48 protein-coding genes and 3 pseudogenes (2 of these 51 cut by a window edge) are annotated in these 57,671 nt (G+C 43.9%); 31 read left to right on the top strand and 20 right to left on the bottom strand.

Features of this window, described 5'->3' with window-relative positions; translation table 11 throughout:
- A protein-coding gene (locus BLS49_RS12720; protein ID WP_091230738.1) for a TIM-barrel domain-containing protein crosses the window boundary here: on the top strand, positions 1 to 581 show its 3' portion. Its footprint begins 1,846 nt before the window's first position; the window shows 581 of its 2,427 coding nt (coding positions 1,847-2,427); its start codon lies off the left edge, out of view; it ends in the stop codon at positions 579 to 581.
- A 72-nt stretch (positions 582 to 653) separates the two neighbouring features.
- Here the strand turns inward: BLS49_RS12720 and thrC are convergent, their stop codons facing one another.
- Positions 654 to 2,042, bottom strand: a complete 1,389-nt coding sequence (thrC, locus tag BLS49_RS12715; protein WP_091230735.1) for a threonine synthase — start codon at positions 2,040 to 2,042, stop codon at positions 654 to 656.
- 261 nt (positions 2,043 to 2,303) lie between these two features.
- Here thrC and BLS49_RS12710 point away from each other — a divergent pair, with 261 nt between their 5' ends.
- From BLS49_RS12710 to BLS49_RS12695, 4 genes are all read left to right on the top strand, one after another.
- A complete protein-coding gene (locus BLS49_RS12710) occupies positions 2,304 to 3,005 on the top strand; it encodes a response regulator transcription factor (RefSeq protein WP_091230732.1) in 702 nt (233 codons plus the stop codon).
- A 182-nt stretch (positions 3,006 to 3,187) separates the two neighbouring features.
- Positions 3,188 to 5,014 (top strand): non-ribosomal peptide synthetase, encoded by a 1,827-nt coding sequence (locus tag BLS49_RS12705; RefSeq protein ID WP_091230730.1) that lies wholly within the window; start codon positions 3,188 to 3,190, stop codon positions 5,012 to 5,014.
- Between the two features lie 17 nt (positions 5,015 to 5,031).
- A complete protein-coding gene (locus tag BLS49_RS24835; RefSeq protein WP_175471400.1) occupies positions 5,032 to 6,348 on the top strand; it encodes a glycosyltransferase family 4 protein in 1,317 nt (438 codons plus the stop codon).
- A gap of 4 nt (positions 6,349 to 6,352) precedes the next feature.
- Positions 6,353 to 11,866: a non-ribosomal peptide synthetase/MFS transporter gene (locus BLS49_RS12695; protein WP_091230727.1), complete on the top strand. Its 5,514-nt coding sequence runs from the start codon at positions 6,353 to 6,355 to the stop codon at positions 11,864 to 11,866.
- A gap of 102 nt (positions 11,867 to 11,968) precedes the next feature.
- Here the strand turns inward: BLS49_RS12695 and BLS49_RS12690 are convergent, their stop codons facing one another.
- The 5 genes from BLS49_RS12690 to BLS49_RS12670 all read right to left on the bottom strand — a co-directional run bounded on the left by BLS49_RS12690 (position 11,969) and on the right by BLS49_RS12670 (position 14,744).
- Entirely contained in the window at positions 11,969 to 12,340 is a 372-nt protein-coding gene (locus tag BLS49_RS12690; protein ID WP_091230723.1) for a DUF1304 domain-containing protein, read from the bottom strand.
- 27 nt (positions 12,341 to 12,367) lie between these two features.
- Positions 12,368 to 12,661: a putative quinol monooxygenase gene (locus tag BLS49_RS12685; protein WP_091230720.1), complete on the bottom strand. Its 294-nt coding sequence runs from the start codon at positions 12,659 to 12,661 to the stop codon at positions 12,368 to 12,370.
- Positions 12,662 to 12,686: 25 nt separating this feature from the next.
- Positions 12,687 to 13,316: a nitroreductase family protein gene (locus BLS49_RS12680; protein WP_091230717.1), complete on the bottom strand. Its 630-nt coding sequence runs from the start codon at positions 13,314 to 13,316 to the stop codon at positions 12,687 to 12,689.
- Positions 13,317 to 13,359: 43 nt separating this feature from the next.
- Entirely contained in the window at positions 13,360 to 13,785 is a 426-nt protein-coding gene (locus BLS49_RS12675; RefSeq protein WP_091230713.1) for a MarR family winged helix-turn-helix transcriptional regulator, read from the bottom strand.
- Between the two features lie 257 nt (positions 13,786 to 14,042).
- Complete coding sequence (locus BLS49_RS12670) at positions 14,043 to 14,744, bottom strand: 4'-phosphopantetheinyl transferase family protein (protein WP_281243740.1); 702 nt, start codon at positions 14,742 to 14,744, stop codon at positions 14,043 to 14,045.
- 140 nt (positions 14,745 to 14,884) lie between these two features.
- On the opposite strand from BLS49_RS12670, the gene BLS49_RS12665 reads away from it, so the two are divergent.
- From BLS49_RS12665 to BLS49_RS12640, 6 genes and pseudogenes are all read left to right on the top strand, one after another.
- Positions 14,885 to 16,774, top strand: a complete 1,890-nt coding sequence (locus BLS49_RS12665; protein WP_091230710.1) for a sensor domain-containing diguanylate cyclase — start codon at positions 14,885 to 14,887, stop codon at positions 16,772 to 16,774.
- Between the two features lie 158 nt (positions 16,775 to 16,932).
- Positions 16,933 to 18,438 carry a GGDEF domain-containing protein gene (locus tag BLS49_RS12660; RefSeq protein ID WP_091230706.1) on the top strand — a complete coding sequence of 502 codons (1,506 nt, stop codon included), beginning with the start codon at positions 16,933 to 16,935 and terminating at the stop codon, positions 18,436 to 18,438.
- A gap of 16 nt (positions 18,439 to 18,454) precedes the next feature.
- Positions 18,455 to 18,967, top strand: a complete 513-nt coding sequence (locus BLS49_RS12655; protein WP_091230703.1) for a hypothetical protein — start codon at positions 18,455 to 18,457, stop codon at positions 18,965 to 18,967.
- 139 nt (positions 18,968 to 19,106) lie between these two features.
- Positions 19,107 to 19,397, top strand: a pseudogene (locus tag BLS49_RS12650) (hypothetical protein); the annotation flags it as partial.
- A gap of 77 nt (positions 19,398 to 19,474) precedes the next feature.
- On the top strand, positions 19,475 to 20,215 hold the full coding sequence (locus BLS49_RS12645) for a Bax inhibitor-1/YccA family protein (RefSeq protein WP_091230699.1): 741 nt from the start codon (positions 19,475 to 19,477) through the stop codon (positions 20,213 to 20,215).
- Between the two features lie 475 nt (positions 20,216 to 20,690).
- A complete protein-coding gene (locus BLS49_RS12640) occupies positions 20,691 to 21,446 on the top strand; it encodes an AAC(3) family N-acetyltransferase (RefSeq protein ID WP_091230696.1) in 756 nt (251 codons plus the stop codon).
- Positions 21,447 to 21,495: 49 nt separating this feature from the next.
- On the opposite strand, the gene BLS49_RS12635 is transcribed toward BLS49_RS12640, so the two are convergent.
- On the bottom strand, positions 21,496 to 22,485 hold the full coding sequence (locus BLS49_RS12635) for an aldo/keto reductase (RefSeq protein WP_091230693.1): 990 nt from the start codon (positions 22,483 to 22,485) through the stop codon (positions 21,496 to 21,498).
- A 98-nt stretch (positions 22,486 to 22,583) separates the two neighbouring features.
- Positions 22,584 to 23,417 (bottom strand): AraC family transcriptional regulator, encoded by an 834-nt coding sequence (locus tag BLS49_RS12630; RefSeq protein WP_091230689.1) that lies wholly within the window; start codon positions 23,415 to 23,417, stop codon positions 22,584 to 22,586.
- Between the two features lie 205 nt (positions 23,418 to 23,622).
- Between BLS49_RS12630 and rlmN the strand changes: the two genes are divergently transcribed.
- Positions 23,623 to 24,690, top strand: coding sequence for a dual-specificity RNA methyltransferase RlmN (gene rlmN, locus BLS49_RS12625; RefSeq protein WP_091230685.1), 1,068 nt, complete (start codon positions 23,623 to 23,625; stop codon positions 24,688 to 24,690).
- A 132-nt stretch (positions 24,691 to 24,822) separates the two neighbouring features.
- Here rlmN and BLS49_RS12620 read toward each other — a convergent pair whose 3' ends face one another.
- The 5 genes from BLS49_RS12620 to BLS49_RS12600 form a co-directional block, all read right to left on the bottom strand.
- Positions 24,823 to 25,200, bottom strand: coding sequence for a DUF5684 domain-containing protein (locus tag BLS49_RS12620; protein WP_091230683.1), 378 nt, complete (start codon positions 25,198 to 25,200; stop codon positions 24,823 to 24,825).
- 155 nt (positions 25,201 to 25,355) lie between these two features.
- Positions 25,356 to 26,168, bottom strand: coding sequence for a phosphonate ABC transporter, permease protein PhnE (phnE, locus tag BLS49_RS12615; protein WP_091230680.1), 813 nt, complete (start codon positions 26,166 to 26,168; stop codon positions 25,356 to 25,358).
- Complete coding sequence (phnE, locus tag BLS49_RS12610) at positions 26,165 to 26,971, bottom strand: phosphonate ABC transporter, permease protein PhnE (protein WP_091230677.1); 807 nt, start codon at positions 26,969 to 26,971, stop codon at positions 26,165 to 26,167. The genes phnE (BLS49_RS12615) and phnE (BLS49_RS12610) overlap by 4 nt, the downstream gene beginning before the upstream one ends.
- Positions 26,968 to 27,741 carry a phosphonate ABC transporter ATP-binding protein gene (gene phnC, locus BLS49_RS12605; protein ID WP_091230673.1) on the bottom strand — a complete coding sequence of 258 codons (774 nt, stop codon included), beginning with the start codon at positions 27,739 to 27,741 and terminating at the stop codon, positions 26,968 to 26,970. The genes phnE (BLS49_RS12610) and phnC overlap by 4 nt, the downstream gene beginning before the upstream one ends.
- A 124-nt stretch (positions 27,742 to 27,865) precedes the next feature.
- A complete protein-coding gene (locus BLS49_RS12600) occupies positions 27,866 to 28,876 on the bottom strand; it encodes a phosphate/phosphite/phosphonate ABC transporter substrate-binding protein (RefSeq protein WP_091230670.1) in 1,011 nt (336 codons plus the stop codon).
- Positions 28,877 to 29,048: 172 nt separating this feature from the next.
- Here BLS49_RS12600 and BLS49_RS12595 point away from each other — a divergent pair, with 172 nt between their 5' ends.
- Both BLS49_RS12595 and BLS49_RS12590 read left to right on the top strand, forming a co-directional pair.
- Positions 29,049 to 30,659, top strand: coding sequence for a bifunctional metallophosphatase/5'-nucleotidase (locus BLS49_RS12595; RefSeq protein WP_245742370.1), 1,611 nt, complete (start codon positions 29,049 to 29,051; stop codon positions 30,657 to 30,659).
- Positions 30,660 to 30,768: 109 nt separating this feature from the next.
- Complete coding sequence (locus tag BLS49_RS12590) at positions 30,769 to 33,321, top strand: DUF2339 domain-containing protein (protein ID WP_091230667.1); 2,553 nt, start codon at positions 30,769 to 30,771, stop codon at positions 33,319 to 33,321.
- A gap of 99 nt (positions 33,322 to 33,420) precedes the next feature.
- On the opposite strand, the gene BLS49_RS12585 is transcribed toward BLS49_RS12590, so the two are convergent.
- Positions 33,421 to 33,603, bottom strand: a complete 183-nt coding sequence (locus tag BLS49_RS12585) for a DUF2524 domain-containing protein (protein ID WP_091230664.1) — start codon at positions 33,601 to 33,603, stop codon at positions 33,421 to 33,423.
- Positions 33,604 to 33,726: 123 nt separating this feature from the next.
- On the opposite strand from BLS49_RS12585, the gene BLS49_RS12580 reads away from it, so the two are divergent.
- The 4 genes from BLS49_RS12580 (at position 33,727) to BLS49_RS12565 (ending at position 38,771) form a co-directional block, all read left to right on the top strand.
- Positions 33,727 to 34,425 (top strand): response regulator transcription factor, encoded by a 699-nt coding sequence (locus BLS49_RS12580; RefSeq protein WP_091230660.1) that lies wholly within the window; start codon positions 33,727 to 33,729, stop codon positions 34,423 to 34,425.
- Positions 34,409 to 35,440: a sensor histidine kinase gene (locus tag BLS49_RS12575; RefSeq protein ID WP_091230657.1), complete on the top strand. Its 1,032-nt coding sequence runs from the start codon at positions 34,409 to 34,411 to the stop codon at positions 35,438 to 35,440. Before BLS49_RS12580 ends, BLS49_RS12575 begins: the two co-directional genes overlap by 17 nt.
- A 108-nt stretch (positions 35,441 to 35,548) precedes the next feature.
- On the top strand, positions 35,549 to 36,235 hold the full coding sequence (locus tag BLS49_RS12570; RefSeq protein WP_091230653.1) for an ABC transporter ATP-binding protein: 687 nt from the start codon (positions 35,549 to 35,551) through the stop codon (positions 36,233 to 36,235).
- A 4-nt stretch (positions 36,236 to 36,239) separates the two neighbouring features.
- A complete protein-coding gene (locus BLS49_RS12565; RefSeq protein ID WP_091230650.1) occupies positions 36,240 to 38,771 on the top strand; it encodes an FtsX-like permease family protein in 2,532 nt (843 codons plus the stop codon).
- Between the two features lie 68 nt (positions 38,772 to 38,839).
- Here BLS49_RS12565 and BLS49_RS12560 read toward each other — a convergent pair whose 3' ends face one another.
- The gene (locus BLS49_RS12560) at positions 38,840 to 40,042 is read right to left on the bottom strand and encodes an MFS transporter (protein WP_425432146.1); all 1,203 of its coding nucleotides are present in this window, start codon (positions 40,040 to 40,042) and stop codon (positions 38,840 to 38,842) included.
- A 123-nt stretch (positions 40,043 to 40,165) separates the two neighbouring features.
- On the opposite strand from BLS49_RS12560, the gene BLS49_RS12555 reads away from it, so the two are divergent.
- The gene (locus BLS49_RS12555; protein WP_245742369.1) at positions 40,166 to 41,038 is read left to right on the top strand and encodes an MBL fold metallo-hydrolase; all 873 of its coding nucleotides are present in this window, start codon (positions 40,166 to 40,168) and stop codon (positions 41,036 to 41,038) included.
- 371 nt (positions 41,039 to 41,409) lie between these two features.
- Here the strand turns inward: BLS49_RS12555 and BLS49_RS12550 are convergent, their stop codons facing one another.
- The gene (locus tag BLS49_RS12550; RefSeq protein ID WP_091230644.1) at positions 41,410 to 42,762 is read right to left on the bottom strand and encodes a GH1 family beta-glucosidase; all 1,353 of its coding nucleotides are present in this window, start codon (positions 42,760 to 42,762) and stop codon (positions 41,410 to 41,412) included.
- 215 nt (positions 42,763 to 42,977) lie between these two features.
- Between BLS49_RS12550 and BLS49_RS12545 the strand changes: the two genes are divergently transcribed.
- The 3 genes and pseudogenes from BLS49_RS12545 to BLS49_RS12535 all read left to right on the top strand — a co-directional run bounded on the left by BLS49_RS12545 (position 42,978) and on the right by BLS49_RS12535 (position 45,471).
- Entirely contained in the window at positions 42,978 to 44,417 is a 1,440-nt protein-coding gene (locus tag BLS49_RS12545) for an FAD-dependent oxidoreductase (protein ID WP_091230640.1), read from the top strand.
- A gap of 46 nt (positions 44,418 to 44,463) precedes the next feature.
- A pseudogene (locus BLS49_RS25305) lies at positions 44,464 to 44,661 on the top strand (alpha/beta hydrolase); the annotation flags it as partial.
- 102 nt (positions 44,662 to 44,763) lie between these two features.
- Complete coding sequence (locus BLS49_RS12535; protein WP_091230637.1) at positions 44,764 to 45,471, top strand: HAD family hydrolase; 708 nt, start codon at positions 44,764 to 44,766, stop codon at positions 45,469 to 45,471.
- A 79-nt stretch (positions 45,472 to 45,550) separates the two neighbouring features.
- On the opposite strand, the gene BLS49_RS12530 is transcribed toward BLS49_RS12535, so the two are convergent.
- Positions 45,551 to 46,270: a 3-ketoacyl-ACP reductase gene (locus BLS49_RS12530; RefSeq protein ID WP_091230634.1), complete on the bottom strand. Its 720-nt coding sequence runs from the start codon at positions 46,268 to 46,270 to the stop codon at positions 45,551 to 45,553.
- A 256-nt stretch (positions 46,271 to 46,526) separates the two neighbouring features.
- Between BLS49_RS12530 and BLS49_RS12525 the strand changes: the two genes are divergently transcribed.
- From BLS49_RS12525 to BLS49_RS12500, 6 genes and pseudogenes are all read left to right on the top strand, one after another.
- Positions 46,527 to 47,279, top strand: coding sequence for an SDR family NAD(P)-dependent oxidoreductase (locus tag BLS49_RS12525; protein ID WP_091230632.1), 753 nt, complete (start codon positions 46,527 to 46,529; stop codon positions 47,277 to 47,279).
- A gap of 158 nt (positions 47,280 to 47,437) precedes the next feature.
- Positions 47,438 to 47,881, top strand: coding sequence for a MarR family winged helix-turn-helix transcriptional regulator (locus BLS49_RS12520; protein WP_091230629.1), 444 nt, complete (start codon positions 47,438 to 47,440; stop codon positions 47,879 to 47,881).
- Positions 47,882 to 47,982: 101 nt separating this feature from the next.
- Positions 47,983 to 48,384, top strand: a complete 402-nt coding sequence (locus BLS49_RS12515) for a DoxX family protein (protein ID WP_091230626.1) — start codon at positions 47,983 to 47,985, stop codon at positions 48,382 to 48,384.
- 38 nt (positions 48,385 to 48,422) lie between these two features.
- Complete coding sequence (locus BLS49_RS12510; protein WP_091230623.1) at positions 48,423 to 49,043, top strand: nitroreductase family protein; 621 nt, start codon at positions 48,423 to 48,425, stop codon at positions 49,041 to 49,043.
- Between the two features lie 12 nt (positions 49,044 to 49,055).
- On the top strand, positions 49,056 to 49,664 hold the full coding sequence (locus tag BLS49_RS12505; RefSeq protein ID WP_091230621.1) for an alpha/beta hydrolase: 609 nt from the start codon (positions 49,056 to 49,058) through the stop codon (positions 49,662 to 49,664).
- Positions 49,646 to 49,879 (top strand): annotated as a pseudogene (locus BLS49_RS12500) (aldo/keto reductase); the annotation flags it as partial. The gene BLS49_RS12505 and the pseudogene BLS49_RS12500, both read left to right, overlap by 19 nt.
- Before the next feature lie 72 nt (positions 49,880 to 49,951).
- On the opposite strand, the gene BLS49_RS12495 reads toward BLS49_RS12500, so the two are convergent.
- Both BLS49_RS12495 and BLS49_RS12490 read right to left on the bottom strand, forming a co-directional pair.
- Positions 49,952 to 51,016, bottom strand: coding sequence for an anthranilate phosphoribosyltransferase (locus tag BLS49_RS12495; protein ID WP_091230616.1), 1,065 nt, complete (start codon positions 51,014 to 51,016; stop codon positions 49,952 to 49,954).
- Positions 51,017 to 51,038: 22 nt separating this feature from the next.
- Positions 51,039 to 51,653, bottom strand: coding sequence for an ANTAR domain-containing response regulator (locus BLS49_RS12490; protein ID WP_091230613.1), 615 nt, complete (start codon positions 51,651 to 51,653; stop codon positions 51,039 to 51,041).
- Positions 51,654 to 52,137: 484 nt separating this feature from the next.
- On the opposite strand from BLS49_RS12490, the gene nirB reads away from it, so the two are divergent.
- Both nirB and nirD read left to right on the top strand, forming a co-directional pair.
- On the top strand, positions 52,138 to 54,567 hold the full coding sequence (gene nirB / locus BLS49_RS12485; RefSeq protein WP_091230788.1) for a nitrite reductase large subunit NirB: 2,430 nt from the start codon (positions 52,138 to 52,140) through the stop codon (positions 54,565 to 54,567).
- 11 nt (positions 54,568 to 54,578) lie between these two features.
- A complete protein-coding gene (nirD, locus tag BLS49_RS12480) occupies positions 54,579 to 54,893 on the top strand; it encodes a nitrite reductase small subunit NirD (protein ID WP_175471399.1) in 315 nt (104 codons plus the stop codon).
- 202 nt (positions 54,894 to 55,095) lie between these two features.
- Here the strand turns inward: nirD and BLS49_RS12475 are convergent, their stop codons facing one another.
- Positions 55,096 to 56,115, bottom strand: coding sequence for an LLM class flavin-dependent oxidoreductase (locus tag BLS49_RS12475; protein ID WP_091230609.1), 1,020 nt, complete (start codon positions 56,113 to 56,115; stop codon positions 55,096 to 55,098).
- 397 nt (positions 56,116 to 56,512) lie between these two features.
- Here BLS49_RS12475 and BLS49_RS12470 point away from each other — a divergent pair, with 397 nt between their 5' ends.
- A protein-coding gene (locus BLS49_RS12470; RefSeq protein WP_091230606.1) for an AlkA N-terminal domain-containing protein crosses the window boundary here: on the top strand, positions 56,513 to 57,671 show its 5' portion. 302 nt of this gene lie beyond the right edge of the window; only the first 1,159 of its 1,461 coding nucleotides appear in the window; the start codon lies at positions 56,513 to 56,515; its stop codon lies beyond the right edge, outside the window.

Below are 57,671 nucleotides of genomic sequence, written 5' to 3'. Positions count from 1 at the left end.
AGGCAACAAAGTCGATTTATTTGCCGCAAGGCGAATGGATTGACTATTTCAGCGGCAAGGTTTACACCGGAGGACAAACGATTGCACTTAAGGTTGATCTAGAGAATTGGTCGGATATTCCTCTTTTTATCAAGAAAGGAGCAATCATTCCAACCGCGCCTGTTATGAACTACATTGGCGAAAAGCCGGTAGATGTAGTAACAGTTGATGCATTCCCGAGCTCATCTGAAACAGGTTTTGATTACTATGATGATGATGGTGCGACGTACGGATATGAGAATGGTCAATTTTTCAAGCAGCACTTCAGCGTTGTTGAGGAGAGTGCAGGCAAGTACAGATTTAGTACGGCAGCTCCTTTGGGTACGTACACGCCTGAAGCTAAGTATTATCTGATCAAGCTTCATGGAGCGGCAGGAAGTCTTGTGACTTCTAATGGAGCGGATATGTCGAAGGTTCAGGATCTGAGCCAGTTGAACCAATTGTCTGGAGAAGGATGGACAACGGGTAAGGATCAGTATGGTGAAGTAACTTATGTAAAAGTGAAGACGGGCGTATCCCTAAGTATTAATGTAACGAAGTAGTACAGATTTATTGAAGCAAAAAAGGCTATCCCTCAAGTAGAAACGCTTGATGGATAGCCTTTGGTTTTTGTATTAGAAAAATTTCAGCAATTGCTCTTTCACCGCATTATTTGATCCATCAACAAGGATCTGATGCTGAGGCTTGTCAAACAAGGCCTGAATTTGCGGCGGGAATGTCTGCTCAATTTGAATGAGCTCGATCGCTTCGTTGAACTTGGCCGGATGGGCAGTAGAAAGAGCGACCGTAACTTCACCTTTGTCGGTGAGTTTCTCGGCTGCTGCAACACCACAAGCAGTATGCGGATCAAGCAAGTATCCATATTCATCATGACTTTGTCCGATGGTAGCGAGGCATTCATCGTTCTCCACGCCATAAGCAACGAAATCACGTTTTACTTGTTCTAGCTTATCTGCAGCGATCACGATCTTGCCGTCCTGCTTGAAGCTGTCCATGAACGTGGTTACAGTGTTGGCATCCTCACCATGCAGATAGTACAGATAACGCTCAAAGTTGCTGGCAACCTGAATGTCCATTGAAGGACTATACGTCATATGGAATTCGCCTGGTTGATACACGCCTTCATTGATGAAGCGTTCCAGAATGTTGTTTTCGTTAGTAGCAAGGATTAGCTTGTTGATCGGAAGGCCCATTTTTTTAGCCAAATAACCTGCAAAGATATCACCAAAATTCCCTGTTGGAACACTGAAATTTACTTTGCCGCTAATTCCCTGGTTTACAAGCTGGAAGTATGCATAGAAGTAATAGACGGTTTGCGCAAGAATACGAGCGATGTTGATAGAATTGATAGCCCGCAAATGATAGCGATGCTTGAATTCTACATCAGCAAACAATTCTTTAATGATCCGTTGGCAATCGTCAAAGTTTCCTTCAACAGACAGGTTCAGCACGTTAGCGTCGTCGACGGTCGTCATCTGCAGCTCTTGCACTTTACTTACTTTGCCGTGGGGGTGCAGAATGCAGATCCGAATTCCTTCTTTGCCGCGTACTCCTTCAATAGCTGAAGCGCCGGTATCACCGGATGTAGCGCCCAGAATATGAATGATCGAATTTCTTTCCCGAGAAATGTAGGAGTACAGGTTACCCAGAAATTGCAGGGCGATATCTTTAAAGGCGAACGTTGGTCCATGGAACAGCTCAAGTACATGCAGCTTGTCATTCAAACGGCGAACCGGAGTTACCTCTTCGTCACGGAACGTTGCATAGCTGTCATTAACGAGCTTCTTTAATTCCCCGCGAGGAATTTCCCCATCAATATATAGTGAGAACACTTCAAGTGCGAGCTCTGAATAAGAGAGCTTCTGCCACAGTGACAGTGTATCTGCCGACACTTGTGGAATTTGCTTTGGAACGAGCAGCCCCCCGTCGTCTGCCAGCCCCATCAGGACGGCGTCTACAAAGCCAATGCCTCCTACTTTCCCTCGAGTGCTAATGTATTCCATAATGATCCCCTTTACGCATGTGATTTTCAATCATTGTAACAAAAAACGGGCTGATTTTGTACATTTTGATGCATTTCATGATGTTTCGGTATTTAAATGTAGGCTTGTAGTAGAACGATCACCACAAGGTTGATCCTCCCTAATTTGGTTCTAAAGAACTATTTTTCTATTTTTTTCATTAAAATACATCGACTAACGTTTTTATTTTGTAAAATAGAGGGGGATAACGTTTGCATTAACTTATAAGGGGGACAATGGCTGATGCGGGAGAAGATAATTATCGTTAGCGATAATGAAGGTTTACGCATTTTTCTAGTTCAGTTGCTATTAGATCGAGGATTCGACGTTTATAGCTGCCCGGTTCAGAGCCAGAGCGCCGTTGTCCTGATCCGAACTCATTATCCGGATCTTATTATTCTGGATATACCGATGCCGTCATCTGCTTCGTCTGATGTATGTGCTGAAATCCGCCGAATTAGTGATAAACCCGTTTTGTTCATGGATCATTACAATGATGACAACATGAAAATTTTTGGACTTAATGCTGGTGGAGACGGCTTTATTAACATTCCTGTCCATAATGAGCTTCTTATTACTCAAATAAAGGCGCAAATTCGCAGATACACTGGAGCGTTTGCAGTGAACCGTCGCAATGTGCTGCTTTTCCCCGGTCTGGAGGTAGACTTGAATGCCAGAACTGTCATGATTCATGGACATGAGGCGGTTCTTTCTGCCAAAGAATTTCAGCTCCTGGCGCTTCTTGCCAAAAATCCCAATCGAGTATTTCACACAGAAACCCTGTATAACCTAATTTGGAGCGAAACCAAGCTCGGCGATCTTCGAACGGTTATGGTACATATTTATTCCCTCAGACAAAAGATCGAGAAAAATCCTCATCACCCCCTTTATATTCATACAGTGAGGGGCTCTGGATACAAGTTTAACGGAAAGCTAGTTCAATAGAAGGGCATATCTGTAAAAAATAATATTATTTAGAGGGATTAACATTTTGGATTTTAACTGAATTTTAAATTCGGCTGATAATATGAAAGTAGTTGCGCTAACGTTTGCATCGAAATAGGACAAACCAGTAGTTATATGCCTTTATACCGTTTTTAAGAATAAGTATCTTGGGGAGGAACGTCATGAACGCTAATTTTAGAACTGTCTACGAATTATTTCAAGATCAGGTTGAGTGTAGTCCAAATGCACCTTGCATTGAGTTTGGGGAATCATCACTCACTTATAACGAAGTCAACGAGAAAGCCAATCAGTTAGCGCATTATTTGCAGCAGCAGGGTGCGGCGCCAGAGACGTTTATTGGTGTATTTCTTGAGAGATCCTCCGAAATGATTGTATCCATTTTAGCTGTGCTGAAGTCAGGAGCTGCCTATGTCCCAATCTCAACAACCTACCCGGATGATCGGATTGCCTATATTGTAGGTGAAGCCAATTTCAATATGATCCTCACGAATTCCGTACATGCAGAGAGAGTGTCAACGATTGTAGGTCACAATATCACTTCTTCTTCAAAAATAGTTCAGCTTGATGAGGAATGGACGCAAATTGTGACTGAATCATCGACAGAGAATCTGACTAGTCGCAATGAACCGTCCGATCTGGCCTACATGATATATACCTCCGGCTCTACCGGTAAGCCTAAGGGGGTTATGATTGAGCATCGAGGAATCCCAATTCTGGTTCATGAGCAAATTAACAAGTTTCTATTAAATCATAGTGATCGTGTTCTCCAATATGCGTCCGTTTCTTTTGATGCCTCTATCTCGGAAATTTTTACGACATTGGCAGCAGGAGCAACGCTGGTACTGCTACCTCAGGATAACCTCTACGTTGGAGAAGAGCTGCTATATATTTTGAAAGAAAAGAAAATATCGGTTGTGACGCTGGTTCCCTCAGTACTTAGTGGGCTTCCAGGCATTGAGTTGCCTCATTTGAAAACTTTGGTAACCGCTGGTGAAGCATGTACCAAGAAATTAATCCAATATTGGGCTCCTAAGCTTAATTTCTTGAATGCGTATGGACCGACGGAGACAACAGTCTGTGCCACTATTCATCGTTGTGATGCTGCCGAGGATGTGATTTCATTAGGAACTCCAATCAGTGACACGGCAGTGTACCTTCTTAACCAGCATTTACAGCCGGTGGCTAATGGCGAAACAGGAGAGCTCTATATCTCAAGTGTAGGTCTGGCTCGGGGATATTTGAATGCAGAAGAGCTGACGGCTAAACATTTTGTGAGCAATCCGTTTAATGATGGAATTAGCGACCGATTGTACCGTACCGGAGATCTTTGCATACAAGTGACTGAAGGTGTAATAGAGTGGGTGGGCAGAGATGACAATCAAGTGAAAGTATCGGGTATTCGTATTGAGCTTGGTGAACTGGAATATGCTCTGCGTGAGCATGCGTCGATTCAGGAAGCTGTTGTTACTTACAATTATGAGAAAAATACGATTGGTGCTTATATCAAGAAAGATCCACAATCAAAACTTAATATTAGTGAAATTCGTGAATATTTGCTTTTAAAATTTCCTCTATATATGGTTCCGACACGCTATAAATTTGTGGACGAGTTCTCACTGCTGACCAGTGGCAAAATTGATCGAAATAACCTTCCGCCTATGGATGACGTAAGACCGGAAATCGCCGATGAATATATCGCTCCGAGCACTTATTTGGAGAAGGAGCTAACGGCTATCTGGTGTGAGGTGCTGAGACTCGATAAGGTGGGCGTTCACGATAACTTCTTTGAGCTGGGTGGGCAATCGCTGATGGCAACCCAAATCGTCTCCAGAATTCGTGGCGTTCTGGGTATGGATGTGCCGCTGCACGTTATATTCGCCTCTAAGCCAACGATTGAACAGACTGCGGTCACATTGGAGCAATATCAGCTAGATCAGATGGATTCCACGGAATTAGAACGGCTGCTTGCTGAACTGGAGAACGAATAATATAGGGAGGGTTCCAAGTGAAAATATTACTGGTCCAATCAATGGAATATTTATACCCTTGGGGTGGAGCGCATAAAGCGAACCGCATTCTGATGGAGGGGCTTGTTGATCTTGGGCATGAGTGCCAGGTTGTTACTCCCTCGCTGGATATCGAAGGATTTGACGAATATCTGGAGTCAAAAAAAGGGACTCATGAGTTCGAAGTAGTGGAGAATATACCTGATGAGTTGTTTATCATACGTAAGAAGGGCGTCCTGGCCTATACCGTAAAGGGCAAATTTCAGGTGTTTCCATTTATCAAAAAGGTAATTGATGAGTTTAAGCCAGATGTTGTGATCGTGTCCGAGGATAACACACATCTTCTGCTGGAGACGGTGCTGGAGACGGGTGCGAGAACAATCTATCTGGCTCATAGCCAAGCTACGCTGCCATTTGGTCCGGAATGTTTTCAAGAGGATATTCCAAAGATTGAACTTTACAAAAAATTGCATGGCATCGTTTCGGTGAGTGACTATTTAAAAAAATACTTCGATCTTTATGCAGATATGGACTCTGAAGTCATATATTTCCCTTCTTATGGTCAAGGTCCATTCCCGAACCTGGCGAACTTCGATAATCCCTTTATTACAGTAATTAATCCTTCAGCGATCAAAGGGTTTTCCATCTTTATTGGATTAGCGCGGAAGATGCCGCACCTTCAATTTGCGGCTGTTCCTACGTGGGCAACAAGATCTGAGGAAATCGAAGAGATGCAATCTCTGCCGAATGTAACGATTTTAAAGCCTGCTGAGAACATTAATGATATTTACAAGCAGACGAAAGTGTTCCTCATGCCTTCCCTATGGGGAGAGTCATTTGGTCAGGTAGTTGTTGAAGCTATGCTTCGCGGTATCCCGGTTGTTGCAAGCCATGTAGGCGGGCTTCCTGAGGCAAAGTTATATCTTGATTATATTGTGCCGGTTAATCCGATTAGAGAATATATCAAGGAGGATGTGCTCGCAACCAAGGTTCCGGTTGCGGTCATTCCAGAGCAAAATTTAGATCCGTGGATTGAGGTTTTGAATAAACTGACTTCTGATCAGGAGCACTACGATACCCTGTCTGAAGATTCATACATTAAGGCAGCAGAATTTAATGCAGGGCTTGGAATCAAGGCATTTGAAAGCTACTTCCAGCGTGTAATTGATCATACAACTAGCATTTTGTCCGATGGAGATGCTCCCGAGCGGCAGAGCAAGGAGGGGCTTGGCAAGCAAGATCTGTTGGAACGCATAAGTAAGCTGCCTCCAGAGAAACGGGAAAAATTGTTAGCTACGCTTCAGGAAAGAAGGTGAGGATTTGAGTGAATTATTAGAAAGAATCAATTCACTTCCTCCAGAAAAGCGTCAGCAGCTGCTTAATAAGATTAAGGAGAAAAACTCTCGCCAGCAGAGGAAGAAATCCATCGTTCCCATGCCGAGACAGGAGGGCTTGCAGCAATTCCCAGTGTCTTTTTCTCAGGAGCGCCAATGGTTTATGCATCAGTGGGAGCCGGATAGCCCTGCTTATAACGTCGCTTGCGTGTTCAGAATCCCTGTGCAATTGAATGTGGAGTTGATGCAGCAGGCCATCAACATACTTATTGAGCGGCATGAGGTGCTGCGTACAACTTATAAAATGGTGCAAGAGGATACGGTTCAGGTCATCCACTCTTTCACTCCTGTTTTTTTGGAACATCACGATCTCTCTCATTTATCAGAGGGAGAAAGATATACCCGTAAGGATGAGATCATCAAAGAGAAATCGGTTATTCCATTCAGACTTGAAAGTGAATGGCCTATAAAATCCTATTTGATTACGTTGAATCCTCAAGAGCATTTCATGCTGCTTAACATTCACCATATCGCGTGTGACGGTTGGTCCCTAGGCATCATAATGAAGGAAATTCAGCAGGCATATGTGGCATTGAGCCATGACGAGAAACCGTCTCTGACGCCGCTGGATGTTCAATATGCGGATTTTGCATCGTGGCAGCGGGAGTATTTGTCGGGGGAAGTTCTGGACTATCACCAGAATTATTGGCTCGGCAAATTCCAAGGTGAGCTTCCAGTACTGGAGCTGTCTGCAGACAAACCAAGGCCACCTGTTAAGACTTCGAACGGATCAACTGTAATCAAGCCGTTTCCGGAACAATTCTATCAACATCTGGAGTCATGGTGCAGAGAAGAGGATGTTACCTTCTACATGATGTCCCTCGCAGCGTATGCCGTTTTACTCTATCGGTATACGGGACAAGATGACATCATTATTGGTTCTCCAGTAGCGAATCGCAGTCGTGAAGAGATTGAAGGGAATGTCGGTTTTTTTGTTAATACGCTTCCGATCCGGATTCAATTGAATGAAAATTCTACGTTCAGGGAAACAGTCCAACAAATTAAGCAAATTTCCCTTGAAGCGCAGGAGCATCAGGATTTTCCTCTGGACCAGTTGATCAAATTGCTGCCAATTGAACGTGATCTAAGCCATACTCCACTTTTCCAAGTGATGTTTGTTGTACAGAACATGCATGTGGGCTGGGGGGATGAAGAAGAGTTTCCACTACATTTTGGTGGTACGACGAATACGAACAGCTCTAAATTTGATTTGACTCTATCAGCCAATGCATACAATGTGCAGGCGGAGTACAGCACGGATTTATTTCATGAAGCTACGATAGAGAGACTGCTGGAGCATTATTGCACATTAATGAGAAGGGCATGCACTGAGTCGGATTGTTCAATTGCTGATATTGATCTGTTAACTGATACAGAGAAGCAGCAGCTTCTTGTGGATTGGAATCAAAATGACATCGAATATGATCCCGAGTTTGCTGTAGTGAAACGGATAGAGTGGTTTGCTGCACAACAGCCGGATGCCATTGCTCTTATGTACGAAGGGACCTCCTGTACGTATCAGGAAATGAATGAAAGCGCCAATCGTCTGGCACATGATCTTCGTTCCCGTGGGATTGGCCCGGATCAGGCTGTTGGTATTTTTCTGGAACGGTCGGCACAGTTCGTCATTGCTATGCTGGCTGTGCTGAAATCAGGGGGAGCTTATGTACCGCTTGATCCTTCATATCCGAAGGAGCGTCTGGAATATATGATACAGCAATCAGGAATGAAGGTGCTTCTGACTCAAGCAAAGCTGTCGGGTGATGTTCAGCCTGAAGGGGTAACCAAGCTGGAGCTGGATCATAAAGGGCTGCAGTCATCCCTGGAGTTATTAGATGCTAGTAATCCTGTGTTCCAGACTACACCTGACGATTTGATGTATATTGTGTTCACATCAGGTACAACAGGTGTGCCAAAAGGAGTCTCCGTAGAGCACAGGCAATTTGCCAATTACATTCAAGGCTTGATCCGACATTTGAATATTGAGACACCGTTAACCTTTGCTATGGCTTCAACATTGGCAGCTGACTTGGGGACAACCAATGTATTTGGAGCGTTGTGTACTGGTGGAACACTGCATGTATTATCATATGATCTTTCCTGTGATCCGGATGGGGTAGCAGAGTATTTTAAAGCGAATCGAATCGATATCATGAAGGTAGTGCCAAGTCATTTTGAGGTGATGATGGAGGCTGCCGAGCCGGAGAATGTAATTCCTCACAAGGTGCTTATCCTTGCAGGAGAGGCCCTGAGCTGGGAGACGGTACGCAAGATAAGAGAGCTTCGCCCTCATATCGACATTCAGAATCACTACGGTCCGACGGAAACAACGGTGTCCGCCTTTGCCTACAGGGTTCCCGAAGATATGGAGGAACCACGCTTTAACATCGTGCCGATTGGTCACCCGTTTGGCAATGTGAAGCGATACGTGGTTGATTCTCGCAGCCATCCTGTACCAGTGGGTATACCCGGCGAATTATATATTGGCGGTGCTGGAGTAGCAAGAGGATATTTCGGCAATGAAGAAATGACGCTATCACGTTTTCTGCCAAATCCATTTGCGGATCGTATGGAGCCAGAAGCGAGACTGTACAGAACAGGAGACCGTGTTCGCTATATGCCGGATGGAGCTGTGGACATTTTGGGCCGGATGGATCGGCAGATCAAAATTCGTGGCTTCCGAATCGAGCTGGGTGAGATAGAATCTGTTATTACCTCTTTTCCTTTTGTGACGGATGCAGTTGTATTGCTGAAAGAAGTAAGCGGTTCTGATAAAAGAATAGCATCTTATGTCGTCTTTGATTCCACTATAGATGGGGATCAACATCTTGCTGAACTTAAGAAGAGAATGAAAGAGAAGCTGCCGGAATACATGATACCTTCTCATATCGTTCCCATGGAGTCTCTTCCTCTGAATCCCAATGGTAAAGTAGATGTGAACCTGCTTGCTTCTATGGAGCTTGCGGTCAGTGTGTCAGATCCTAATGCAGCCAAGCCGCAAACGGCAACCGAACAGAGGATTTGGGAGGTGTGGAAGGATATTCTCGGAACCGAGGCCATCGGGATTGATGATAGCTTCTTTGAATTGGGTGGAGAATCATTTAAAGCGCTCAAGGTAGTTAGAAGGCTGGGAGATTGGATTAGTATTATGGATTTCTTTAAAAATCCAACGATTCGCTCTTTAGCGGAATATATCGACCAAGGACAGCAGTCAGAGCGTCATTTCCTCCATAAATTAACGAGACATTCTACGGTTCAGGGAGTCCAGGTATCGCTCGTCTGCGTGCCGTATGCAGGAGGCAGTGCAATTACGTATCAGCCGCTTGCTGCGCAAATGCCAGCCCAGATTGATCTGTACGCCATGGATCTTCCGGGACATGATTACAGTCGCAAGGAGGAGGAACTTCTTCCGATCGAGGAGGTCGCTCGTCTCTGTGTCGAAGAAATCAAACAGACTGTCAAGGGGCCTGTGGCATTGTATGGACATTGTGTAGGCGGAGCATTAACGATGGAGATTGCAAGACAGCTTAATGAGGAGAATTATCCTCTGTTAAGAGTATTTCTCGGAGGTACGTTCCCGATAGCGCGAATTCCGGGGAGATTCTTCGATCTCTATTCAAAGCTTTTCCCGTCAGATCGCAGCATGTCCAACAAATCATACCACGCCTTCCTGAAGGCGCTTGGCGGGTTTACAGAGGTGGAGGATCAGGTTGAACGGGACTTCATGATTCGTTGTCTGAGGCATGATGCGCGTGAGAGCGAGGACTACTACACGGCTGCTTATAATAATAAGGAGTTTCCGAAGCTTAGCTGTCCTGTTACTTGTATAATTGGCGAAAAGGACAGGGCTACCGAGCTTTATGAAGAACGGTATAAGGAATGGAGTTATTTTAGTGAACAGGTCGATCTGGTCGTCATTCCTCAGTCGGGTCATTATTTTATTAAGCATCAGGCGGATCAACTCAGTCAGTGGATTAGCGATTTAGTTGAGCCGGGGAATGAAGCATTCATTGAAAATGCAAGAAATACACCACAAACGCCTCCGAAAAAAACGGGTGTTCCTAATTTGAGTATGTTCTTTACCGTAATATTAGGTCAATTGATGTCCATTTTGGGCTCGGGCTTAACAGGAATAGCCATTGGAGTATGGGTGTTCGCCCAGACGGGTTCAGTTGCTGATTTTGCTGTCATTTCATCAGCTTCATTAATTCCTGGCATACTTGTTCTCCCAATAGCTGGTGCTATCGTGGACCGATACGACAGACGGCTGGTTATGCTGTTCAGCGATATTATGATGGCACTGCCTATAGCTGTTCTTGCGATATTGATGGCTACAGGGACGCTTGAAGTGTGGCATATTTACGTTACATCTGCAGTCGGCTCTGTTGCGCGTTCCTTTCATAGACCTGCCTTTATTGCGGCAATCGCGCAAATTATTCCGAAGCAATATCTTGGACATGCCAACGGGATTGTGCAGCTTGCCACATCGACTAGTGAGATGATATCTCCACTGATCGGGGTAGCCTTGTATTCGATGATCGGTATGACTAACATCTTTATTCTTGATTTTGCAAGCTTCCTTATAGCAATTGTTACGCTTGCGTTAGTGAGATTTCCGAACATGCTGTTCCATCGCAGGGAGGAGACCTTCGTCAAGGAAGTGCTCATGGGATGGAAATTCATTATTCGCAGACCGGGTATGCTGTATATGATTGCATTTTTCTTTGTCGGAAATGTATTATTTGGTTTATCTACCGTACTTATTCAGCCTTTGGTGTTATCTTTTGCAACACCGCAGGATTTGGCTACAGTAACTACACTTGGAGCTATTGGTGCGATGACGGGCGGCCTGCTGATGAGTATTTGGGGCGGTACAAAACGTATGGCGTCAGGGATGGTAGGATTCGTCATATTGGAAGGCTTTTTTATGATCATATCCGGGTTTAGGCCAAGTGTACTGATTACGGCAATAGGTATTTTCGGTGTATGGTTCTCGGTAACCCTCGTAAATACACATTGGCAATCCCTGATCCAGTCTAAAGTTGGCTTGGAGCTTCAGGGACGGGTGCTGGCAACGAACCAAATGATTGCCATGTCTAGTATGCCATTAGGTTATTTAATAGCGGGGCTACTGGCAGATAACGTGTTCGGTAAAGCAATGAACGAAGGCGGAATGCTTGCCGATACTTTTGGCCCAATCATTGGAGTCGGCCCAGGGCGGGGAATCGGTTTTCTGATTGTATGTGTTGGTATTCTGGTGATGATCTGGGCGACGATCGGATTCAACTTCAAGCCTCTTAGGTACATGGAGGATGATCTTGAGGATGCGATTCCAGATGCTATTATTGAGGATCGAGACGCCTTGCAGGAGAGACTGGATAACCAGCTGAACCCAAAGCAGCCTGCCACCGTTTCAGGCGGAAGCGGCGTTGAAGTTTAGTACAAATGATAATTATAAAATAATGAAAAAACGGCGATCTGCCGCCGGTATTATACCGGTGACAGGTCGCCGAGTTTTTTCTGCAAATCGTTGTTCATGTCATTACATCGATAACAGGACGAAAACAATGGCAATCATTGCGGGTAGGCCTTGCTTGATCAGTATCCCTTTGTTGGATGTTATGGCTCCGAATACTGCTGCAATAATTACACATGCCAGGAAAAATAGCTGAATCGACGTGTTATACGACGCTGGCGCAAATACAGTTCCCCATAATAAACCTGCTGCCAAAAAACCGTTATATAGCCCTTGATTGGCAAAAAGTGTCTTCACCCTTGGGTTTTTGAGAAAATCCTCTGTCAGACCAAACGTTCTTTGAGTAGTTTTGCTCGTCGAGAATAACATTTCCAGTAGCATGATATACACATGCTCAACAGCGACGAGTAAAGTGAAAATAATCCCCAATATTTCCATAGCCTTCTCCTTGTTTCGAACGGTTCTCTACTTCAAGCGCTGCCCGTCATAAATTTTGATATCCAGAGGTGCGGTTAAAAAGAGACCTGCCTTGGCAGAGAAAGAGGTAAAATGCTCGCTAGAATTATGTGAGGCTACTGCAGCCGAATCCTCCCATACTTCAACCATCGTAAATGCATGCTCTTTTTCCGTATCCTTATATAGTTGGTACGAAATATTTCCTGCTTCTTGTCTTGAGGCCTGAATAAGCGAAGCAATTTCCTCCAGAAAATTTTGTTCTTTCAAAGGGTCTACAAAAAATCCGGCATGAATAAGTATCATCTTTGTATCCTCCATTTGATATTGCTTACTTCCATTGAGCAATTCGGTCGATAGGAAGTCGAACAGATTGATAACCGCTGTCAGCTGCTTTGCCGATAGAAATGAGCATAACAGGAACATAGCGATCCTTGTCCAAACCGAAGGCTTCTGCAATTTGATCCTTCTCATAGCCGCCCATAGGACATGTATCATATCCGTGAGCACGTGCTGCCAGCATGAGCTGCATCGATACCAGCCCTCCGTCAATGAGCACAGTATCTTTATTCACTTGAGAATCCAGAGCTGAAAAATGTGCTGAAAGAACGCTGATTTGTCTTTCTTTTACCTCTAATGGCATGTATCCAAGCTCTACGGCTTTACCGTATATCTCTTCCCCGTATTCGAAATTGTTGAGATCGCCAAAAACAGCGATGACCGCTGAAGATGTAGTGACCTGAGTTTGATTGAACCGTGCCAGTGGCGCCAGCTTAGCTTTCCCTTCCTCACTATCGATAACTAGAAAGCGCCAAGGCTGCATATTGACTGAAGAAGGAGCGAGTGTCGCTTCGGTAAGTATTTCCGTCATTTCTTCTTTACTGATTTTTACCGATTCATCATATTTGCGAATAGAACGGCGTCCTGTAATGATTTTTTGAAAATCGTTTGTTTTTTGCATAGTTTCATCTACTCCTTTTATCTATATCGTTAATTATTGTAAGTTACATAAGAATGTGTTGAATGTTGTTTTGCATCCGATTCAGCAGATCAAGGAGCAATTTGCGCTCTTCAGCCTGAACATCCTCCAGCATAGTATTTACGAATCGTTTTTTTTCTTCCTCAAAGGTATCAATTTTTTGACGTCCATAATTGGTAAGTTTAACCAGAGTGACTCTGTTGTCGCTTTCCTTCTTACGTCTAGTGATCATTTCATTAGCCTCAAGCTGCTGTAAATGGCGTGTTATTGCGGCATTATCAATATTCAGCTCTTTTTGAAGATCCTGTTGACTCAGCTCATCTCCCTGATAAAGCAATTGTAGCAGTTCAAGCCTCGAGGGGCTGATACCTGTACACTCGGAAAATTTCGAGTTGATTTCTTTATTAAGAAAATGCAGCTTATACAATATTGTTGATTCTAAAGAGCACAAATTAGCTCATTCCTCCTTTACATTTATACAAATCAACAATGTTTGATGCATCAATCATTGATATATCAAACATAATAAATCAATTTTATTAAATTTGCAACAATGTTTTAGGCGAGACAAAAATCCCCTCTGGTCTACAGTGTCAAGTTCATCATCCAATGAACTTTAATTTCACCGTCTACATGAGGGGATACTACCATGTTGCTGCTCTGGATCATTCTCTTTTTTAGATGATTCTTACATTGTTCGTGATATAATTATAGATATTTTACAAAGCGTTGGTGCAGTTCATCTTCGCTGATTAATACGAGATTCTCATCAATATGCTCACGCTGTGCACAAAGTGATATTTTATAATTATTATCGATAGTATATTGTTTGAAAAAGCAGTGATTGAATGTATTAGATGTCTGAAGCTGAATCATATCCTTGGTTTTTCGAATGGTAAATGAGGATAGTGGCATGGACAGGCCAAGGCCCACCGCTTTGATGTAGCTTTCCTTAAGCGTCCATAAGTCATAGAAGTAATCCAGCTTTGTCTGATCGTCGGGAAGATCATTTAAGTCATGATACTCCTTCTCTGAGAAGCAATGTCTGGCTAAGTCAAGATCAAGCTCGCGAATTCTCTCAACATCTATGCCGACAGGGTAGTCGGAAATGGCAGATAGTACCCATCTCCCTGAGTGGGAGTTGTTAAAGTGCAGGTCATCGAGACCTTGCAGAAGGGGTTTGCCATTCTGGTTACTGGTGAAGAAGAGCTCGCTATTTTTAATTCCTAGCTGATCACATAAAAGCAGTCTTGATAGAATATCTGCACTTAAAGTTCGTACAGCATCCTCTACGTGTACGAACCTTTTAATTCGGCGCTGCTTCTCTACAGGAAGAGCCGTAATAAGCTGTAGTAAGGGTGAGGAGGCCATATCCTCCGGCAGCTGTAATCCAAAGACTCGGGTATCCACTATATTCCTCCTTCGGATATAATCAACTCGTATTATAGTGACCTGTTCTATACTTGTAAATCTTTTGCTCAAGAAAATGATACAATCGACTTATATTATGAAATTGCTAGAATGGCATTTGCGACGGGAGGAGGTTGTGCATGAGACATCATTTGTTGATTGTGTTCCTTCTTTTTGTGCTTTCCGGATGTATGGTACAGAGTACAAATTCCTCGTATCACCCTGAAGCGGTAGCTGGAGTTATAGACGTTACTGGCATTCAGGGGGGGCAACATAAGCTTGCTGAATTGAATGGGGAATGGTCATTCTATTGGAACCAGTTGCTAGAGCCAGCGGATATTGAAGCAGGACGCGGTGAGCTATCGGGTTATATTGATATGCCAAGTAACTGGGAAAAGTATAAATTAAATGGAGAAGAGCTCCCTGGAAAGGGATACGCAACCTTTGTATTGAATATGCAAATTTCCGAAGTAAATAGGGTCAAGGCTCTATCTATTCCGAAAATATATTCGAATTACAAGCTGTGGATTAATGGTCAGCTTGAAGCTGCTAGTGGAGTAGTAGGAACGGATTCAACCAGTAGTGTTCCACAAAAAATAACGCAGATCATATATTTCTCGTCAAACACAAATCAGGTTCAGCTTGTATTGCAAATTTCAAATTATCATGATCTACGGGGCGGAATGTGGGACCCTCTCGTTTATGGCGCAGCCTCAGCTGTATCCATGAAGCATGATCACCATTTGGCAGAAAGAGGCCTTTTAATTGGTGTTCTGGCCCTGTCGGGTATTTACCATCTGGGTATTAGTATGTTCCGTAAAAAAGATCTCTCCATGCTGTACTTTGGGTTGTTCTGTCTCAATGATGCTTTGAGGAATTTATTGATTGATGAAGTGCTCATTACGAAGTATTTTCCTCATTTCCCTTGGGCACTTGCCATGAGGATGGAGTACATTTCCTTATATATGGAGTTTGTGCTTTTGGCATTGTTTACGCTGCATCTGTTTCCCAAGCAGGCTTCGAAAAAATTCACTAAAGCAGCCTTGGCTATCGCTGGAATTTATGTGATTGTAACTTTGATTTTTCAGGCAGAAGTGTATATTCGATTCCTGATTTTTTATCAAATCTTTATGTTGGTCGGTTTGCTCTACGCGCTGATTGTGTTTATTCGTGCGGCGCTGCATCGAGAGGATGGGGCCATGTATGCGCTCGTAGGCTTTTTGATCTTCGAAACGGTAGTGGCATTTGATTTACTTAAATATATTTTCAGATATTCAGAGCGTAGCATATATTCGATAGGTATCGTACTGTTTATCATCTGCTTCTCTTTTGTTCTATCGAAGAAGTTGTCCAAGGCATTTAATACGACCGAGCAGCTCGCCAATGAACTAACTGAATTGAACGAGGGCCTGGATTGGAAGGTACATGAGCGGACCTTGGTGATCGAAGAGTCACGCAAACAGTTAATAGAGCTCAATCGCCAGCTGCAGGAATGGTCTATGGCAGATGGATTAACAGGAGCAGCGAATCGCAGGCATTTTGATGAGTACTTGGGAAATCATTTGATGTTAGCCATTGAGGATCAATCTCCAATCTCGTTATTGCTAATCGATATAGACTATTTCAAGCGGTACAATGACAGTTATGGACATATTCAGGGAGATCGTTGTCTGCAAGCTGTTGTGAATGCTATTAAAACAAGCTTTCCCCCATCAGACGGTCTGGTTGCCCGTTATGGAGGAGAGGAGTTTGCAGTGGTTTTACCAGGATATAGTGCTGAGCAGGCTAAAGATATTGCTGAAAAAGTATGTGATTTAGTCAAGCAGCTGCGAATTTCACATGAAAATTCAAAGGTTGCAGATGTTATAACTGTCAGTGTTGGTGTTGCTACAGTGTATTTAAAGGAAGATAAAGAGTACACGAAGCTGATCAAATTAGCGGATAATCATTTGTATAAGGCTAAAGCGTTAGGAAGAAATCAAGTGTGCGCACAGAGCGAAGTCGATTATGCGGTTGAAAGTTCAGTATAGTAATAGTGTCCGCATACCGTTCTTTATGAAAGCAGAACGAAAATTTCATGGATTGTTATTTACATTCAGTTGAAAAATACTCTTCAATGTAAAATAATGATGATACAATAGATTTAGGTCATTATATCTAGTCATCACGGGATTGGGAGTGTTTGCTGGTGATTATACAATATATTCAATTAGTGATATACACCATCATTCTAGTAATCATTACCAACTATTTTCGGTTTAAAGGAAGGACTACATTCAACAAGTGTTTTTTAGTTGTTTCTAGTCTTGTCTTGGTAGAGATTGAAGGATTATTGTTTGACTTTTTGAATACTAAATGGATATTGGCCGTTTTTATTGGTGTATCGGTAATATGTTTTCATATTCTGGGGGGATTGGTTAGCGCGGCTGTCTCTGGGCTGATTTTATTTGTACAGATTGGTGAAAGCGATTTAACGGTATTGTTTAGCTATCTGTCGTTTGCTGGATTGGTACATTTGTTAGCTAGTTTAGTATCCAATACTCAGATAGAAAGTGATCATTGGCTGAGCAAGCTTACTGAAAACTCTAAGCAATTGAATGTTTTTAAAGAAGTTAGCTTCTCGATGCAGCAGACGCTGAATTTGCAGAAATTGCTGAAAACGATTTTGACCTCTGTAACCGCAGGATATGGCCTCGGTTTTAATAGAGCGATCATTCTGTTAATTGATGAGAACGGTTCTAAGCTAAGCGGAATAATGGGCACAGGTCCAATGACCGCTGAAGAAGGCTACAAAACGTGGAATCGGATTACAAAGAGTAAATATAATCTGATGGATCTCATTGAGAATAAGGAAAGTGAAAAATCCATCGACTTGTTGCTTAATGAACGAGTGATGCGGCTGGAGATTCCGCTCGATGAGCCCAACTTTTTGTATAGAACCTTGGAAAGTGAAACTCCGTTACATATTAAAGGAATCGACGAAAATGACAGGGCCCTACAGTTATTTGCCCAACAGTTCAATATGAGCGAATTGGCAGTTTTCCCCCTGATTAGCCAAGGAACGAAGGTTGGGATTCTAATAGTCGATAATCCAGTAAATAAGAAGCCTATTACTGCTACTGCTATAGAAAGTGTTATTCCACTTGCTAACCAAGCCGCTATCGCCATTCAACATACACGTTTATATAGTAAGATTGAAGATATGGCTTTGAAGGATGGGCTAACAGCTCTGTTCAATCAAAGAGCATTTCAGACAGTATTGGAGCAGCATTGGACACATAGAAAACAGTCTCCGCTATCCACGATTTTGATCGATATCGATTATTTTAAGCATTTTAACGATACGAATGGCCATTTGCTAGGTAATCAGGTGCTGATTCAGTTGGCTGATGTTATTAAAAGCTCAATAGATAATCAGGATTTGGCTTTTCGTTTTGGTGGCGAAGAGTTTGTGGTGCTTCTTCCTTCTACAAGCAAGGAGGCTGCTGTGCAAGTCGCTGAGCGTATTCGTATGAATGTAGAAAATACTTCGTTTCCCTGTGGAGAGAAACAACCCGCAGGGCGCTTAACCATTAGTCTGGGCGTAGCTTCTACCGAAGAGATGCAGTCATCAATTGCCTTCGATCTGGTTGATATTGCTGACAGGGCTCTTTACAGGGCAAAGGAAGCTGGTAAAAATAAGGTTGTATGCTAAGAGGAGGGGGACAAGCGTGACTGGATTCAGTGTAATAGTCGCTACTTTGGTTTTTGTTGGATTCCTTTTGCTTAGCAGCCGTTTCTTTTGTTTTGTTGAAATGAAATCTGTAGCTGTAAGGATTACAAAATCTCTGGGCTTAAATATAGTAGATCTTGATTATTCTTTTGAGCAAATTGTTTATTTTGTATCCCTGCCGAGCAACATACCGACATTAAAAAATGCCAAACAAGAGGATCTGGTGATCAAGCTGGATTATAGATCTCTTTTTTTTCCTCGATTAACAGGCATTAAAATATTTATTAAGACCGAGGAAGAGAACATCATTATCTCATATTTGCCGACAAAAGACTTTCGGCTGCCTGTACTGGATCAAATTCTGGAGCAGGGCAAAATTAACAGGGACGATTATTTAAAAATCAGCACATACAAGTTGATTCATCAGACGACACTCAATGAGATCGCAGAAGAATCCTATAAGCAGATTCGTCTGGGCAGGAACGGGAAGACGGTGTCGGAGGAAGCCTGAGTTGGTAATTTTGATAGAAAATATCACTTGGATACTACAAGTCCTTCAGTCGCTAAAATAGCGAACGGGGGGCTTTTTTGCGATGTTGTGGAGTCTCCAAGTATTGAACAAATGCCCATGCCCCTACATAGCATATACCACGGTGACTGGAGCCATTACTGGGCTGGATGGATCTGGATTCTCCGGCATTTCCCTCGCTGGATCGATCGCTAAATTGTTTGCTGTTGCTACGCATTCAGGGACAGCTACGTTAACGGCACTTGGCCAAATAGCTGCAATCTGGGTTGGCGGCGGTACTTTGATTCCATGGGCATTGATTCCAGCAGCAGCTATTTGTGGGGTGAGTCCGTTTGAGCTTGCTCGCCGCAATTTGAAGCCTGTGTTGATTGGACTGATCGTCACCACGGTTGTCGCCAGCTTTTTGTTATAACAATCGAGGGAAAATATGGGATAAGGCCTCAAAATATGATATTATTGAGTCAAAATAACTAATGAGGTGATCTATCCTTGATCGGACGAAGCGGTAATCCTACTTTAAATGACAATACTTTTGAACCATCTGGGCAATATGTAGGACAGGACAGCATGACAATTAATGGTACAGTGAACAAGGCATTTATTACGCTTACTATACTTTTGGCAAGCGCGTTCAGTACATGGATGATGTTTTTTGACGGATACAATGTAACCACTTTTGCCATTGGCGGAGCAATTGTAGGGTTTGTTCTTGCATTGATTATTTCTTTTAAGCCTACAACGGCTCCTATCCTGGTGCCGGTTTACGCTATAGCTGAAGGTATGTTCCTTGGTGCGCTTTCAGCCAGTTTTGAGAATCTATATTATGGAATTACTCTGCAGGCGGCATTATTGACCATGGGCGTATTTTTTGCTCTTCTCCTTGCTTACAAGACGAGAATGATCAAGGCGACCGAAAACTTTAAGCTAGGCGTATTTGCGGCTACGGGCGGCATTTGCTTGGTGTACCTGTTGAGCTTTGTCCTTCGCCTATTCGGTATTAATATGCCATATCTTCACGATAGCAGTTGGATCGGAATCGGAATCTCTGTAGTTATTGTTATCGTGGCTGCACTCAACCTTGTGCTGGACTTTGACTTCATCGAAAATGGCGCTAACCAAGGCGCTCCTAAATATATGGAATGGTACGGTGCATTTGGATTGATGGTTACTTTGGTGTGGCTGTACATTGAAATGCTTCGTTTGCTGGCTAAAATTTGGAGTCGGGATTAAGGGAAGCGATTGATTATTAGTATGAAACGTCTGATTCTCAGATGATCGAGGTCACCGTCTATGGACGGTGGCTTTTTTATATAGTTTTTCCGTCTTCTGATGGATTTAGTGATAGGCATGTCATTTTGCATTCATTAGTATTCAGCAGGTTGATAAGAAAAGTTGTAATAGTGCAGTTTTTTCAGCTCATTCTGTAGATAAAGAACAAAAGTCTGCAAATCTGCAGGAATTACGGCCTCCTGATAACTAAAATGGGAGTTTTATGTACGAAAGGATGTACTTTTGCAGGAATTTAATTTAACCAAATCGGTTGAGTGAATAAAGCTGCACTTTTGCACGAATTTACAATCAAATCAGTATTACTAGAATCGCCAATCAATCATCAAAAGGCTTAGCGTAATTCGGAAGCATCTCAAGGCTATGTTATGATGAAGGCGAGAAGCTACTAGAATTATAACGACTAGGAGGAACGGATGTGTACACAAAACAGGACTTGATCCATCATCTTGATGAGGCGGGAGTTCACCGTAAGGGAACGCTGCTGATGCATTCGTCTATGAAAAGTATTGGAGAAGTAGAGGGTGGTGCAGATACGGTGCTGGATGCTCTTTCAGAATATATGCAAGAAGGATTGCTTGTTTTACCGACGCATACATGGTCTTATATTAATGCAGAGAATCCGAGATTTGAGGTGGAATCATCTCCATCCTGCGTAGGGATATTGCCTGAACTATTTCGGCAACGCAGCGGTGTGATTCGTTCCATTCATCCTACACACTCCGTGGCAGCTCTTGGTGAGGATGCGGCTTCATTCGTAGAAGGAGCGGAACGTTGGGATACACCGTGCCATAGAGAGTCTCCATGGGGCAGGTTACTTGATCGAGAGGCCACCATTATGCTCGTAGGTGTGGATTTGCGCCGTAATACGTTTATTCACGGAATCGAGGAATGGGTGGATATTCCGGGAAGATTAACAGATGGTCATGAGCAGCTATACGCAGTTCTTGGAGACGGAACGGAAATATCAGTGCCATCTCGAAGACATTGCGGATTGCCTTGGTCTGAGCATTTCTGGAAGGTAGAAGGAGTACTGGAGCAGCAAGGAGCCATTCATAAAGCACGATTTGGCGATGCCGACACTTGGGTATGTGATACCGTGAAAATGACGAGCATTTTATCTGACATGCTGCGCCAGAACCCTGATCTTTTCTCAGATAATGAACCCTTGTAAGAGGCTGTTCTCAGAAGTTGTTATTTAGAATCAGTTACTTGACTACCACTTAAGCCAAAATACGATCAATCTGTGCAAGCTCCTCGTCAGTAAATGACAGATTGTTGATTGCAGCCGCGGCATCCTCAATTTGACTGACTTTACTTGCGCCGATTAAGGCAGAGGTAACTTTGCCGCCACGAAGCGTCCAGGCGAGAGCCATTTGGGATAACTTTTGCCCGCGCTTGGCAGCCATGTCATTCAGCCTGGACACTTTAGCGATGACCTCTTCTGTAATTTCACCTTGATTCAGGAACACACTTGGTCCAGCAGCTCTGGAATCCGGTGCAATCCCGTTCAAATACCGATCCGTCAAAATACCTTTATTCAGAGGAGAGAATGCAATTGAACCGATTCCTTCCTCTTCTAATATTTGCAGCAATCCCTGCTCAGGCTGACGTGCCATCATCGAATATTGAGGCTGGTGAATAAGGCAAGGAGTACCAAGACTCTTCAGAATACGTGAAGCTTCAAGTGCCATTTCAGGTGAATAATTTGAAATACCGACGTATAAGGCTTTCCCCTGACGAACGAGTAGATCAAGAGCAGCCATCGTCTCCTCAAGCGGAGTATCCGGATCTGGGCGATGATGATAATAAATATCTACATAATCAAGTCCCATTCTTGTTAAGCTTTGATCAAGACTGGAAACGAGATATTTCTTGGAGCCCCATTCACCATAAGGACCTGGCCACATGTAATATCCTGCTTTAGTGGAAATAATCATTTCGTCGCGGTACGGCATGAAATCGTCTCTTAAAATTCGACCGAAGGTCTCTTCAGCGGAGCCAGCGGGCGGTCCATAGTTGTTAGCAAGGTCGAAATGAGTGATTCCCAGATCAAAAGCTCTTCGCACCATTGCTCTTCCGTTCTCGTACTTATCGATGCCACCAAAATTATGCCACAGTCCAAGAGAAATGGCGGGCAGCTTCAATCCACTTTTTCCACATCTCCGATATGTCATCATTTCGTATCGCTTATCATCTGCTGCATATACCATGATCATCTCTCCTTTAGTCTTACTAAGTATATTGTATATATTTCATGAAAGATAACCTATAACAGGAGGGGTGAGATTTATAGACTAATGTCTGTTTTCTACTTCAATGAATGTGAATACATGCTGGGTGGTATGCCCTTAATCTTCTTGAACATTCTTGAGAATAGCAGCGGGTCCTGATATCCTACGGATCTTGCGACCTCACCTACTGTATATTTGCCCGTAACCAGTAAATCACAGGCTCTATCCATTCGATAGTGCAGTAAATATTGTCGAGGCGGTATATCCAGTGATTTTTTAAAAAGAGTGCTTAAATGCTTTCGATCGATCCCCAAGCTATCCGCGTGATCTGCAAGTGAAATATTTTCGTTATAGTGAGTATGAAGAAATTCAAGAGTCTGGTGCACGTATTGATCACCTCTTCCTGAAATTACTGCCGGTGTTGATGTTCTCTCTGCAGTCTCTACCCAAGTAGCCAGAAATTCGTAGAAAATACTGTTCAACCTCAAATCCAAGGCAGCGCTCGATAAGGAAGCGTCGGATAAGTGGTCATATAAAGTGGGCATCACTTTACTGTCCATTGAAAAAATGGGCATCTCTGGAGTAAGAAAAGTTCGACTGAGCAGCTCCTGCACCTCACTCCCCTCGAACCCAATCCACGAATAGGTCCAGGGATCTTCGTCATCAGCTTTATAATAATAGACAATATCAGGCCAGATCAGAAAGGCTTGCCCAGCCACAAGCTGGACGGCTTCTGTTCCGGCTCGCACAACGCCTTTTCCTTTATGAACAAAGTGGATTTTGTATAAGTCCCTAACTCCGGGGCCGACAGTATGTCCTGGAACGCAGTCCTCTTTTCCCCAGAAGACAAGCTGCAGCCCGGGAGAGATGTCCTCCGAGGAACGAAAGGAATTGTATTGAAAAACAGCCATAGAGTTTGCGCTTCCTTCCTTACATAATAGTTAAAAGGAATTATAGCATGGTTTGATTTATTTACTCCTATAGCTATGAGATTTCTCCTATCATGGAAATAACCTGATTTCGGCAATATACGTACTCTTGTTTTAATAAATAAAATTTGCGACAATAGAACAGATTTGTTAATGTAACTTCAGGCATTTGAAAAGAGGATAACGCATGAATAAGGCATCTATATATGGATTAACACTTGAGGAATTGATTGCTTGGCTCGCAGAACGAGGGTTCAAGAAATCACGAGCTCTGCAGGTATGGGACTGGCTATATCGTCAAAGAGTGACCGATTTTGCAGATATGAGCGATGTAGCACCGGATTGCATAGAGCTGCTTCACGAGCATTTTGCGATTCAGACATTGACTGAGTATACAAGACAGGAATCTCAGGATGGTACGATCAAGTTCTTGTTCAGATTAGAGGACGGGAATCTTATTGAGACGGTCTTGATGAAACATAAATTCGGGTTATCCGTCTGCGTTACTACCCAAGTAGGCTGTAATATTGGCTGCAGCTTCTGTGCAAGTGGTCTGCTTAAGAAGAGTCGTGATTTGACTGCAGGTGAAATTGCGGAGCAAATAATGAAGGTGCAGCTTCATTTGGATGGGGTAGGCAAAGATGAGCGTGTTAGCCATATCGTCGTGATGGGGATTGGAGAGCCGTTTGATAACTTTGAGCATATGGTTAATTTCTTAAAGATCGTTACCGATCATAAAGGACTTGCCATCGGGCCAAGACATATTACCGTATCAACAAGCGGCTTGGCTGATAAAATCAAAGAATTTGCCGACCTCAACCTGCGGGTGAATCTGGCGATTTCATTACATGCACCAAACAATGAGCTCAGAACTCGTATTATGAAAATAAACCGTGCAATTCCTCTCGAGAAGCTGCTTCCGGCGATTGATTATTATTTGGAGAAAACTAATCAAAGGATCACGCTGGAGTACATCTTGTTGAGAGAAGTTAATGATCAGCGTGAGCATGCTGAGGAGCTGGCTGAGCTAGTTGGTGATCGCCGTCCGTTCGTTAATGTGAACCTGATTCCGTACAATCCGGTGGATGAGCATAGTCAATATCAACGAAGCGACAAGGAAACAATTCTTGACTTTTACGATGAGCTGAAAAAGCGTAACGTGAGCTGCAGTGTTCGCTTGGAGCATGGAACCGATATCGATGCTGCGTGCGGACAGCTTCGGAGCAAGCAGATTAAGAAGCTTGAGCAGGTATAACGTCAGGTAAATAATTTAAAAGGATTATTGCTGAAGCCCCCAGGGCTTGACAGCAACAATCCTTTTTCTGTTAAGTATGCATTTTAACTATAATTCATTATTTGATTTGAAGCTTGCTGGATCTATGTACAACTACGCAAAAAATGTTGGGTTTTGCGGAGCGTCATTGAGATAGTATCTTGTTTCTTGGGAGTATCCCCAAACCATCCACAGAATCGAGTACACAGGGCCAAGGAAAATGAACAATACGAACGCGCCATTTTTTCCGAAAGCATTCAGCAATTTTACCTGCCAGATGATCGCAAATACGAAGTTGGCAATCGGAACAAGCATCATCAGAATCCACCAGCCGCTTTGTTTAATCATCCGAAGCTGCAGGATTGTACTTAATATTGGAATAAATGCAAACCATGCAATGTGATCGAGCCCAGCCTTTTTGGCAAGACTAAAGAATGCCCCACAATAGACTAGATAAAAAGCAATGTAAATAATAGGTAAAATTAATTCCATGAAAAAATCCTCCTTATGATATAGGTAAAGTTGGCAATGACCGTGGAAGTTCTGAGACATCGAGTCATGTTAGATTGCAGGAGAATCGTATCATAAAACAGGGAATGCGACCATATCAAAATTACACTTCATCTTCGTTTCCTTCATCAATTCATTTACACGAGCTTCTTGCGAATGGCTCCAGAGATCATGTCGATTAACGTGATCATCACGATAATGCCGAGCAGGATAATGCCGACTCGATCCCAGTTTCGTGAGCTGAGTGCGAAGATGAGAGGTGTGCCTATCCCTCCAGCACCAATCACGCCAAGGATAGTGGCGGAACGCAGATTGATCTCGAAACGGTACAATGTATACGATAGAAATCCGGGAAGTACCTGTGGGATTACGGCAAACCACAGTATTTGCAGCTTGCTTGCGCCACAAGCGAGTAGAGCCTCAGTCTGACCGGAGTCCATATTTTCAACCTCTTCTGCAAACAGCTTGCCGAGCATCCCCACAGAATGCAGACCGAGCGCAAGTACACCCGCGAAAGAACCAGGCCCGACAGCTTTGATGAACAGGATGGCCATCACGATCTCCGGAAATGTACGAATGACGCTAAGCATTATTTTTCCCGAGCCTGAAGTCCACCTTGATTTGCTCATATTTACAGCAGACCAGAAAGCTAGTGGAATACAGACTACGGTGGAGATTAGAGTTCCAAGTATTGATATAGCCAGCGTATCTAAAAGACCTCGCAGTAAATCTTCTCCATCCGGCAAATATACATAATCCCAATCCGGTGAGAATAGTCCCGATAGAATAGACCTGGTTACTTGACCCGCAGTTTCTTTGATGCCGTTAACAGGCACACCTGCGAAGGCCCATACGTAGATTACGGCAAGTACTATATAGATTCCCCAACGGTATAGGGACTTTTTTGGCTTAGGTACGATCTGGTTCCATGATTTAGTTGAGTTCGTCATAGCAGCTTCTCCCGCAATTTAGTGCTTGCATAGTCAATGAGCAGAACTACAGCAAGGGTAAATATAATAATCATGCAAGTTTTGTCATATTCCAAAAACCCAAGTGTAACCTCATAGTAATGACCGATACCCCCTGCCCCAACGAGACCCAGAATTGCCGCGGCACGGACGTTGATTTCAAATGTATAGAGCGTAAACGACATAAAATGGGCTTGAATTTGTGGAATGACGGCATATGCGATGATCTGCAGTGAATTAGCTCCTGACGCGGTCATTGCCTCAATTGGGCCAGAATCAATTGCTTCCAGAGCTTCATAGGCAAGCTTGGCGATAAGTCCTAGTGAGAATACAGACAAAGCGAAGATACCAGGGAGCGGCCCGAGTCCAAAAATAGCGACAAAAATAGCTGCCAGCAGCAGATCCGGAATCGTACGGATCAGATTCAGTATGAAGCGAACCGGATAAAAGATGATGCTCTTTTTTGTAATGTTACTGGCACATAAGAGAGCAACTGGAATCGCTAGAATAGCTCCGATGGTCGTACCGATGATTGCCATCCGGATCGTCTCCAGCATGGCATCCCAAATGTTATCAAGGTAACTCCATTTTGGGGGAAACATTTCCTTCAATAAATCGAGCATATTAGGCAGTCCCTGAATGAGCTCGCGCAATGTCGAGTCACTCTGAACAGCACTTCCCCAGAGCAGCAACAGGATAATGACTACGGTGAGGTAATGCTTCATTTTGCTCGGAGGATTTGGACGCTTTAGTGAGTGATTGGTTGAAAGGTTAACGGGTTTCATAGAGTCACTTCCTCTAATAGCTCATCCTTGCTGATCGGGCGTCCATAGATTTCTGCAAAACGCTCGTCGGTTGCTTCAGATACGGGACCGTCAAATACGACCTCGCCAGCACGAAGGCCGATAATTCTAGTAGCATACTCTCTTGCCAAATCTATAAAATGCAGATTTACTATCGTCGTAATGTCGAGCTCCATGTTGATCCGCTTGAGATCATCCATTACTTGCTTTGTCGTTAAGGGGTCCAAAGAGGCTACTGGCTCGTCGGCTAAAATAATTTTGGCTTCCTGTGCCAATACACGGGCGATTGCGACCCGTTGCTGCTGTCCGCCAGACAGCTCATCTGCACGGGAATATGCTTTTTCAACAATATTGACTCTGTCCAAGGCTGCAAATGCCAGGTCAACATCCTGACTTGGAAATTTGCCTAGAATAGTGCGTAGAGTTGAATGGTATCCGACTCTACCGGAGAGGACGTTTCGCAGAACGCTGGAGCGTTTGACCAGATTGAAGCTTTGGAAGATCATGCCGATATCCCGGCGGATCATGCGAAGTCTTTTACCTTTGGCTTTGGTGATCGATTGCCCGTTAATCAGGATTTCTCCCTCGGAAATGTCATGGAGTCGATTAATGGATCGAAGAAGCGTAGATTTCCCCGCACCGGAGAGACCAACGATCGCAACAAATTCACCCTTCTCGATGGTTAGATTGATTTGGTCTAGTCCTTTTGTTCCGTTGGCATATGTTTTAGAAACGTTACGTACCTCAATCACTATGCGATCATCCTTTTAGAGAGTATTGTTTAAAAAGACATAAAAAACAGCATAGCCAGCCACAGTGCCGCAGCACCCTGACTGGCTGTATTCCTTGCTATTTTGCTATTACTAATACTGTTGTCTACTCAGTCTTTACCTTCTCGCCGTATTCACGAACGATATTGAAGATGCTGTCTTCGGATTTTACATATCCTTCGTGGGAGTAGATTTCAGAGATGATCTTATGACCCTCTTCATCGGTTCCCAAAGAGATGAATGCGTCCTGGAGCTTGGTAATCCATTCCGGATTCATGTCGGAGCGAACGGTAATAGTATCATTAGGAATCTTTTCTGTATAAGTCAGTACACGCGTATCATCAAACACGGTCGGGTAATCGTTTTTCACAATGTTGCGAGCGTCCTGGAAAATAGCTGCTGCATCTACATCTCCATTGAGTACTGCAAGTACGCCTTGATCGTGGCCTTTAACTGTAATGCCTTGTACATCCTTCAGTGGATCAAGTCCAGCTTCCATCAGCTTGCCGGCAGGCCATACAAAACCAGCGGAGGAAGTTACATTCTGATAAGCGATCTTTTTGCCCTTCAGGTCTTCGATCTTTTGGATGTCGGAATCCTTCTTAACGATGATCATAGCTTTGTAGAAGTCAACCAGCTCATCCGTAGGCTCGCCAGTTTCGTCTTTTACACCAAAGCGTTGCGCTTGAAGGATAACCTCAGCAGCGCCTTTTTCTTTAGCAAGCACATAAGCAGTTGGAGGCAAGAAACCTACATCAACTTTTTTGGAAGCCATTGCTTCAATAATGGTGTTATAGTCTGTCGATACGCTAACTTCTACAGGAATGCCGAGACGGTCAGTCAATAATTTTTCAAGCGGCTTAGCTTTGGCTTCAAGAGTGTCCGCATTTTGGGAAGGTACAAACTGCACAGTCAGCTTCTCTGGAACGTAGCCAGTAGCTGCTGGAGTATTTTCTGCTGAATTTTGTTCAGTATTTTGCGAGTTACTTTGATTTTGAGAGGCATTTGCCGCATCTGTTTTATTTGCTGCATTACTTGCAGCATTGTTGCTTCCGCAGCCGCTGATGACTGCAATGGATACAAATAACGGGAGCATGAATTTAGCGATTTTTCTCAAAGAATATGACCTCCACAAATCCTATTTTTTTGATTACCTGTTTAACTATAGAGGAGGTATATTAACGCCCAGTTAGAAGAGTGATAAAATTTTGTAAAGTTTTGTAATTTTAATATAAAGTGTGATATTGGTTGATAGAATCTAAGAAAAAGGGATTAAAGGAGATAGGAAGATGAGCCATATGTCTGAGAATGTGAACGAGATGACATGCAAAATTTTAGTAACTAGCGATATTCATGGACATGTATATCCGACGGATTATCGAAGTGCAGAGGAGCGTAACTTGGGATTGGCTAAAATAGGGGCAATGGTTCGTAAAGAGCGTGAACATTCACCAGAGCTTCTTTTAATAGATAACGGTGATTTGATACAAGGAACGCCGCTGGCAACCTATTACTTGAAAAATAAACTGAATAGTGAGATTCACCCTTCCATAGCAGTACTAAATGAACTCAAATACGATGCGGCCGTGCCAGGAAATCATGAGTTTAACTATGGAATGGGTACTCTGTATCAATGTATGGACGATTCGGATTTCCCTTGGTTGTCGGCGGGAATTACGGCACAGGGCAAGCGTGAACCGATATTCGGGAAGCCGTACATTACGAGAATAATAGGAAAAGAGATGAAGGTAGCCGTTCTGGGCGTAACTACTCATTACATTCCGAATTGGGAGAACCCCGCGCATATTGAGGAATTAGAATTTCATGATGCTCTGGAGACGGTAAAATATTGGGTTCCCCGTATTCGTCAGGAGGAAGAACCGGATTTGCTGATCGTATTGTATCATGGAGGTATTGAACGGGATCTCGCTACAGGTCAAGCTGCTGAACGATTAACTGGAGAAAATCAGGGGTACGCCATGTGTACAGAAGTGGAAGGCATTGATGTGCTCATTACGGGACACCAGCATCGGCTTCTTTCAGGAGAAGTAAATGGAGTAACGATCGTTCAGCCTGGCTGCAACGGCCAAGCACTTGGTAAAATCACGGTCGATCTGATCCGGAGAGTTAACGGAACTTGGGCCATTCGCCATAAGCATGCAGAGTTGATTATGGCGGATGAGTCAGTGAAGCCTGATCAGACGGTGATGTCCTTGACGCAGCAGCTTGAAGAGGAGACACAGCGGTGGCTGGATGAACCGATCGGAGAAACAACAGGCGATATGACCATTGAAAGTCCATTGGCTTGCAGACTATGTGATCATCCCTTTATGGAATTTGTTAATAGGGTACAAATGGAGGCTTCGGAGGTTAATATCTCGAATGCGGCGCTATTAAGCAATGAATCGAAGGGGTTCGGTGACGTCATTACGATGAGAGATGTACTGACCAACTTCATGTATCCGAATACTTTGACTGTATTGCGGCTTACCGGACGTGATATTCGTGAGGCGCTTGAGCAGAGTGCTAATTATTTTATTCTTGATTCAGACGGGGAAGTCGCAGTTAACCCGGCTTATATGGAGCCTAAATCCCAGCATTACAATTACGATATGTGGGAAGGTATCGAGTATGAGCTGGATATCGTCCAACCCGTTGGTGAGAGAGTGGTGAAGCTGGAACAGGAGGGCGTGCGGATTGCAGATGAGATGGAATTTGATGTAGTGATGAATAGCTACCGTGCTGGTGGAGGCGGAGATTATGAGATGTATAAAGGAAAGCCCATTGTAAAGGAAGTTCAATTTGATATGTTTGAGCTCGTTGCAGAATATATTTTCAAACGGAGAGTTATCCCGGCGACCTGCAACAATAACTGGCGAGTGGTCAAGAGGGATCGTTAATGTAAAAATTTTATGATAAAAAGGCGGTTTTCCAAAAATAGTACTTCAATTGATGTTAACTTCATGTAAAATTATAGCTATATTTTGCATGATGGATTGGAGGGACGAAATGCAGGATTTTAAGGAGCGTCTTAAGCTTGTCAAAGACAGCCAGAACAAGCTGACAAAAGAATACCAAAGTCTGCTCGAGGAATATGAATCTAATGATCTAGTGAACGAAAATGAGGTTCTACGGCGTCAGTATGCGGAATATAAACAGCGGGATGCCGTGCTGCAGGATAAGCTGAAGAAGCTGGAAACAGAGAACGGAAAGCTTCGTGAGGCACTTACTGAGCAAATTCTCGATGAGAAGCTTGGTCTGATCAAGGCATCGAAAGAAAAGATGGAGGCCTATTTTGCATCTCAAGCGCATGGCCATATGAATCGACTGGATTCGTTAGAGCATTCTGCCAAGCTGAGAATATCAAGTTTGTATGATCAAGCTGATAAACATCTAGGTCAGGATAAAGAGGTCGTTCAGGCCAAGCTGGGACAGTTCCAGGAAGAAATGAACCACAGGATGGCGGATCATCGTCGTCAACTTCAGGAGGAGCAGCAGCGAATTGGTGCTGATCTGGGCCAAAGCTATGATCAACTGACGAACGAAGGAGTGTCTGAAGAGACCATCCAGCGCCGGATCAAGCAAAATCAGATTGAGATGAAAATTGGCTTGAACTGGATTAACCGTCTCGGTATTTTGCTCATTATTTTAGGGGTAGGAGCGGCGTTTAAATATTCCTATTCAAACTGGTTTAGCGGCTATATGAAGGGCGGAGCCTTTTTCCTGCTGGGGTTGCTTATGCTCGCGGGTGGAGAATGGTTGTTCAGGAAAAAGAAGCAGATTTTTGCACTTGGCTTGCTTGGCGGCGGAATTTCCGTGCTGTACGGGTCGGTGTTCTATAGTTATTTTTTGCTGGAAATCATCGAATTGTCAGTAGGGCTGATTCTTTCCGTACTTATTACTGCAGCCGCGGTATTGCTATCGCTCAGGTATCAGTCTCGAACCATCTGTTCCATAGCGCTGATAGGGGGTTATCTTCCGTTATTTTCTTATATGGCGGCATTTGGTTTGGAAGGAAGCGCAGTATATGTGGCGATGGGGTATTTACTTTTGCTGAATGCATCCATTTTGCTCATTTCTCTACGCAAGCGCTGGGTTATCGTCCATTACATAAGCTTTGTACTCAATACTTATTCTATGTTGACACTGGTCTGGATTGCGGGTAGTGCACCAGTAAGTATACTGTACGTGATCGTTACCTTTATGATGTACCTCGGTATCACGTTATCTGTTCCATTCCGGTATGCTACCAAGCTTTCGTGGTGGGATTTCTCCCTTTTGGCTCTCAATACGGTCATCAGCTGCGGTGTGCTGTACAGCTTGTTCGGAAGCGCTGGCTGGGAGGATTTCCAAGGTTTATTGGCGTTTGTTTTTTGTGCGGTATATTTGGGCATTGCCCGCTTTACTCATATACGACTGCCGCAAGAAATGGAAGCACGTTTATTATTTTATGGAACCTCGCTTACGTTTGGCATTTTGATGATCCCGATCCAGTTCGGACATGAATGGGTTTCTCTGGGCTGGTTGATTGAGGGGATCGTGCTTACGGGCTACGGACATCTATATCGCTCCAAGCAGGTGGAGAGAGTGGGATGGGGGATTATCGGGCTTTGCCTGGGTTCCTTTATCATGTTCGATGCTTTGTTATCATGGGTGGATGGAGGAGATCGTTTCAACTGGAAGTACAGTTACGTGTCGATTGGAATCCTGATTGTAACGATTTTTTATGCCATTCGCCATCGTCTTCAAGATACAATGAAGCAATATAGGCCGGCAGAGTTGCAAATTATTACCGTTCTAAAATATATAGCTCTGATTAATATATGGTTCTATCTGCTGTATGAAGCTGGAAAAGCGTATGAGCTGGTCATGCCGGCAGATCATGGATTATATGACTTCTATAGCACGTTGCTGAGTGCAGCCATTACGATGGGTCTGGCCTTTACGTTAACTCGAGTGAGTATTCTATATGACACCTTTATCAAGTATTACAGCTTATCACTTTACGTCATTAGCTACCTGCTATGTATTGCTGTTACGCTGAGCATTCCAACACTGGATGCAGATTATTCACAAAACACTGTGGCAAATTATATCGCACTCGGTATTCTGATCGGGTTCAACATATTCGTCTTCTTCAGCGGTAGAGCGCTGCTGTCCAGCGTTATCCGTCAGCATATGAACAATATGGAATGGTATCCGGTGATTATTGCGATTTACTTGTTTAGTACCATCACTGTTTTCCTCGGCATACAGTTCCATCTGGGGCATATAGAGCTGCTCTTTAGCATAGTTTATCTGCTGCTCTCCATCGGTTATATTATGTACGGATTCCGATACAGATATATTCTGATTCGCCGTGTGGGACTTGGTTTAAGCTTGCTATCCACCGGTAAAATGCTGTTGTTCGACCTGAATCTGATGACAGCAGGCAGCAAAATTGTTGCCTATTTCTCGTTCGGTATCGTGCTTCTCGGCATTTCATATATTTATCAACGGGTATCCAGCAGAATGAAGCAGCAGGATCATGAGAAAGGACAGGATTCGGTGGAATCAAGCTGAGGATATATCGCGGCTTTTACTTCCGACACTCCGGCCGTCTCGGTATTCTAGCGGATTAGAACACCCTCGTCTTTTTGGCGAGGGTGTTCTTTACTAATTTCAGTGGTTGATATCGCATTTGTTCATAATGAACGAAATTTGATTTTCCAGGTGGTTGATTCGCTCCTGTGTTTCCTTGCTTTCATCGCCTTGTCCGCGAAGTGTGGCAAGCTCTTGCTTGAGCTGAGGCAGATCATCTCCGGCGTTGGCACAGTTATAGTCACTTTCCAGATTATCAATCATAAGACATCCTCCTATCGATTGGTTCCTCCCTATTATGAATGATATTGCTGAAATTATTCGCATAGCTGAATCAAGCTGGAGATGTTGTATAATGAACGCAATAAGGTTCGGGGGGAAGCTGTTGTGATCACAATCCTCATTGTTGAAGATGATATTAGTTTAAATAAAGGGATAGCTCTCACTTTAGCTCAGGATGGGATAATTATAGAGCAGGCTTATGATTTGACGTCTGCGGAGACGCTGTTTTTCAGTCGCAGCATTGATCTTATCGTGCTTGATGTGAACCTTCCCGATGGAAGTGGACTCGATTTCTGCCAGAAAATCCGTGCAGCGTCACGAATACCTATCATTTTTCTGACCGCGAACGATATGGAGTCAGACATTGTGCTTGGCTTTGAGCTTGGTGGGGATGATTATATTACGAAGCCGTTCAGTCTGATGGTGCTGCGTTCCCGAGTGATGGCTGTGCTGAGGAGAAGTGATCTTGGTCGTGAGGACAAGCTGATTTTGGGTGACATGACTTTTGATTTTGGGAAAATGGATTTCAGGAGACAAGGGCAGCAGATTGCACTAAGCAAGACGGAACAGAAGCTGCTAAAGGTGCTTGTTAGTAATCGGGGGCAAATATTAACGCGAGATCAACTGATGGATCAAGTATGGATACATGGAGCAGAATTTGTAGATGAAAATGCCCTGACCGTCACAGTAAAACGACTGCGGGCCAAAATAGAAGATGACCCGTCAGCACCCAAATATATAAAAACCGTGTACGGTCTAGGTTATGTGTGGACCGAAGGGATGTTAGATGAAAAAGAACACTGAGCTTTCATTAAAATCCATATATATACTCTACGCTGGTGTATTCTTTTTTGTGGTTGTGGGTTACACCGGAGCATTATGGTATTTTACCGCTTTTGATAGTGTAGTCATCTGGATTTCTCTCGGGTTAGCTGCCACCCTGCTAATATTGGGAGGGGCTTTATTGTGGACGATGAGAGTAAAGATGAGAGGCATGATCGGAAAAGTGGATGACATCGTTGAACGGGCTATTAACAAACAGGAGCGAATAACGGGATACGAGGAGACGAGCATTTCAGCATTAGAGGACAAGGTGCATCGATATGTGGATATGTCTATGACTCATGAGAAGAATATTGAAGCTGAGAAAAGCAAGATTAAGGCTTTGATCTCCGACATATCCCATCAGACGAAAACACCCCTCTCGAACATCATTCTCTATAGCCAGCTTTTAGGAGAGGTGGCCGGGCTGGATAAGGAGAGCTCTCAATATGTAGATCGGATTAAGCTGCAGTCAGAGAAGTTGGATTGGTTAATCGAGTCTTTGGTCAAGATGTCCCGGCTGGAGACGGGCATCATCTCTATTCAGACGGCTTCCCTTCCTGTAGTTGGAGCGATTACGCAGGCAATATCACAAATTTATTCTGCGGCTGAGCGTAAAGGCATAGAAGTCAGAATTTCGTGTGATGCTAATGTAAAAGCAAGGCATGATGCAAAATGGACAAGCGAAGCACTTTTTAATATGTTAGAAAATGCAGTGAAGTACAGTGAATCTGGTGGAAGAATAAATATCACGGCCCATAGTAGCGAAATGTTCACACGGATTGATATCACCGATACGGGAATGGGTATTGAAGAGAAGGAATTGAATTTGATATTCAGACGCTTCTTCAGAAGCAAAAGAGTGGCCGAATATGAAGGCGTAGGCATTGGTCTGTTTTTAGCTAGAGAGATCGTGACGGCTCAGGGCGGATATATCAAGGTTACCTCAAAAGTAGGCGAAGGGTCCGTCTTTTCTGTATTTTTACCTGTACTTTAAGCAATTCTGTCAGTACTGTTATATTTCAGACATTCGCTCGTCAGATTGATTTGTTACATTTAGTCTGTACCCTTAGGGGATACAGACTTTTTTAATAAGGAGATTAACATGCCGATTCTGCAAATAGATCATTTAAAGAAGAGTTATGGAATAGGAGAGAATGCTGTTAAGGCACTGGATGGCGTTTCGTTGAGCATTGAAAAGGGGGAATTCGTAGCTATTGTCGGTACTAGCGGCAGCGGGAAGAGTACGCTTCTTCATATGCTGGGCGGATTGGATCGGGCCACAGAAGGCAAGGTTTATGTGGATGGCAATGATATTTTCAGCATGGATGATGAGAAGCTGACGATCTTTAGACGTCGTGCGGTCGGTTTTGTGTTTCAGAGCTATAATTTGATTCCGATTCTGAACGTGTATGAAAATATTGTATTACCGATTGAACTGGACGGAGCCCGCGTGGACAAGGATTATGTAGATCAGGTCATAAGTGCCCTTGGTCTGCAAGAGAAGATTCACAATCTTCCCTCCAATTTGTCCGGTGGACAACAGCAAAGAGTGGCCATTGCACGGGCGTTAGCTACTAAGCCATCCATCGTATTAGCCGATGAGCCTACGGGAAACCTTGACAGCAAAACAAGTCAGGAGGTTATGATCCTCCTCAAACAGATGAGTGAGAAATTCAATCAGACGATCGTGATGATTACACATAACGAAGAGATCGCCCAAACGGCCGATCGGGTCATCCGAATCGAGGATGGTAAGATTGTAAGCCATTCTGATGCGGGTAGGAGGTAAGGTCATGGTCCGAAGCAGTAATGGAGGGGCTATCTCCCGAATCGCAAAAAGAAGTCTTAGCGCGAACCGATCGCGAAATATCATTATCGTCAGTGCAATTGTTTTGACTACACTACTCATTACTACAATTTTTACGACCGTTCTAAGCATGAATCAATCTATGCAGCTTGTTCAGATGAAAACAGCGGGCAGTGATTTTCACGGGAGCTTTAAATATCTTAATCCGGAAGAAGTAAAGAAGCTGGAGTCTCATCCATCAATTAAAAACTACAGCAAATCTGTTCTTGTTGGAAAAGCGGTAAATAATGAGCTTAGGGATTATCGAATCGAAATCGATTATTCTGATGAAAATGGGGCTCAGCACAGCTTCATCCATTTTATAGCAGGCGGGCTGCCTACTGCTGAGAATGAAATTGTCATGAACACCTGGTCGCTTGATTTACTAGGGGTTCCGCATAAGATTGGGGCAACAGTGGATTTGGACGTTGATATCGATGGCGAGATCCTTTCCAAACCATTTGTTTTATCGGGCTATTACGAAGCGGATAAGCATATTGCGATGGCGGGGATAGCTTTTGTATCGGAGCCCTTTGTACAGAAATACATCTCACATATCGATCCTGAGGAATCCAAGCAAACAGGCAGCTATATTAATACTACCAGACTGGATGTGATGTTCAGCAATTCGATAGGTATTGAGAAAAAAATACAGAAGGTGCTGTCCGATACTGGATTGGACGTAACCTACGGAGTCAATTGGGCTTATTCCAGCGTCGGTCTGTTCAGTGACCCTATCAATTTGCTCCCTTACGGATTGTTGGTGCTGATCATTATGCTGAGCGGGTATTTATTGATTTATAATATTTTCCATATTTCGGTAGTGCGGGACATAAAGTTTTATGGACTTCTAAAAACGATGGGAACAACCCCGAGGCAGCTCAAAAAAATCATCTCTATTCAAGCGAATTTGTTATATGCGGTCGGGATGCCAATTGGACTTGCATTAGGTTATGGAATGGGATGCTGGTTAACACCTATGCTGATGAGCTTTTCCACTGAGAATTCAGAAATATCCTATTCATTCAGTCCGTTAATTTTTGCAGGAGCAGCCCTGTTTTCTTATATAACGGTTAGAATTGCTGCTAGTAGACCCGGCAGGACAGCCGCACGAATCTCGCCTGTGGAGGCGGTGAAGTTTGCAGGTGTAAATGGAGGGAAAGGCAGAAAAATTCGTAAATCTCTTCATGGAGCCAAGCTGCATCGAATGGCTTTCGCTAATTTATTTCGACAAAAGAAAAAGCTTGTTTTAATGCTGGCATCCTTATCTCTAAGCATTATTCTGTTTAGCGTAATTTACACCGTTATATCCTCCTTTAGTGTAAATAAATATTTGAACGCTTTTATTTCGGGAGATTATGTCGTAAAGGCAAATAATGGCGCGATTGAAAGCATCAGAAGGGACGAACCTCAGGCTGATGTCGGAGTTTCAGAAGTGCTTTGTCAGGCGATAAGCACTATAGATGGAGTAACGAGCTTGGATAAAGTATACTACTCAGGAGATACGTTACCTATTGATGAACGGCTGCGGAAGGTACTTGAACCTATTGCAGCAAATGAAAACCCTGAGGAGCCTGTTACTACCTCAATATTAAATAGTGGCGCGGTCTCTATTCAGCTACATGGAATTGATCGAGGCTGGTATGATGTTATTCAAAAGAGTGATATCGTATCGGGTTCATTCGATCAGGAGAAGTTTGAGACGGGGAATTATGTTTTGATTACAGAAACGACGCTTCGGGAAATTGAAGATATCACTTATTATGAACCTGGAGATCAGATCAAGCTGGGCAGCTTGGGAAAAAGCTATGAAGTGATGGCCGTGTTGAAATCGGATGCGCTTTATGCGGCAGGCACTCAGTTTTTCAACGTTGCCGGCTTCAAAGTGTTCCTTCCTGCAAATGAGATGCGGCAGCATGCAGAGGATGCCATTATTTTATCTGCAACGGTTCATATCGATCCGGAAAAAGAAGCTCAGGTGGGAAATTCCCTGTCCTCGTTAACCAGCTCCAATCAGAACCTGGCGTTAAAATCGAGAGAAGATTATAAAGAGGAAATGAAGGGTTTTATCCGGATTTTCCAGACGGTCGGTTATGGTCTAAGCTTCATTATTGCATTTATTGGAATTCTAAATTATATTAATACGATCCTGACAGGGGTCATTTCAAGAAGGAATGAGTTCGCTATTCTGGAGAGTGTGGGCATGACGAGAAAACAATTAAAGAAAATGCTGATTTATGAAGGATTGTACAGCATTTTATTTACATGCCTGATCGTTGGAACAGTGGGTATCTATATTACGTATCAGATCGCCAGAGGAATTTCAGAAAATATGGCCTTCACGGTATTTCATATGAACCCGATCCCGATCTTATCTGTCTTCCCACTGCTGATAGGTATTTCGCTCATCGTAACTCTTGCGGCATATAAGTCGCTGACAAAAGCTACGATTGTGGAGAGACTTCGCGAAGTGGAGTAATGAGCGAATATGATAAAAAAAACGAGCCCGGCCATCTTGTATAGGTGTCCGGGCTCATTTTATTAAGCTTAGGCTTGCTTGCGCTCCTGTACAAAGCTGAGAACTAGAAGCACTAGTCCAAGCGCTACGATGATGGATCCGACCCATGGAAGAGACGATAGTCCAACATGAGTAATCACCACGCCACCGATAAATGCACCGGCTGCATTGCCGAGGTTTCCGGCGGAATGGCTTGAGGTCGAGGCGAGCGCTGGAGCTGACTTCGCCAAGCTCATTATACGTATCTGTAATCCTGGCATGACGCCAAAGGAGGCTGCTCCCCACAGGAAGATTGTAATGACGGCGGCAACAGGACTTTGAATGGAAAAGGTAAATATCGCAAGAAGGATACAAATAAGAAGATAAAGTCCAATTAGAGAAGGCATAAGCTTCCAATCTGCAAGTTTTCCGCCTATAATATTTCCAATCGTTACACCAAAGCCAAAGATGATAAGAATCCATGTGACACTATGCTCGGCAAATCCGGTAATTTGCTGGAGAAGTGGTGCAATATAGGTGAAGACAGCAAATAAGCTTGTATTGCCAAGAGCGCCGATCAGCAGAAATAGCAGTAGTTTAGGTCGGAGCAGCGAACGTACCTGTGTTGCCAGACTGATGGGTTCGTCCTGTTTGATTTGTGGAATGAATAGAGCGATACCGATCAAGGCGATAACACCCATAATGGCGATAGCTCCAAAGGAAGCCCTCCATCCCATATGCTGTCCAATAAACGTGCCGAGAGGGACACCTATAATGTTAGCAATCGTTAGCCCGGCCATCATAATGGATACAGCTCCGGCGCGTTTGTCCGGTCGAACGAGACTTGCAGCTATGACGGCACCAACGCCAAAGAAGGTTCCGTGTGTGAGCGACGTGAGAATACGCGCTACCATCAATACCCCATAATTTGGAGCAATCACCGAGACGCCATTGCCTAAGATAAACAGCACCATTAGCAGACATAACAGTCGTTTCTGAGGAATACGTTGGGTCAGAATGGTTAGAATTGGAGCTCCAATAGCAACGCCCATGGCATAGGCAGTAATCAGTTGGCCTGCTGAAGGAATGCTGACATGCAAATCTTCAGCGACATTAGGCAAAATTCCCATGATGACAAACTCAGTCATGCCGATCGCAAAGGCAGCGACTGTCAGGGACAAGAGAGAAATCGGGAACGGCTCTTTAGCTTTGCCAGCAGCTGTGTTCCCATTTACCATAGTTGAGGAGTTCATGGAGTAGGTTCAACCTTTCTATTAAAATACAATATACTATTAAAAAGTAAGTTCAGCTTCCTATTATTAAGTTTAATAAAAAGAATATCAAGTACTTTTTTGTAAAAAGTGAAGGAGAAGCTAATGATGACACGTTTCGAACGAATCAGTGAACATATTACGATCATGCATGCCGAGCATGAGACGGATCGCCCCATTTTGGCTGTAGTAAAGGGAGCCGACAAAACATTATTAATTGATGCAGGGAATTCGCCAAAGCATGCAGCTCTTTTTCAGAGCTATTTAAAGCAAGAAGGACATCCATCACCCGATTATGTAGTGCTTACACATTGGCATTGGGATCATACCTTTGGTCTTCCAGCCTGGAACATCCCAGTGATTGCACAGTCTGGAACATCCGAAATGCTGCGCCAGCTCGCAGGTTTGGAGTGGTCAAAGGAGACGCTCCGAGAGCTTGAGGACAAGGGCATTATTAATGACCAGAGCTCGTCTGATATAACTAAAGAATATTCGGATGTATCCGGTATTCGGGTCATCGTTCCAGATCTCGTATTTAAGGAACAATTGGAAATCGATCTTGGCGGGGTGATCTGTGACGTTGAGCTTGTAGGAGGCGACCACGCAGCAGATAGCTGTTATGTGTATGTAAGAGAAGACAAAACGCTATTTATGGGCGATGCCCTTGGGCCATCGATTTATGGAGGCCCGCGTTATTATACACCAGGCAATTTCCTGGCGCTTCTTACTCGGATGCGTCAATATGAAGCGGAAATTTTCGTGGAGTCACACGGTATACCGACAGAAAAAAGCGAGTTCTATCGGGACATCCACCGCTGGGAACAATTTGCTTTATTTGTAGCCCAGCATGGAGACAATACTGAAATGATTAAACAGGAGATGACGGGTTATTTAAATGTGGATAGTCTCCCGAATGAGTTTATCCAAGCGATGGATTATTTTATGGAAGGTATTAGGCGACAAAAAGACGCACTGTAAATAAAAAGCTGCAAAAGTGCACTAGCGTTGCATTAAATTCCGCAGACAAAAAAGAAGACATCTCCTATTGTTGAGTTACCTACGCGTTATCCATAAAAAACGCCTCAACAATAAGGAGATGACTAAGGATAACGTACCGAATCAAACCATCATTTGTTAATGTCTGAAACTGTTAAATGTGGATTCTGCCAGGGATGCTTCGGCTTGTCTCCCGACCATTTCTACGTCACATTTGACGTTCATGCTCCAGTTTGATGCAACGCTAGTGGCAAAAGTTCCGTTTTATGAATGAAAACCCTGAATATTACTAGAAAAGCCTGAAAAAATGCAATATTTTTACATTTTTTGAACTTCACACTCACCCAGAAGGTCTACAGTTTATCTCCGTTACTTTCAATCACAGATTTGTACCAGTACCCGGAGTCCTTGATCGTACGTTTGCCGTCACGGTAATCGACATGCACTAGACCAAAACGCTCATTATACCCCTCTGCCCATTCAAAATTGTCCATGAACGACCAACAGAAGTATCCCTTCACAGGTACACCGTCCGCAGCAGCTCGGCGATATTCGCGAAGATAACGATGGAGGAAATCTATACGCTGGGCATCATGCACTTTGCCGTCAAGACTCACCCAATCCATACTGGACAGGCCATTTTCCGTAATAACGATAGGTAGGCCATATCTTTCATGGAAAAACTTCGGCCCCCAATATAGTGACTCCGGCGACACCGTCCATCTGATAAGGGTCTGAGGATATCCGTCGTGGTTTGGAATGACCTCAGGCTTATGGTCTGAACCCATTTGAGTTGGTGTGCCATGATAAATGTTCAATCCTAAGTAATCGAGAGGCTGGCATATGGTCTCCATATCTCCTGATTTTATTTCCGGCAGCCATGGCTCGAACACCTGTAATCCATCCTCTGGATAACGCCCAAGTAACACAGGGTCCATATACCACGTATTCATCCAGAAGTGAGGCTCTGTGATGCTAAAGGTACGTTGTCTAGCCGCTTCGATGTTGTCCGGTGCTGGGTCGGAGGGATATGAAGTGATTCCAACCGGAGCGTAGCCAATTTGACAAGGACGCCTGGAAGTTTGGCGCAGCACTTGTACCGCTTTGCCGTGAGCCAGCAGCGAGTTATGTGTAGCTTGCAGGAACTCGGCATGGCCGAGCTTTAGCCCTGGAGCATGAGTTCCGGTGCTATGTCCGAGACCAAGGTAGCATTGTGGTTCATTCTGTGTGAACCAGTTGGTAACACGGTCTGACAGACGGTCAGAAATCACTTTGGTATATTCAGCGAACCAATCCGGGCTGTCTGGGTTAAGCCAGCCGCCACGCTTGAACAGCTCTTGAGGGTAGTCCCAGTGAAACAGAGTAACATACGGCGTAATTCCATTGTTCAGCAGCTCATCAATCAAACGGTCATAGAAATCAAGACCTTTCTCATTTAAACGCCCCGTGCCTTCCGGCAGTACCCGTGGCCATGAAATGGATAAGCGATAGGCACCAAGGCCAATCTCTTTCATTAACTGAACATCTTCCTTATAGCGATAATAATGATTGCATGCGATGTCTCCCGTATGTCCGTCTTTGACAAACCCGGGAATTCGGGAGCACATATCCCAGACAGAGGGGCCTTTTCCATCCTCACGGGCAGCCCCTTCAATTTGATAAGCCGCAGTAGCTGCGCCCCAGACAAAATCTTGATGAAAGCTCATGGTAATCTCCTTTGAATATATTTGTTATTACAAATATTATTATATTACCTAACATTATAATTTAATATATGCTGGCTCAATCTAAAATGATAAATTGAATGAAGATAAATACAGTTAATTATTTCAATTTATAGTACGATGGTGGATATTAGTGCAAATTAAAATGTTGGATAATGGGCAATTTTTCCAGATCGGAAGGAGAGATATCGTACGTTATGCTAACGAGAATGACTTGGATGAGGTTGTGTGTTTTAACTCTGGTGATGGCGTTAGTAATCCAGCTTTCGGGGGGGATATCAACTGCTGAAGCGGCGGCAAAGAGTAAGTCATCAAACGATTTTGATGTCGTAGTTATCGGAAGCGAGTTGCAAGGTGTATTGCTTGCCAAAGCCGCAAAAGAAAACGGTTTAAACGTAATCATTCTTGATCCACGCAGCAAAGCCGGAGGAGAACTTATTCAGGGACAAATGCTTGTGTTAGATCCAGTGAATGACAACAAGGGGCGTAGCCTGATTCAAGGTGAGATTAAGAACTTGTTTAATGGATATAACGCGGGAACCATACGAAAATTATCGTCCTTTGAGAGTTATTATAAGAGACTGATTAAGGATATTCCGATCAAGAACAGCATTGTTATTGAATCGGTGGAGATCGACACTAAGGATGCCGATAAGTCAGTGAAATCTTTAACCTATCGGGCCAAGGATGGAAGCAAGTATACAATAACGTCGGAGTATTGGGTGGAAAATACGGATTTTAACGCATTAACCAGCAAGCTTGGAGGTACTCGAATTTCTGGAATGGAGGTCATATCTAAGGTCAATAAGCCAGACTACATGGCTGCCACTTATGTACTTAAGTTCAAAAATATTAGCTGGGGCAAGCTGCACCAAAAAGTACTGGAGGATTATCCACTTACGAACGTAAGAAAAAAGTATGGTGCGAATACATACGTGGACTGGAATTTCGCCACCGGTTTTGGTAATTTGACATTTGATTATAAACCACAGAATTCCCAGCTTATGCTTAGAGGTCTGAATGCTACGTATCAAAAGGATGGAGAAGTCATTATCAACGCACTATTGATCTATGATGTTGATCCTTCCGATCCTAAATCGGTGGCTAACGCTGTGAAAAAAGGGACGGAAGAGGCTCCCCATGTTTTAAAATACTTGCGAAAGCATATTCCTGGCTTCGAGAAGGCTGAGCTGAACGGGTTTCCGGAATATCTATATATTCGTGATTACAATCGGTACGAGACAAAATATGTACTCGACTATCCAGATTTAATGTCTAACACTATGTTTTGGGATAGTGTGACGATTGGCGGTTATCCTGTGGATTTGCAAGCTACGCGTACGGTAAAAAAAGGAGTGGGGTATGGCAAGCCTGACAAATACGGGATTCCGCTTCGTTCTTTCCAGTTAAAATCTTATGATAACGTCGTAGTTGCAGGGAAAAATGTTGGTGCTACAATCAAAGCGTATGGAAGTGCACGAATAATGGCTACAACGGCTTTGGCAGGACAGACCATAGGGATTATTATGGGGCGGGAGCTGCAAAATAACAAACGGCTCAGCGAGCTAACCAAGACAGACTTCCAGCGTATTCATAAGTATTTGGAGAAGGACTATAAGATTGTGTTAACTCGTTAATATGCATCATACAAATTGAATCGAAGACCATGCTGTTTTCTGTGATTTAGGAGCAGGGGAATTTGAAAAAACTCATATATCACGTAATAGTGATCGTGCTCGTCAATTGTCCCGGCGTCTATCCGCTTATGTCAATCGGGGTGTGGCTGCAGAATTTAAGGAATTTGAGGATGAGGGCCATGTATCGGTATTGCCCGCATTAATCAGTAGAGCTCTGCGGTTTGCCTTGAATTGGTCAAGATAAACGAACTTCAGATTAGGCAGGACATTCATGCCTTCGAATCGAATTGAAACTATTAGATGAACTTGTAAGTTGAACATCGAAATAGTTGTCAAGGAGGCTGTTATGGGGTATCAGACCTACATATTCGATTTGTATGGGACATTGATCGACATTCATACCGATGAAGAGGATCTCAAAGTATGGGAGACTCTGGCTTTTCATTTTCGTTACAGTGGAATGGAGATATCGGGACAACATCTCAAAACGTTAGTAGCAAAGGAAATCGAAGTGCAAATGGAGGAAGCTGCTCAGCATTGTGAGTTTCCCGATTTTGTGATGCAGGATGTGTTGAAGGTAGTAGGGCAAGCTCTGGGCGGTAACCCCGATACGGAATGGCTTGATGAGACCGTGAGATGGTTTCGCATATTGTCTATGCGTCATCTGGCTTTGTATGATGGCGTCAGAGAGATGCTAGTGAAGCTGAAGGAGCAGGGGAAAGACGTATTTTTACTATCTAATGGTCAAAAGACTTATGTGGAAGCAGAGCTTCGAACGTTAGGTATTTATGAGCTGTTTGACGGGATTGCCATCTCCTCTGAGGCAGGGATAAGCAAACCAGACCCGTTGTTTTATAAATATTTAGAGGATAAGTATCATGCGGATTTGTCATCGGCTATTATGGTCGGCAATGACCCTAGAACCGATATGGAAGGAGCCCAACGGATGGGCATCGACGGCTGTTATATCCATTCCAACTCATCACCTGAAGGTTTTGCCGTGAACAGTCGTTATCAAATATGGGACGGAGATTTCTACAAAATTCCAATTTAGATACTAATCATAAAAAATCAAAAAAGAACCTCCAAAACCACTTGCATTGAGTGGGAATTGGAGGTTCTTTTCTTAGCTGTTATTGGGGATTTGTTGTCCAAATACCTGCAGTTTTGACGAAGACCCGTTCTGGAAGGCGAAGTGTTGCTACAGCTAGCTCAGCTACATCCTCCGGCTGCATCATACGATCCTCGTCTCCGATTTTCAGCCCGGCATTTAGAGCCAATTCTGTATTCACTGTACTTGGCGTTAATGCGACAACGCGGATATTGGATTTACGAACTTCCTGAAGAAGCGATTCCGTTAGACCAAGCAATGCAAACTTCGAAGCACAGTAAGCAGACCCGGTCGCAAAACCTCGTTCACCCGCTGTAGAAGCTACGTTGATAATGTTTCCGCTGTTTTGATTTAACATATAAGGAAGTACAGCGCGAGAGATATAGTACGTTCCCATAAGGTTGACTTGTATAATCCGTTCCCATTCGCTTGGGTCCATATCGAGAAGTGTAGCGAATTTAGCGATCCCGGCATTATTAATCAGGATGTCTATGCTGCCCAGCTCTTTTTGAAGGCTTTGAACAGCTGCTTCCGCTTCAATGCGATTCGAAACATCCGCTGATGCTATATGTACATTAACGGAATATTCGTTGCGCAGAGAGTGCTGCAATTCTTCCAGGTCAGTGGTGGATCGAGAGATCAGTCCTAAGTGAACACCCTCTTTAGCGAGAGCAGTGGCGATTGCTTTGCCGATCCCTTTGCTTGCTCCGGTAATGATTGCGGTCTTATTTTTGAAATCCATATTATTACCTCCTGAGATTCGTAATTTGAACTATGTTACTTTATCAACTTACTCTACATCTATCATATTATAACTACCCTTAAGAACCAAATCATATGAGATTTGACTGTGTAAAATGACTGCAGTAATATTTAAATAGTAGTTATTTAAACATTTGTTTATTAAAATTCAGTATTTTTTTAAGAGTCTGAAAATGCTCTGGTTCGGCTCTAAGATGAAGCCCCTCAGATCGCTAACAACAGGAGGATGAACAGAAGTGGGAAGATTAGACAATAAAGTAGCTATTATTACTGGTGCAGCAGGTGGTATGGGGAAAGAAGATGCTCTTCTTTTTGTGAAGGAAGGAGCGAAACTTGTTATTACGGATATCCAAGAAGAAAAGATTAAGCAAACTGCACAAGAAATTATAAATAACGGCGGAGATGCGATTGGCGTAGTTCAAAACGTTACTTCGGAAGAAGACTGGAAGCGTGTTGTCGACACAGCGATTGAAAAATACGGTAAGATCGATATTCTCGTTAACAATGCGGGTGTGTCCAGCCCTACACCTTTGTTAGAAACAAGCACTGAGCAATGGGATAAGGTAATGGACATCAACGTAAAGAGTGTATTCTTCGGACAGAAATACGTAGTTCCTCATATGATTGAGAACGGAGGAGGTTCTATCGTTAACATCTCCTCGATAGCTGGCTTAACGGGAGCGAACGGTTCGGGTCCATATACTGCAAGTAAAGGCGCAGTTCGTATGTTGACTAAGGCTACAGCCGTTGATTTTGCGAAGCATAATATCCGTGCGAATTCCGTACATCCAGGGATCATCAGAACTCCGATGACAGATGATTTGATGAAAGACGACAAAATGAAAGCCTGGTTCGATTCTGTAACCCCGCTTCCTCGCTTGGGTGAAGCTCAAGATATTGCGGCAGGGGTATTGTTCCTAGCATCAGATGAATCTTCTTTCATTACAGGTATTGAGCTTCCGATTGATGGTGGATTCACAGCTAAATAATATGTAGTGAATATAACAGCCTGTTTAATTGGAGCTTATTCTCTGATGAGGCAGGCTTTACTATAAAGTGCTTGACAACTATCTCGAAACAAAGTATCTTAATATTAAGATAAATTGAAATGAGGCAATTTGATTTTTAATTGAAGGAAGGTGCAGAGATGGAGCATGGCAAGGAAGAATCGTTGGATCTGTTTGTCGCGTTATCGCGTGCTAGTCAATGGGTCAATGCTTATTCGGATCGCAATATTAAGTCACATGATTTGACAAGAACCGAATTTGGAGTGCTCGATCTTTTGTATCATAAAGGCCCTCAACCGATTCAGCAGATTTGCGGCAAAGTACTTATGAGCAGTGGTAATATCACCTATGTGCTTGACAAGCTTGAGAAGAAGCTTTACGTTCGTCGCAGAGATTGTACCGAAGATCGCCGGTTAATCTATGCAGAGATTACGGATCAGGGGAAGCAGTTTTTCGAGGAAATTTTCCCGAAACATGCGGAAGTGATCGATGCGGCACTTGGTGGTCTGGATGAGGAAGAGAAGCGAGTAGCGGCTCGGCTTTTAAAGAAGATGGGGAAATATGCTCAAGCAGGCTATAAATAGATAACAGAATTGCGGAATGAAAAAGAGCCGCTTTTCTTTCGGTCAAGTATCTCAATTTTAAGATTCTTAATATAAAAATTTATAAAAAGGAGCAATTCATAATGACTATAGCATTAAGTTTGTTGATTATACGTTTGGTGGTTGGTTTATCGTTTGTAGGACATGGAGCTCAGAAGCTGTTTGGTTGGTTTGGTGGGTACGGTGTGAAAGGAACTGGCGGATGGTTCGAATCGATCGGTATGAAGCCGGGAGTTGCTATGGCGGTTATGGCCGGATTGTCAGAGTTAGTAGGCGGAGTTTTGTTCGCTTCAGGCTTGTTGACTCCTGTTGGAGCTGGGCTTATAGTGATTACGATGATCATAGCAATTGCTACTGTACATGGTAAAAATGGCTATTGGTCTACGGCAAACGGATATGAGTTTAACTTGTTGATTATCGCAGCAGCGGTAAGCATTGCTATATCCGGTGCGGGAGCATATTCTTTGGATGCTTTGTTATTTTAATGATGAAAAAATATTTTGTGTGAATAGGAGCTAATAATATGAACGATTTTACTTCTTTAATCAAATCACGGAGATCGGCGAATAAATTTATGACAGGTGTAGAGATCACGGATCAGGATCTGGATCAAATTTTTCAGCTGGTGAAGTTTGCACCCTCGGCGTTCAACCTGCAGCATGCTCATTATATGGTGATTCGGGACCCGGAGCTCAAACAAAAAGTATATGAGGCTGCCAACAAGCAGTATAAAATCTTGACCTCTTCGGCTGTTATTGTTGTATTAGGACGTATGGATGCTTATAAAGATGTGGACAAAATAAATGAAGGCCTGCTTAATCTCGGCGTGATCAATAAGCAGGAATTTGATAGAGAAGTAGAGTCGGTGGTCTCTTTTTATGAAACAGGGGGAGATGTCTTCAAGCGTGATGAAGCGATCAGAAACGCAAGTCTGTCTGCTATGCAACTGATGCTCATTGCGAAAGATCAAGGCTGGGATACGTGCCCGATGATCGGCTTTGACCCGGAAGCACTTCGTGAAGCATTATCCATTCCGGAATCAACTATCCCTGCCATGCTGATTTCGATTGGGAAAGAGGATACGTCAAGCCAGCGTCCACGCGGCTATCGCAAGCCTGTATCGGAGTTTGTAAGTTACCTGTAAGGAGGATATAGAATGAAGCATATTTTTAAGCAAGGGACTAACCTCGATGCACCTACACTGCTTTTATTGCATGGTACAGGAGGGAATGAAGATGACTTGCTGCCTTTGGCGGAAATAATATCTCCCACCTCATCCGTTTTAAGTGTAAGGGGAAATGTGCTGGAGAATGGGATGCCTCGTTTTTTTCGCAGACTGTCAGCAGGTGTGTTTGATGAAGAGGATTTGATCTTCCGAACCGGGGAATTAAATCGATTTCTGGATGAAACGTCGCAGCAATATGGCTTCAACCGTGAAAATATCATCGCAGTAGGTTATTCCAATGGCGCGAACATTGCCGGAAGTCTGCTGTTCCATTATAAGGATGCCTTACGCGGAGCGATACTGCATCATCCTATGGTTCCAAGGCGTGAAATAGAATTGCCTGATCTAAAGGACGTTCCTGTGTTTATCGCTGCAGGAAGCAATGACCGGATGTGTCCGCCAAGTGAAACAGAGGATTTGGAGTCCCTGCTGACTGGAGCGGGTGCATCGGTAAGCGTCCATTGGGAGCAGTTCGGTCATCAGCTTACCTCTAGCGAGGTTGCGGAGGCGGCTGCTTGGTTCAAGATGAAATTTATATAGCGACCAAGTTTTGCCGAGCCGGAGATGTTCATAATCTGAACACATACTCTGAACAATCTATACACAATTATTGTGAAGATAGTCTAAAACGCCTGCAACGCGAACGAATTGATCTATACCAGATTCACTGTCCACCTTTTGCGGTATTACAGAATGGACAAGTATTTGAGGTTCTCAATAAGCTGCAGGCTGAAGGGAAAATTCGTCACTACGGCAGATAACTAATTAAAATAAGTGGGGGACTCGACGGGAATTTTTCATCCTATCGAGTCCCTTATTCTATGCTATCATCCAGAATAGCTTGATCCGTTCGCCACAGTTTGCTCAGGGGAATGGTGAGTCATGGCGCTAAGCCATTTTTGATATATTGCATAAGGAGCCCCTTCCTCCAAAAGAGCTTTACAGGTATAAATTCCTTCTTCGATGGAATCTACTTTCTCAGCGATATGAAGGCGAACAGCGCCGTTTAGAATGACTTGATGAATAAATGCAATGTGCGCTTCACCTGTTAGCACCTGTTCTGCAGTTCTTAGCTGTTCAGCTGCGGTCCAATGGACCTCTGGAGGGGTGGCATCAAGACCATACAGCTCAGGGTCAATAATTTGCAGTTCAGCCTTATCTCCTTCAACGACATAGGTACGGGTTGGACGATTAATGTATACATCCTCCGAGCCTTCAGGGCCTTGCACAATGAGCGCTTTGCGATAACCTAGCTGCATAATAAGCTGTGACATTCGATCGAACACGGTATTATGGTAAACCCCGTATACAAGGTAGGGAGAGTAGCTGTAATCTATAAGCTTCTCAATTGTATTAAGTGTTGTTCTCAAGCCTAATTCCTCCCGGATTGGGCGAAGCTCTTTAAGTGGCGGACACCATTCTTCAGCAGATACAAACAGGACGTTTGTGAGTTCAGCGGCGTGAAGCGAGAGGCTGCGAGTAGGCGGTATTTTGCTTCTTTCACTTAAAAGATCATAGACCGTTACGCCCCATTTTGGAGGGAGAGAGGCAGTGCCATGTAAGGTTACGGGAAGTCCTGCGGAAGCTAGCACAAAGGATGTAGCGAAGGTAGCCATAAAGGAAGTAGCTCTGCCATCGTAAGGGCCGGCGCAATCAATCCCTGCTTGAACCTGTGAACGCTGGGCGTATTTGCGACATATCATTATGAAGGCGTAAAGCTCATCCACATTCTCCATCTTAATTCGTTCTGCGAGGAAGAAAGCACCGATTTGTGCTGGCGAGGCTTTTTGGGTCAGGATTTGTTCTGCCGCATAACATGCTTCTTCATAGGTGAGATCACGAGCTCCTCTTTTTCCACGTCCCACTTCCTTCAAGATATCGATCATGTTCATTCAGCGGTCCTCCTTTTACTGACTATGTTCTTAACTGTTGATGTGCTTTAACGATGGTTGTTGCGATATCTACAATCCGTTTTCGTTCGTTCATAGCCCGTTTACGAAGTACATCGTAAGCCTCCGCCTCGGAAATTCTATTGACATCACACAGAATTCCCTTGGCCAGATCTATCCATTTTCTTTCTTCCAGTCTGGATACTAATCCGGCACGTTCTGTTTGCCATTGCTGCCTCTCGATGAAATGCTTCGCGCCAAAATGAAGACTCCAGTGCAGCTCCTGTGCAGTCATCGTAGGTGTTAAAATACCATCGATCGGCACGTCTTCCTCGCAGGCCTGCAGAGAGGCTGATGCTGCCTCTGGGCTGCACCACCACAAGAGAGGAAGTGCTTTCCGCTTATGCAGCAGCTCACTCCAGACTTTGATGCCAGCAATCGGTAATTGGAGAATAGCAGCGTCAGCTTCTTTAACTGAGCCATAGATTTCAGCTTCGAGATCTGAGGAAAATACCTGATAGCCATTCGTCTTCAGTAAGTATTCCGGATCCGCGGTACCTGTTGAAATATTTGATCTCTTTGTACATGTCTCTTCAGCAAGTGGGGAGGCGAATTCGCGAACGACCAGTAAAAAACGCATCGGGAGATTAACCCTCCTATCATACGAACATTGGATATGTGAATGCAATCAATTAGTTAAAAAACCTGACATATAAATTTTAAACTTTAATTTTATAGATGTATTTTCGCGCCGTTTTTCTGAAAAATCAATATACTTTCGGAAATTTCAATGATTTTATGCAAAAAATATATTGATTTGTCTGTAAATTACATAATTACGTTAGATTATATTACATTAAAATTAATAAAATAAAAATTATGTTATAAATATTGACATAATTAAAATCCTTATTTATAGTAAGTCTCATCACAACCAATTTAATAGCTCAAACCGAACACAATGGGGTGTTCGCCAGAAGCGGCAATGGAGCCTGTCTTCGCCTGTATAAGGAACTACATGTATTTCAAGGTGCATGTGTGTATTCCGAGGTGAAGGTAGGCTTTTTCTGATTTTAATAAGGCAGTTCAAAGTTCAATTCCAGTCGGGAGGAGAGAAGATGAATATGAGAGAAAAGAAAAAACTAGTGATGGTCGGCAATGGAATGGCTGGTGTTCGTACAATTGAGCATGTGTTGAAGCTGGCTCCTGACACTTATGAAATCACGATATTCGGGGCTGAGCCGTATCCGAATTATAACCGGATTATGTTGTCTTCTGTGCTGGCAGGTGGAGCAGATATGCAGGAAATCGTCATCAACGATTGGGATTGGTACACAGAGAATCATATTCATTTGCATACTGGTGATGCGGTTACAGTTATCGATACAACGAATCGATATGTGATGTCTGAATCTGGTGTGCGTGCTCCGTATGATGCCTTGATTCTGGCTACTGGCTCGAATCCATTTATGCTTCCACTACCAGGTGCTAATAAAGAAGGTGTTATCGGATTTCGGGATATCCATGATTGCAATTTGATGATGGAAGCATCGAAAAAATATAGCAAGGCGGCTGTAATCGGTGGGGGGCTCTTGGGATTGGAAGCAGCAAGAGGATTGCTTCATCTCGGAATGGATGTTTCAGTCATTCACATCAATTCCTATTTAATGGAACGCCAATTGGATGAGCCGGCAGCCAAGCTGCTCCAAAAGGAGCTTGAGGCCCAAGGCATGAAGTTCCTAATGCAGAAGCAGACTTCCGGCATAGTCGGGGGACGTCGTGCAGAAGGACTTCAATTTGCCGATGGGACTGAGCTCTCAGCAGACTTGATTGTTATGGCGGTGGGAATTAAGCCTAACATCGAGCTTGCCAAATCCTCGGGAATCGAGGTTGGACGCGGCATTATAGTAAATGATTACCTGGAGACGAGTATTCCAGAAATTTATGCAGTTGGTGAATGTGCCGAGCATCGGGGAATTGCCTACGGGCTGGTGGCTCCGTTATATGAGCAAGGCAATGTTCTAGCAAAACGCCTAGCAGGTCTGGATGCTCCTGGCTATGAAGGTTCGGTGACTTCTACGAAGCTGAAGGTGTCCGGCGTAGATGTATTTTCTGCGGGTTATTTCAATGAATCGCCGCAAACGCGGTCCCTGCGTATCCAGGACGATATCGAAGGAACATACAAGAAGATTGTTTTGCAGGACGACAGGTTGGTTGGAGCTGTTTTGTTTGGTGATATATCGGATGGAGCGGAGCTCTTTTCCAAAATTAAGAGTGGTGAATGCGTAGCCGGGAAAGAGAAGGAGCTCCTTCTTGGTTATCCGGCTGGTCAACCAGCTGGGGGCAACTCACAGTCAGCGCGGCTAGAGGCTATGGCCAATGACGAAATCATATGCGGTTGTAACGGAGTAACGAAAGGAACTATCGTCGATGCGGTGCGTAATGGTTGCAGTTCTGTTGGAGAAATCAAATCCTGCACGAAAGCGTCCGGTTCATGCGGAGGCTGTAAGCCGTTAGTTGCAGGATTGCTGGAGCTGTATGGGGATGGTCCCAGCGGCGAGCCGGTCAAAGAGGGGATTTGCGGCTGCACCACCTTGAGTCGCGACGAGATTGTAGAGAGCATCAAGACGATGGGACTAAAGAGTGTTAAAGAAGTGATTCATGTGCTCGATTGGAATCAGCCTGAGGGCTGCTCGAAGTGCAGACCGTCGCTGAACTACTATTTAGGAATGATCTGGCCAACAGAATACAGAGACGAAAAAGAATCCCGATTCGCAAACGAGCGCTACCATGCGAACATTCAAAAGGACGGTACGTTTTCTGTCGTTCCGCGGATTTACGGTGGTGTAACCTCACCTGCTGATCTTAAACGTATAGCAGAGGTGGCAGAGAAATATGAGGTTCCTATGGTGAAATTCACGGGTGGTCAACGGATTGACCTGCTTGGAGTGAAGAAGGATGATTTGCCGAAAGTATGGGAAGAGCTTGATATGCCATCCGGTCATGCTTACGGAAAGACATTACGTACCGTGAAGACCTGCGTAGGATCTACATTTTGCAGATTTGGCACACAGGACTCTATCAGTATGGGAATTCGCCTTGAGAAGGCATTTGAACGGCTGAACACGCCGGGCAAGGTTAAGCTTGCTGTGTCCGGGTGTCCTCGAAATTGCGCAGAGGCGACGATCAAAGATCTTGGCGTTGTTGCAATTGATGGTGGCTGGGAGATTTACGTTGGCGGAAATGGTGGCGTAAAGGTCAGAGCGGCTGATCTGCTCTGCACGGTCAAGAGTGAGGATGAAGTCATGGAGTGGACCGCAGCGTACCTCCAATATTATCGGGAACAAGCGAGTTGGAACGAGCGTACCGCTCAGTGGCTGGAACGTGTCGGTCTGGACACAATTAAAGCTGCTTTGAGTGATGCGGAGGAGCGCCAAGCTTTGGCTGAACGGATTAAAGAAACTTTAAGCCATACAACGGACCCGTGGAAGGAAATCATTGAGAATAAAGAATTACGCAAAAACTTTGAATCTCTGCAAGGAGTCCAAGTATAGGAGAGATTGCGATGATAACTAAAATAATGGTGGCTAATGTACAGGATATAGATGAACAGGGCTCGAGAACGTTCTCGGTAGGAGATAAAGAGATTGCGATTTTTCGGCTCAGTGATGGCAGCATCCGAGCGATCGAGAATCATTGCCCTCATAAAGGAGGACGGTTATCCGAAGGTATGGTGTGCGGCTCGGCAGTACATTGCCCGCTGCATGATTGGAAGATTGATTTGAATTCAGGGAAGGTCCAGGAACCGGATCATGGATCTGTTATCGTCTACGAGACAGAAGTGGAGGCAGCTAGCGGAGCAATTTACATTACACTCTAATCCCTCTTGAAACATTTCGTGCTCAAAATCTACTGGGAGATGACATCAATGGATTATGTAAAGGGTTTCTAGGCGAAGCAGCTTTGATCCGGGAACAACTGCACAACATAGCAAGCATGCCCTGCTTCACAAATAAGCTGAAGCAGGGCATGTGTCTATCCGTAATATAGATTCCATTGAGAATATAAGATCAATATTTAATTTACGATTCATTCAGTCTGGCTAATTTCGCTAAAAGCTCATATGAGCGTAACCGCGCGGAGTGATCATAGATTTGGGCAGCTACAATAAGCTCGTCTGCTTGGGTCACTTGAACAATTTCCTCAAGCTTTGCCCGAACGGTAGAAGGAGAACCGATCGCGGAAAAGCCGAGCTGTCTCTGAATAAGGGCCTTCTCTTCGGGGCTCCATATTCTCTCTATATCATCCACGGGAGGACGAAGCGGTCCGGTTTGTCGGCGGATCAGATTAAGGAATTGCTGCTGTTGAGATGTTGCCAGCCTTTGTGCTTCTTCATCCGTATCTGCGACGATGACATTTACGGCGACCATGGCATAGGGTTCCTCCAACACTTCCGAAGGGCGGAAGTTGTTTCGGTACAGCTCAAGTGCAGGGAGCAAATAATCCGGTGCAAAATGACTGGCAAAAGCAAAGGGCAATCCGAGCGCAGCAGAGAGCTGTGCGCTGAACCCACTGGAGCCAAGCAGCCAGATCGGAACATTTAGACCCTCGCCAGGGATGGCTCGAATCCGTGGGGAGGAGCCTTCCACGGGATTGAAATAAGCACGAAGCTCACGCAGTCTTTCCGGGAAATCTTGTCCGTCACTGCCGGGGCCGCGCCGAAGAGCCTGAGATGTTAACGGGTCGGAGCCCGGTGCTCTGCCAAGCCCCAGATCGATACGTCCCGGGAACAGGGATTCAAGAGTGCCAAATTGCTCGGCAACGATCAATGGTGCATGATTTGGCAGCATAATGCCGCCCGAGCCAACGCGAATCGTCTTTGTTCCGGCAGCAACATATCCGATCACGATAGAGGTAGCAGAGCTGGCGATGCCCGGCATGTTATGGTGTTCGGCTAGCCAGAATCGGTGATATCCCCATTTCTCAGCGTGCTGTGCCAGATCGAGCGTATTTTGCAGAGATGAGGCGGCCGTATTTCCTTCTATGATTGGAGAAAGGTCTAGTATGGATAAGGGGATTTCAGAAATTCGTTTATTGTGCATAAAACCTGCACCTCCAGAATTATAAGTGTAGTGTTGCATTAGTATTATCATTATCATCATTATAATATCAGAAGTACACCACTTCCTTTACTTCTACCGAAACTGCTGACAAAGCTTTATATCATGCAAAAAATAATGGTAAAAAGCAAAGTTCAATGATGACTTCCGATAATAGCGAGCAATACAAAACAGCAACTAAATACGCAATATTATAATCCTAAATGAGAGTGCATTGTTTTATAGCAATGCGCTCTCATTTAGCATGCGCCCGAAAATAAGCAGATTAGAAATACCGGATTTTAATTCTGCTTATTATAAAACCATGTCCGAAAATAGCCAGAAAATTTTAATGAATATGAGATAATGAAATAAAAATTAGACAAGGAGGCGAAAAATAATGATAACAAACGATAACGGCCTGTACGCTGCATTTGTAGCAAAAGATGCACGTTTTGACGGACGCTTCTTTGTAGGTATATCGTCCACCAGAATTTATTGTCGCCCTGTATGTCGGGCGCGGCAACCAAAAGCTGAAAACTGCACGTTCTATTCTACCGCAGCGGAAGCCGAACTAGCGGGATACCGACCTTGCCTTTTGTGTAGACCGGAACTTGCACCCGGCACTTCCATAACTGACGCTACTACTGTGTTGGCTCATAAGGCCGCAAGAATGTTAGAGAAAAACTGCGGAACGGGACAGAATTTAGACGAACTTGCCGGGCGGCTGGGTTGCACTGACCGGCATTTACGACGAGTATTCACAACAGAATACAACGTATCTCCTGTACAGTATCTTCAAACATGCCGTTTGCTTCTTGCTAAAAATTTAATTACAGATACGAATTTAAATATAATTGATGTTGCTATGGCGGCGGGCTTTGGAAGTTTAAGACGTTTTAATGACCTTTTCAAAAAGCATTATAATCTTACGCCAACAACATTAAGAAAACAAAGTGCAGCAGGAAAGCAAAAGAATGGCAATATTACTTTAGCTTTAGGCTATCGTCCACCCTATCGTTGGGAAGAAATGCTGAACTTCCTTGCCGGACGCGCAATAACAGGAATTGAAGTTGTAAAAAACGGTGAATACATGCGTACCGTTCATTTGGAAAATGCAGAAGGAAAGCATGTGAACGGTTGGGTACGGGTGGGTCATAAGCCCAAAAAGAACGTATTGAGCGTTACCGTGAGCGAAACTTTGTTGCCTGTACTTCCGCAAGTATTGGCACGGATACGACACTTATTTGACTTATATTGCGATCCGGACGCGGTGTATGAAACACTCCGGGTAATGAACGACATTCGACCCGGACTTTGCGTTTTGGGAACCCGTGTGCCGGGATGCTTCAACGCCTTTGAAATGGCAGTACGGGCGGTGCTTGGACAGCAAATTACCGTCAAGGCGGCAAGTACATTGGCTGCAAGGATTGTTGATGCCTACGGTACGCCGGTTCAAACAGGAATTGAGGGCTTAACCCATGTTTTCCCCTCCCCCGAAGCTATATTAGCTCTGGATGGCCCGATTGAAAATCATTTTGGCCCATTAGGTGTTATCG

Source organism: Fontibacillus panacisegetis (assembly GCF_900102215.1).
GTDB classification, from domain to species: domain Bacteria; phylum Bacillota; class Bacilli; order Paenibacillales; family Paenibacillaceae; genus Fontibacillus; species Fontibacillus panacisegetis.
The sequence above is the reverse complement of the archived record's forward strand: the minus strand, read 5'-3'. Positions and strand labels throughout refer to the sequence as shown.

Coding starts and splice junctions, on each gene's coding strand:
- BLS49_RS12690 (WP_091230723.1), bottom strand. CDS start 12,340: ATGGAAATATTGGGGATTATTTTCACTTTACTCGTCGCTGTTGAGCAT.
- BLS49_RS12545 (WP_091230640.1), top strand. CDS start 42,978: ATGCTAACGAGAATGACTTGGATGAGGTTGTGTGTTTTAACTCTGGTG.
- nirD (WP_175471399.1), top strand. CDS start 54,579: ATGATAACTAAAATAATGGTGGCTAATGTACAGGATATAGATGAACAG.
- BLS49_RS12550 (WP_091230644.1), bottom strand. CDS start 42,762: ATGAGCTTTCATCAAGATTTTGTCTGGGGCGCAGCTACTGCGGCTTAT.
- BLS49_RS12510 (WP_091230623.1), top strand. CDS start 48,423: ATGAACGATTTTACTTCTTTAATCAAATCACGGAGATCGGCGAATAAA.
- nirB (WP_091230788.1), top strand. CDS start 52,138: ATGAGAGAAAAGAAAAAACTAGTGATGGTCGGCAATGGAATGGCTGGT.
- BLS49_RS12590 (WP_091230667.1), top strand. CDS start 30,769: ATGCAGGATTTTAAGGAGCGTCTTAAGCTTGTCAAAGACAGCCAGAAC.
- BLS49_RS12505 (WP_091230621.1), top strand. CDS start 49,056: ATGAAGCATATTTTTAAGCAAGGGACTAACCTCGATGCACCTACACTG.
- BLS49_RS12565 (WP_091230650.1), top strand. CDS start 36,240: ATGGTCCGAAGCAGTAATGGAGGGGCTATCTCCCGAATCGCAAAAAGA.
- BLS49_RS12585 (WP_091230664.1), bottom strand. CDS start 33,603: ATGATTGATAATCTGGAAAGTGACTATAACTGTGCCAACGCCGGAGAT.
- BLS49_RS12535 (WP_091230637.1), top strand. CDS start 44,764: ATGGGGTATCAGACCTACATATTCGATTTGTATGGGACATTGATCGAC.
- BLS49_RS12710 (WP_091230732.1), top strand. CDS start 2,304: ATGCGGGAGAAGATAATTATCGTTAGCGATAATGAAGGTTTACGCATT.
- BLS49_RS12530 (WP_091230634.1), bottom strand. CDS start 46,270: ATGGATTTCAAAAATAAGACCGCAATCATTACCGGAGCAAGCAAAGGG.
- phnE (WP_091230680.1), bottom strand. CDS start 26,168: ATGACGAACTCAACTAAATCATGGAACCAGATCGTACCTAAGCCAAAA.
- BLS49_RS12680 (WP_091230717.1), bottom strand. CDS start 13,316: ATGCAAAAAACAAACGATTTTCAAAAAATCATTACAGGACGCCGTTCT.
- thrC (WP_091230735.1), bottom strand. CDS start 2,042: ATGGAATACATTAGCACTCGAGGGAAAGTAGGAGGCATTGGCTTTGTA.
- BLS49_RS12685 (WP_091230720.1), bottom strand. CDS start 12,661: ATGATACTTATTCATGCCGGATTTTTTGTAGACCCTTTGAAAGAACAA.
- BLS49_RS12575 (WP_091230657.1), top strand. CDS start 34,409: ATGAAAAAGAACACTGAGCTTTCATTAAAATCCATATATATACTCTAC.
- phnE (WP_091230677.1), bottom strand. CDS start 26,971: ATGAAACCCGTTAACCTTTCAACCAATCACTCACTAAAGCGTCCAAAT.
- BLS49_RS12515 (WP_091230626.1), top strand. CDS start 47,983: ATGACTATAGCATTAAGTTTGTTGATTATACGTTTGGTGGTTGGTTTA.
- BLS49_RS12635 (WP_091230693.1), bottom strand. CDS start 22,485: ATGGTATATGCAGCAGATGATAAGCGATACGAAATGATGACATATCGG.
- BLS49_RS12595 (WP_245742370.1), top strand. CDS start 29,049: ATGAGCCATATGTCTGAGAATGTGAACGAGATGACATGCAAAATTTTA.
- BLS49_RS12665 (WP_091230710.1), top strand. CDS start 14,885: ATGAGACATCATTTGTTGATTGTGTTCCTTCTTTTTGTGCTTTCCGGA.
- BLS49_RS12495 (WP_091230616.1), bottom strand. CDS start 51,016: ATGAACATGATCGATATCTTGAAGGAAGTGGGACGTGGAAAAAGAGGA.
- rlmN (WP_091230685.1), top strand. CDS start 23,623: ATGAATAAGGCATCTATATATGGATTAACACTTGAGGAATTGATTGCT.
- BLS49_RS12490 (WP_091230613.1), bottom strand. CDS start 51,653: ATGCGTTTTTTACTGGTCGTTCGCGAATTCGCCTCCCCACTTGCTGAA.
- BLS49_RS12475 (WP_091230609.1), bottom strand. CDS start 56,115: ATGCACAATAAACGAATTTCTGAAATCCCCTTATCCATACTAGACCTT.
- BLS49_RS12705 (WP_091230730.1), top strand. CDS start 3,188: ATGAACGCTAATTTTAGAACTGTCTACGAATTATTTCAAGATCAGGTT.
- BLS49_RS12560 (WP_425432146.1), bottom strand. CDS start 40,042: ATGAACTCCTCAACTATGGTAAATGGGAACACAGCTGCTGGCAAAGCT.
- BLS49_RS12555 (WP_245742369.1), top strand. CDS start 40,166: ATGATGACACGTTTCGAACGAATCAGTGAACATATTACGATCATGCAT.
- BLS49_RS12630 (WP_091230689.1), bottom strand. CDS start 23,417: ATGGCTGTTTTTCAATACAATTCCTTTCGTTCCTCGGAGGACATCTCT.
- BLS49_RS12520 (WP_091230629.1), top strand. CDS start 47,438: ATGGAGCATGGCAAGGAAGAATCGTTGGATCTGTTTGTCGCGTTATCG.
- BLS49_RS12620 (WP_091230683.1), bottom strand. CDS start 25,200: ATGGAATTAATTTTACCTATTATTTACATTGCTTTTTATCTAGTCTAT.
- BLS49_RS12570 (WP_091230653.1), top strand. CDS start 35,549: ATGCCGATTCTGCAAATAGATCATTTAAAGAAGAGTTATGGAATAGGA.